Here is a 57671-nt window from a genome sequence, read left to right on the forward strand (position 1 = left end):
GCACCCTCGGCGTGGTCGCGCTCGAGTCCAATCTCTACGGACCGGCGAGCACGCTCTACGGCATCGAGAACGCCGCCCGCGAGGCCGGGTACGGCGTCGCGATCTGCAGCGTGACGCGACCGGGCCGGACGTCGATCGGCGACGCGGTGGAGAGCCTGCGGCGCCAGGCGGTGGAGGGGATCGTGGTGATCGCCCCGCACGTCACGGCCGGGCGCGCGCTGGCGGCGGCCCCCGCGGACATCCCCCTGGTCGCGGTCGGCGGCGGGGAGACGGCCCCGGTGCCGGTGATCTCGGTCGACCAATACGACGGCGCCCGCCTCGCCACCGAGCACCTGCTGTCCCTGGGCCACCGGACGGTCTGGCACCTGGCCGGACCGGAGGACTGGCTGGAGGCCCGGGACCGCGAACGCGGCTGGCGCGAGACGCTGGAGCGGCGGGGGTTGCGGGTGCCCGCGGTGGTGCGGGGTGACTGGAGCCCGCGGTCGGGGTACGAGGCCGGGCGGGCGCTGGTGGGCAAGCGGGGGCTGAAGGCCGTCTTTTCGGCGAACGACCAGATGGCGCTGGGGTTGTTGCGGGCGTTCACCGAGGCGGGGATCCGGGTGCCGGAGGACGTGCAGGTCGCCGGGTTCGATGATGTGCCGGAGGCGGAGTACTTCACGCCGCCGTTGACGACGGTGCGGCAGGACTTCATCGAGGTGGGGCGGAGGACGTTTGGGTTGCTCGAGGAGCGGATGGCCGGTGGGGATGCCGGGGCTCGGCATCTTGTTGCCGCGGAGCTGGTTTTGCGGGAGAGCACTCGGGCTCGGTGATGCGGCGGTTGGCCTGAACTGCTGGTGATGGTGTTCTTCCGCCACCCCGATGCCCGATTGTGACTACGGCCGGCCGTGTTGGGGCTTCGGATCGGGGTTGCGGGGGGTCTGGGTTCCGCCTTGGCTTTCCGTTTTGGAGGCTGCCGGGCTTTGTTGAGGCCTCCGGTTTGGGGGCTGCCGGAGTTCGCTGCGGCTGCCCGTTTCGCCCGGGGCGCGCCGAACCCGACCGACAGCGTCAGGACCAGGTGCTCCAGCCCTTGCAGGCCCTGCATCCAGACGCCCATCCGCGCCCAGCGGCGGGCGCGGGTGCCAGCGCCCAGAGCACCAGGAGCACCGCGCCCGCGGTGTCCCACCCCGACATCGGCATCGCCATGGCCGCCTCCCGTGTCCGTCCCCTCGACGCTAACCGCGGGCCGGGCGGCCGGACGTCTTCCCGCGTGCGCCCGGAAACCGGACAAACCCTTGCGGGACAGGTTGCCGCCTCAAGTGAGGACAAGCCGGACGGCGAGCGCGGTGATCACCGCGCTCGACACGAGCGCCGTCACCAGCCGGCCCCGCCGCCCGGTGAGGACCCGGCCGAGCAGGGCCCCGCCGCCGGCGAGCGCGGCCTGCCAGCTCGCCGACGCGGCGAACGCGGCGAGCACGAACACCACCTGGTCGAGCGCCGGGACGGCCGCGCCGGCGCGGTTTCCGACCACCAGCGCGCTGAAGTAGACGACCGTGGCGGGATTGACGAGGGTGATGCCGAGCAGGCTGACGTAGGCGCGGCCGGGCACGAGCGGGGTCACCGGCCGGGTGGCGGGCGCGCGGTGGGACCGCAGCGCGCGGACGGCGCCGAGCGTCGCGAGGACGATCAGGACCACCGCCGAGATCAGCCGCAGCGGCCCGGCGAACGGGGCGATTACGCCCGCGATCGCGGCGCCGCCCAGCACGGCGACCAGTGCGTACACCCCGTCGGCCGTCGCGACGCCGAGAGCCGCGGCCAAGCCGGTCCGGAGGGACGTGCGGGCCGTGAGGGCCACCAGGTACGTCCCGACGGCGCCGACCGGGATCGCGATGCCGTAGCCGGCGACCAGGCCGGCGAGCAGCGCGGCGCTCACGGCGCCGAGGTGATCGACCTCCGCGGACGGCCCGGCTGCTGCTGGACCGGCGCGGTGGTGACGGCGACGGTCGGCAGGAGCGGGGTGGGTTGCGTGGTCATGCGCCGATCGTGGCCGCCACCCGGTGGGCGGGGCAACCGGGTTTTCCAGCGGGTGGGCTCCGCCGAGCTGTGCTTGAATCGGCCCCGGGGAGGCACGCGAGCGAGAGAGGGCTTTCACGATGCGGGTCGACCTGAGCGGGAAGACGGCACTGGTCACCGGTTCCACGCAGGGCATCGGCGCGGCGATCGCGACCGGCCTGGCCGCGGCGGGCGCGCGCGTCGCGATCAACGGCCGCAGCGAAACCGGCGTCCACAAGGCCATCGCCCGGCTGCGGGAGGAGGTGCCGGAGGCGGACTTCCTGCCGGCCCCGGGCGACGTCTCCGAGGAGGCCGGCGCGGCCCAGGTGGTCGAGGAGGTGCCGGACGCCGACATCCTGGTCAACAACCTCGGCATCTTCGGCGCCCAGGAGCCCCTCGACATCACCGACGCCGACTGGCGGCGCTACTTCGAGGTCAACGTCCTGGCCGCGGTGCGCCTGACCCGCGCCTACCTGCCGGGCATGACCGACCGCGGCTGGGGCCGGATCCAGTACATCGCCAGCGATTCCGCGATCGTCATCCCGGCCGAAATGATCCACTACGGCGTGTCGAAGACGGCGCTGCTCGGGGTGTCCCGCGGGTTCGCCAAGCACGCGGCCGGCACCGGCGTCACGGTCAACGCGGTCATCGCCGGCCCCACCCACACCGGCGGCGTCGAGGACTTCGTCTACGAGCTGGTGGACAAGGACCTCCCGTGGGACGAGGCCCAGCGCGAGTTCATGAAGCAGCACCGGCCGCAATCGTTGCTGCAGCGGCTGATCGAGCCGGAGGAGATCGCGCACCTGGTGGTGTACCTGAGTTCCCCGTTCGCCTCGGCGACCACCGGCGCGGCGGTGCGGGTGGACGGCGGGTACGTCGACGCGATCGTGCCCTGAGGCCGCTCACGGCGTGACGGGGATGTTCGTCAGGCCCGACCGGGCGTTCGTGACGGTGTTCGACGCGGACACGACGTTGGGGTCGGCCTGGCACTTCGAGACGGAGCTGATCTTGATCGCATAGGCGCCGACGTCGCCGAGGTCGGACTTGTTGCCGCGCCAGACGTTGCCGCAGCCGTTGTCGAACGACGGGCTCGTGCTCGGGTTGTGCGTCTCGTAGCCGTTGGCGAACGTGCCGGGCGAGGCGAAGGCGCCGGTGTTGCCTTCGATCGTGTAGCCGGTGCCCTTGACGTCGACCCAGGAGTCCGCCGAGTTCTGGCCGGAGATGCCGCGGCCGTCGAAGGTGTTGCCACCGATGTATCCGGCCGCCGTGCCTTCCTTGACGTCGATCGGCTCGGCGGCGATGAACGGGCCGAGGTGGTTGTCCAGCACCTGGATCCGGTCGCTGCGGTCGGCGCCGCCGGAGTTGCCGTGGCAGCCCCAGTTCGAGCCGGCCGAGCCGAGGTAGACGCCTTCGCCGTAGCCGGGCTGGACCTGGCCGGTGTAGCTGATCGAGGAGTTCTTCAGCACGCTGTCGGCCGATGAGCGGCGGAAGTGCACGGCCTCCTCGTCGATGTGGTGGACGGTGACGCCGTCGATGGTGGTGTGCGGGGAGTTGTCCGCGACGATGCCCTTTTTGGACTCCCGCACGGTGAAACCGCGCAGAGTCCAGTAGGGCGCGTTGGCGAGCCACAGGCCGTAACCGGAATCCCAGCCTGCGGTCGGCGCCGGGCAGTCGGGGGCGTCGCCGGCGGGACCGTCGTTGATCAGGACGGCGTCCGCCGGGCCGGACAGGGTGATCGGCTCGGCCGCGGTGCCGGGTTTCGTGATGACGAAGGAGCCGTGGTAGGTGCCGGCGGCGAGCCGGATCGCCTGCCCCGGGACGGCGCTCGCCAGGGCGGCCTGGAGCTGGGTGGCCGTGGCGACGACGACGTCGGCCGCGCCGGCCTGCGCGGGCAGCGTGAGCGTGGCGGAAATGCTTGCGGTGACGAGGAAAACGGCGCAGAAGGGCGACTTTCGAGTGGACACCGATGGCCTCCGGAAAGCGACTGCGGAGGTGTTGCGGCGGACACCCGGACTTTTCCTTTATAGGGCAGCGGTCCAGGGAGAGTCAACAGGATGAACATCGATCACGCATGTGAACACCGAAAGCCGGCCGGGCGGAGGGGAAAGTTTCTTCGGCGCTGGTACGAAATCGGGACATTTCTGGTTCAGACCTGTCGAACAGCCCCGACGAACCCGCGATCTTCTCCGGACAAAGTGACGGGAGTGCGCTGCCCCGAGCGCGCCCCGCACCCGGAGGAGACCGATGGCCCCCACCCGCATCCCGCCCGTCACCGCGGGGATCGCCGCCGCGGTGGCCGTCGTGCTCGCCGCCGCGTGCTGGGTCGTCTTCCCGCCCGAGATCGCCGGGCGTGCCCTCGCCGGCCGGCCGGACGTCGACCTCCCGCTACCGTGGCCCGCCGAAGGGCAGTCCAGCGCCGAGGTGCAGAACCTCGGCTCGCTCGGCAGCCGCGGTGAGCGGGGGCCGGTCCCGATCGCCAGCGTCACGAAGGTCATCACGGCCTACGTCGTGCTCAAGGACCACCCCCTCGGGCCCGATGAAGCCGGGCCGGAGATCACCGTCGACGAGCAGGCCGAAGCCGAGTCGGCCTCGGCCGAGGAGTCGAGCGCGCCGGTCCGCGCCGGACGCCGGTTCAGCGAACGCGACCTGCTCGCCCTGATGCTCGTCCCGTCCGGGAACAACGTCGCCCGCCTGCTCGCCCGGTGGGACGCCGGCAGCCAGGAGGCCTTCGTCGCGAAGATGAACCGCGAGGCCGCGGCGCTCGGCATGACCAGCACCACCTACACCGGTGCCAGCGGCGTCGAGGACTCGACCACGAGCACCGCCGGCGACCAGGTCCGGCTGGCCCGCGAAGTGATGCGGAACCCGGTGATCCGCGCGATCGTCGCCACCCCGAGCCTGCGGATCGACGGCGTGCCGGGCCCGGTCGTCAACACGAACACCCTGCTCGGCCGCAACGGGGTGATCGGGCTGAAGACCGGCTCGTCGACCGCCGCCGGAGGTGCCCTGATGTGGGCCGCGCGAGCCGGCAACGGGGCGTTGATCCTCGGCGTCGTCCTGCACCAGAGCCCGGGCGGGACCCCGGCCGCCGGGCTGCGCGCGGCCCTCGACACCAGCGAAAAGCTCATCGCCGCGATCCAGCGCGAGCTGCCGGCGGCCACGCGATGACCGCGACCACCGAGCGTCCGGCCGCCCCGGCTCGCCGGGCCTGGACGTGGCGGCGGGGCCGCGTCCTCGCCGCGTTCGCCGTCCTGACGGCGCTGCTGCTGCTCGCGCACCCGCTGGTGCCCAACCAGGTGGGCAACGCGGGCAGCCTCCTGGAGACCTTCCTGCCCTGGACCGGCCTGCTCGTCGTGCCGCTGCTGGCCGCGGCGCTGGTCCGGCGCTCGGCGCTCGCCCTCGTCTCCCTCCTGCTGCCGGCGCTGGTCTGGGGCGGGTTCTTCGGGGGCAGGCTGTTCGACAAGCGCGAGCACGGCGGGGACCTGACGGTCGTGTCGCACAACGTGAACGACGAGAACCCGGACCCGGCGGGCACCGCGCGCGCCCTCGCCGCCGCGGGTGCCCAGGTGATCGCGCTCGAGGAGCTGAAGAAGTCCGAGATCCCGAAGTACGAGGACGCCCTCGCCGCGGCGTACCCGCACCACTCCGTGCAGGGGACCGTCGGGGTCTGGAGCACCTTTCCGCTGCGGGACACGCGACCGGTGGCGATCATGCCGTGGACCCGCGCGCTGCGGACCACAGTGGACACTCCGAAGGGGCCCGTGGCGGTGTTCGTGGCGCACTTGCCTTCGGTGCGCGTGCGCCTCGACGCGGGGTTCACCGCGGTCGGCCGGGACGAGGCCATGAACCTGCTCGCCGACGCCGTCGCCGCGGAATCCGCGCCGCGGACGGTGCTCGTCGGCGATTTCAACGGCACCGCCGACGACCGCGCGCTCGCGCCGATCACCACGCGGCTGCAGAGCGCACAGGACGAAGCCGGCGACGGTTTCGGCTTCACCTGGCCCGCCGGGCTGCCACTGGCCCGGATCGACCAGGTCTTCGTGTCGGGGGTGCGAACGGTGGCGGCCTGGACGTTGCCGGCGACCGGCAGCGATCACCTCCCCGTCGCCGCCACGGTGGCGTTCTGACCCCGGGAGCCGGGGCCGCCGGCAGCGTGTGGTAGACGCCCCGCAGGACCCGCGAACATGCCGTTGAACACCGGGCCGAGCTGACGGGCGGTGAATTTCAAACGACGCTCCGCGCAGGTCGCGCCGTCGAATTCGTCGTCGAGGCCATGTGAAGGGCACGTGACTAGACCGTTACGCGAGCCGGGGTTGACCCCGTGGGTGTTATCGCTAACACTAACTCCTCGTCGTCACCGGACAGGTGACGCAGACCATGTCGGAGCGCACGGAAGGGGACGCCGGTGGCCGAACGACCCCGCTCCGGCGGACCCGTCAAGGCGACTGCCACCGGGACCCGGCAGCCGAGCCTGACCGACGTCGCGGGCGTGGCGGGCGTGTCCCACATGACCGTGTCCCGGGTGATCAACGGGACCGGCCCGGTGCGCCCCGAAACCCGGGCCCGGGTGCTCGCGGCGATCGAAGAACTGGGCTACCGGCCCAATTCCGCCGCCCGCGCGCTGGTCACCGGCCGCACCGGCACGCTCGGCGTCGTCGCGCTCGAGTCCAATCTGTACGGTCCGGCCAGCACGCTGTACGGCATCGAGAACGCCGCCCGGGAAGCCGGGTACGCGATCACGATCTCGAGCGTCAGCCGTCCCGGCCGGTCGTCGATCGCCGACGCGGTGGAGAACCTGCGCCGCCAGGCGGTCGAGGGTGTCATCGTGATCGCCCCGCACGTCAGCGCGGGCCGGGCCCTGGAAGCCGCGCCCGCGGACTTCCCGGTCGTCGCGGTCGGCGGCGGGGAGGCGGCACCGGTGCCGGTCATCTCCGTCGACCAGCGCGACGGCGCCCGCCGCGCCACCGAACACCTCCTGGCGCTGGGCCACCGCACGGTGTGGCACATCGCCGGGCCGGAGGACTGGCTGGAGGCCCGCGACCGCGAACTCGGCTGGCGGGAAACCCTGGAACGCCACGGCGTCGGGGCCCCGCGGGTGATCCGCGGCGACTGGAGCTCGCGTTCCGGCTACGAGGCGGGGCGATCCCTCGCCAAGGAAAAGGATCTGGACGCCGTCTTCGCCGGCAACGACCAGATGGCACTGGGCCTGCTGCGCGCGTTCGCCGAAGCGGGTATCTCGGTGCCGCGGGACGTGCGCGTGGCGGGCTTCGACGACGTCCCCGAGGCGGCGTACTTCACGCCGCCGCTGACGACGGTGCGCCAGGACTTCATCGAAGTCGGACGGCGTACGTTCGGCCTGCTGGCCGGGCGGATGGACGGAGGCGACCGGCACGCGCGCGCCCTGGTCGTCCCCGAGTTGATCGTGCGCGAGAGCACCGGACCGCGCTAGCGCCGCGGCCGGCGGGGACCGGTGGTTCCCGAGGGATTGTTAGCGCTAACAGGCAAGACGTCTTCACCCGATAGTCCCCACACAGGTTTCCCACAGATCATCGTCGATCGAGGAGTGAACGTGCTGAAGAAGCGATGGGCCGCCGCGGCGGCCGCGGCGGCCGGACTCGTGCTGCTCACCGCCTGCGGGAGTGGCGGTTCGTCCGGCGGTTCGGGCGGGGCCATCACGCTCGGCTTCGCCCAGGTGGGCGCCGAGAGCGGCTGGCGGACGGCGAACACGAAGTCGATCCAGGAGTCGGCGAAGACCGCCGGGATCGAGCTGAAGTTCTCCGACGCGCAGCAGAAGCAGGAGAACCAGATCTCCGCGATCCGCTCGTACATCCAGCAGAAGGTCAAGGTCATCGCCTTCTCGCCGGTCGTCGAGTCCGGCTGGGACACCGTCCTGAAGGAAGCCAAGACGGCCAACATCCCGGTCATCCTGACCGACCGCGCGATCGACTCGCCGGACAAGTCCCTCTACAAGACCTTCCTCGGCTCCGACTTCGTCGCCGAGGGCAAGAAGGCGGGGGAGTGGCTGACCAAGGAGTTCGGCAGCGCCACCGGCGACGTGAACATCGTCGAGCTGCAGGGCACCACCGGCTCGGCCCCGGCGAACGACCGCAAGAAGGGCTTCGCGGACGTCATCGCCGCGGACCCGAAGTACAAGATCGTCGCCTCGCAGACCGGTGAGTTCACCCGCGCCAAGGGCAAGGAGGTCATGGAGGCCTTCCTGAAGTCCCAGCCCAAGATCGACGTCCTCTACGCCCACAACGACGACATGGCCCTCGGCGCCATCGAGGCCATCGAAGCCGCGGGCAAGGTCCCGGGCAAGGACATCAAGATCGTCTCGGTCGACGGCGTCAAGGACGCGCTGACGGCGCTGGCCGACGGCAAGATCAACCACGTCGTCGAGTGCAACCCGCTGCTCGGCCCGCAGCTGATGGACCTGGTGAAGAAGGTCGCCGCCGGCGAGCAGGTGCCCGCCCGCATCGAAACCCAGGAGACCGAGTTCGACCAGGCCTCCGCCAAGGCCGCCCTGCCGCAGCGCCAGTACTGACCGCCTGCGGGTCGTGAGTGGTAAGGCGGGTTCTAACCCGCCTTACCACTCACGACCCCCGCGTCCACTCCGGAGCACAGCAAATGCCTGAACCGCAGCCCATGGTGCGGATGAGCGGTATCCGCAAGGAGTTCCCCGGCGTCCTCGCCCTGGACGGGGTCGACTTCCGGATGTACCCCGGCGAAGTCCACGCCCTGATGGGCGAGAACGGCGCCGGCAAGTCCACCCTCATCAAGGTGCTCACCGGGGTGTACGGGGTGGACGCGGGCACGATCGAACTGGGCGGCGACGACGTCGCCTTCAGCGGGCCCGGCGAGGCCCAGCAGGCCGGCATCAGCACGGTCTACCAGGAAGTCAACCTCTGCCCGAACCTGTCCGTGGCCGAGAACGTCTGCCTCGGCCGCGAACCCCGCCGCCTCGGCCGCATCCAGTGGGGCCCGATGCGGAAGCGGGCCGAGGAGCTGCTGGCCCGGCTGGACGTCCACGTGGACGTCTCGGCCGAGCTGTCCACCTGTTCCATCGCGGTGCAGCAGCTGGTCGCGATCGCCCGCGCGCTCGACGTCGACGCGCGGGTGCTCGTCCTCGACGAACCGACGTCCAGTTTGGACGCCGGCGAGGTCGAACAGCTGCTGAAGGTCGTCCGGTCCCTGCGCGAAAGCGGCATGGCGATCCTGTTCGTGTCCCACTTCATCGACCAGGTCTTCGCCATCGCCGACCGGATGACTGTGCTGCGCAACGGAAAACTCATCGGTGAATACCGGACGGCCGACATCACGCCGGTCGAGCTGGTCACCAGGATGATCGGCAAGGAGCTCCAGGTCCTCGAGGACCTGGAGGACTCCGGCCCCAGCCGGGCCGAGGTCGCCGGCGCGCCCGTGCTGCTGGCCGCCGAAGGCCTCGGCCGCAAGGGCGGCGTCGAACCCTTCGACTTCACCATCCACGCCGGCGAGGTCGTCGGGCTGGCCGGCCTCCTCGGCTCCGGCCGCACCGAGCTCGCCCGGCTGCTCTTCGGCGCCGACCACGCCGACAGCGGCTCGCTGAAGGTCGACGGCGAACCCGCCGCGCTGCGCACCCCGCGAGCCGGGCTCGACCACAAGATCGCGTTCCTTTCGGAGAACCGCAAGGCCGAAGGCCTGGTCGAGGAACTGACCGTCCGCGAGAACATCGTGCTGGCGCTGCAGGCCTCCCGCGGCTGGGCGCGGCCGCTGTCGCGCCGCCGCCAGGACGAAATCGCCGAGAAGTACATCAAGGCCCTCGACATCCGGCCCGCCAACCCCGAAGCGCTGGTGGGCAACCTCTCCGGCGGCAACCAGCAGAAGGTCCTGCTGGCCCGCTGGCTCATCACCGAACCGCGGCTGCTGATCCTTGACGAGCCCACGCGCGGCATCGACATCGGCGCCAAGACGGAGATCCAGCGGCTGGTCACCCAGCTCTCGGGCGACGGCATGGCCGTCGTGTTCATCTCCGCCGAACTCGAAGAAGTCCTGCGGCTGAGCCACCGCGTCGTGGTACTGCGGGACCGGAAGGTCGTGGCGGAGCGGGAAAACCAGGCGCTCACCGCGGACGACATCATGGCCACGATGGCCGAGGGGGTGCAGGCGTGAAAGCCATGACCAAACACCGGCTCTTCTGGCCCGTGGTGGCCCTGCTGGTGCTGCTGCTGGGCGACCTGATCGCGAGCCCGTCGTTCTTCAAGATCGAATTTCGCGACGGGCACCTCTACGGGAACCTCGTCGACATCCTGAAGAACGGCGCCCCGCTGATCCTCATCGCGATCGGCATGACGCTGGTGATCGCCACCCGCGGCATCGACCTCTCGGTCGGCGCGGTGGTGGCGATCAGCGGCTCGCTCGCCTGCCTGTGGATCAGCGACCACCCCGACGGCACCGGCACCACGCTGGTCGCCTTCGGCCTGGCGCTCGGCCTCTCGCTGGTGCTCGGGGTCTGGAACGGCTGGCTCGTCGCGGCGCTGGGCATCCAGCCGATCATCGCCACGCTGATCCTCATGGTCGCCGGCCGGGGCATCGCGCAGCTGATCAGCGGTGGCCAGATCATCACCGTCAACTCCCACTCGTTCGAGTGGATCGGCAGCGGGTTCCTGTTCACCCTGCCCAGCGCGATCCTCGTCGCGCTGGCGGTGTTCGTGCTCGCGTCGGTGCTCGTCCGCCGCTCCGCGCTCGGCCTGCTCGTCGAGGCCGTCGGCGGCAACCCCGAAGCCAGCCGCCTGGCCGGGCTGCGCTCGGCGCGGCTCACCTGGCTCGTCTACGTCTTCTGCGCGCTGTGCGCGGGCGTCGCCGGGCTGATGATCAGCGCGAACGTGCACAGCGCCGACGCCAACCACGCCGGCCTGTTCATCGAGCTCGACGCGATCCTCGCGGTCGTCGTCGGCGGCACCCAGCTGACCGGCGGCCGGTTCTCCCTCGGCGGCGCGGTGATCGGCGCGCTGCTCATCCAGACGCTGACCACCACCGTCTACGCCCTCGGCATCCCGCCGGAGTCGATCATGCTCTTCAAGGCGATCGTCGTGCTGGTGGTGTGCCTGCTGCAGTCGCCCGCGTTCCGCCGCAGGTTCCGGCGGCGCCAGGGCGCCCGCCCGGTCACCCCGGCGCCCACGCCCGCTCCGGAGAAGGTGGAGGTCACCGCATGACCACGCTCGCCCGCGTGAAGGGCTACCGGCCGCAGCAGCGGCACGTGCCGATCCTCGCGACGCTGGCGCTGTTGATCGCCGCGTACGTGTTCGGTGCGGTCCAGTACGAGGCCTTCGGGTCCGGGCAGGTCATCCTCGACCTGTTCATCAACAACGCCTTCCTGCTCGTGGTCGCGGTCGGGATGACGTTCGTGATCCTCACCGGCGGCATCGACCTGTCCGTCGGGTCGGTGGTCGCGCTGTCCACGGTGATCTCCGGCGACCTGATGCAGAAGCACGGCTGGCCGGCGTACGCGGCCATCGCCGTGGTCCTGGTGGTCGGCGCGGCGCTGGGTGCCGGGATGGGCGCGCTGATCCACTTCTTCGAGATCCAGCCGTTCATCGCGACGCTGATCGGGATGTTCTTCGCCCGCGGCCTCTGCTACACGATCACCACCGAGGCCTACTCGATCGACAACTCGACGATCGCCACCCTGGCCCAGACGCAGATCCCGCTCGGTGGCGAGCTGCACATCTCGATCAGCGTGGTGGTCGCCCTGGTGGTCGTCGCGGCCGCGGCCTACGTCCTGGCCTTCACCCGGTTCGGCCGCACGGTCTACTCGATCGGCGGCAACGCGCAGTCCGCGATGCTGATGGGACTCAAGACCGGCCGCACCAAGATCGCGGTGTACACGATCAGCGGGGTCTGCTCGGCGCTCGGCGGGATCCTCCTGGTCCTGTACAAGTCCTCGGGCGACCCGCTCAACGGCGTCGGCCTCGAGCTGACGGCGATCGCCGCGGTCGTCATCGGCGGCACCATCCTCACCGGCGGCTCCGGCTACGTGCTGGGGACCGTGCTGGGGATCATGGTGCTGGGCATCATCCAGACCCTGATCACCTTCGACGGCACCCTCAACTCCTGGTGGACCTCGATCATCACGGGGGCCCTGCTGTTCGTCTTCATCGTCCTGCAACGCCTCGTCACCCGACGCACCCGCTAGCGCGACGATGGAACTTTCCCTGGGAAAGTTCCATCGTCGCACCCGACCTGTGAGCGCTCACACTCAAGGGAGAGTCATGCTCCGCAGACTGCGGCGGCCCATGGCCGTGCTCGCCGCTTTGGCGCTGTGCTCCGCCGTCCCCGTCGTGGCGGCGCCGGCCGCCTCGGCCGACGCCGATCCGGCGCTCGCGGGGCACTGGACGTTCGACGACGGCAGCGGGACGACCGCCGCCGACACCGCGGGCAGCCACCCGGCGACCCTGTCCGAGGGGGCCGGCTGGGGCCCGGGTATCCGGGGTGGCGCCCTGACCACCGACGGGTCCAGGGGGTTCGCCGACGCGGGTGCGCCCGTGCTGGACACGACCAAGAGCTTCTCGGTGAGCAGCTGGGTGAAGCTCGACAAGACGTCGGGCTACCAGACGTTCGTCAGTGTCGACGGCGCCCAGGTGAGCAACTTCTTCCTGCAGTTCCGCGACGACTCGCGCCGGTTCGCCTTCACCCGGCTGGCCGGGGACGCCCCGACCGACGGCGTCGTGGCGGGCGCGAACTTCGACCCCGTCGCGGGTCAGTGGTACCAGCTGACCGGCGTGTACGACGCGAGCACGTCGACGCTGTCGCTCTACGTCGACGGCACCCGCCAGACCACCGTCGCCGCACCGACTGCCTGGGCGGGTACCGGGCACTTGGTCATCGGCCGCGGCAAATACGGCGGCAACCCGGTGGACTTCGTCGACGGCACGATCGACGACGTTCGCGCCTACTCGGGCACCCTGACCGCGGCCGCGGCCGCCCGCCTGGCCATCGCCGGGCACTGGGGCCTCGACGAGGGCACCGGCACCACCACCGCGGACGACTCCCTCGACGCGCGCACCGCCACCTTGACCGGCGGTGCCACCTGGGGTGACGGCGTCGTCGGCCCGCACGGCGTCGCGCTGAACGGCACCGACGCCGCGGTCGACGTCCCGGGTCCGGTCGTGGACACGGCGCAGAGCTTCTCGGTGTCGGCGTGGGTGAAGCCCACCGCGGCCGGCGGCTTCCGGACCGCCGTGAGCGTCGACGGTTCGTCGATCAGCGGCTTCTACCTCCAGCGGGCCAGCGACGGCCGCTTCGCCTTCACCCGCCGCGCGGCCGACGGGGATTCGGCTTCGTCCTCGGCCGTGTCGACGCTGCCCGCGCAGGCCGGCCAGTGGCAGCACATCGTCGGCGTCTACAACCGGGCGGCCGGCACGCTTTCCCTGTACGTCAACGGAACTCTGCAGCAGAGCGTCCCGTTCACCACGCCGTGGACCGCGGGCGGGCACCTGGAGATCGGCCGCGGCAAGTGGGCCGGCGCTGCCGCCGACTGGTTCGACGGTGGCATCGACGACGTCCGCGCGTACCCGACGCCGCTGACTGCCGCCGCCGTCGCCGCGCTGTCCGCGAGCGGCTCGTGGCACTTCGACGAAGGCGCCGGCATCCTCGCCCGGGACGCCTCGGCGAACGCGGCCGACGGCACGCTGAAGGGCGCGACCTGGACCGCGGGAGCGGCCGGCCGGGCCGTCCAGCTCGACGGCAAGTCCACTGTGGATATGGGCAGCTCGCCCGCGTTCGACGCCGGCACCGGCTCGCTGTCCCTGGCCGCCTGGTTCCGCACCACCGCGTCGGGCACCCTGGTGGACCACGGCGACGGCTACGGGCTCGGCGTCACCGGCGGCAAGCTCACCGCCCGCGTCGGCACCATCCAGGTGACCACCAACGGCGGCGGGCTCGCCGACGGCAACTGGCACCACGCCGCCCTCGTCCTGGACCGCGCCGCCCAGCGGCTCACCGTCTACGCCGACGGCGATGCCGCCGCGGTCACCAGCTCGTGCGGGACGCCCACCGGCACGACCCTGGACGTCTCCGCCTGCCCGGCCTCGGGCACCGCGGCGGCGCCGTTCACCGTCGGCGCCGGGTTCACCGGGGCCGTCGACGAGGTCGAGCTGCGCCGCTTCCCGCTGACCGCCGCGCAGATCGGCACCCTGGCCGGGGCCAACCAGCTGGCCGTCGACGCCAACGTCGTCCGGGCCAACACCCGGCCGACCACTTACGGCTCGATCCTCGAGGACATCAGCCACTCGGTCGAAGGCGGGCTGTACGCCGAGCTCGTCCGCAACCGCACGTTCAAGGAGGGCTACCAGCCCGGCAGCGGCGCGGGCGACACGCCGGTGCCGTACTGGTCGCTGCTCACCTCGGCCGGGGCGACCGGCACCTACTCGGTCGACACCGCGAACCCGCTCAACACCGCCCTCGACCGCTCGCTGAACCTGCACGCCGACACGGTCCCGGCCGCCGGCCGGGTTGCCGCGGCGAACGTCGGCTTCTACGGCGTCGCGGCGAGGCCGTCGACCAAGTACACCGGCAGCCTCTTCGCCAAGGGAACGTGGACCGGCGGGGTCCGGGTCAGCCTGGAGAAGCCGGACGGCACGGTGCTGGCGAGCAAGGACCTCCAGCCGGTCGGGCCCGCGTGGACGCAGCAGGCGTTCAGCTTCACCACGCCGTCGACGATCACGCCGTCCACCGACAACCGGATCGTCGTTTCCCTGGTCAACAAGGGCAAGAAGGCGCTGAGCGGCGACGCCTGGTTCCAGCAGGTCTCGCTGTTCCCGCCGACCTTCAAGAACCGGCCCAACGGCGTCCGCGCCGACCTCGGGCAGAAGCTCGCGGCGATGAAGCTCGGCCTGTTCCGCGTCCCCGGCGGCAACTACCTCGAGGGCAACACCCTCGACACCCGGTTCGCGTGGAAGAACACCATCGGCCCGCTGGAACAGCGGCCCGGCCACCAGAACACCGCGTGGGGCTACTGGTCCACCGACGGCTTCGGCATCCTCGACTACCTGAAGCTGTCCGAGGACATCGGCGCCCAGCCGCTGCTGGCGTTGTTCGCCGGCTACACCCTCAACGGCCAGCACGTCGACCAGGCCGACTACCCGGCCTACGTCCAGGAAGCCCTCGACGAGATCGAGTACGCCATCGGCGACAGCTCGACCACGTGGGGCGCCAAGCGGATCGCCGACGGCCACCCGGCGCCGTTCGACCTGCACTACGTCGAGGTCGGCAACGAGGACTGGTTCGACGGCTCGGGCAGCTACGCCTGGCGCTACACGGACATGTACAACGCCATCAAGGCGAAGTACCCGCAGCTGACCGTCATCGCCACCACGGGTGGCCTGCAGGGCGGGGCCGCGTCGACCACGCCGGGCATCCGGCCGGACGCCGCGGACGACCACTACTACCAGTCGCCGCAGTGGTTCACCGACAACTCGACCCGCTACGACACCGCCGACCGCAGCGGCCCGGACATCCTCGTCGGCGAGTACGGCGCCCAGGACGGCCGGCCCACCGGCACCTTGGCCGCCGCCATCGGCGAGGCCGCGTTCCTCACCGGGCTCGAACGCAACAGCGACGTCGTCATCGGCTCGATGTACGCGCCGGTGCTGGTGCAGGAGAACCAGTCCAACTGGCCGGTCAACCTGATCGGCTTCGACGCCGGGACGAGCTACGCCTCACCGTCGTACTGGGTGCAGCAGATGTTCTCCAGCACCCTCGGCAAGCAGATCGTCACCAGCCGCCTCAACCAGGGCAGCCCCCTCAAGCAGGTGGTCAACGTGACCACGAAGAGCGGAAGGAAGACCTTCACGGTCAAACTCGTCAACCCGACTTCGCAGGTGCAGACCACCCGGCTGTCGCTCACCGGCGTCACCGCCGTGGACGGCACCGGCACGCTCACCACGCTCACCGGCGATCCGGCGGGGCGCAACAGCCTCGCCGCGCCGACCGCCATCGTGCCGCAGACCAGGGAGATCACCGGGCTGGCCGCGACGTCGAAGCTGACGTTGCCGGCCAACTCGGTGACGACGCTGGTCCTCACCGGCCGCTAAGACCCCGGGACGCGGCGCGTTCACCGCCGCCCGCGCCGCGTCCCGGTCACCAACCAGGAGGGAAGACACCGTGGGAGAACCACTCACCGTCGGCGTCGACTTCGGCACCCTGTCCGGCCGCGCGGTGGTCGTGCGCGTGGCCGACGGGGCCGAACTCGGTTCCGGCGTCTTCGAGTACCCGCACGGGGTGCTCGACGAGACGCTGCCCGCCACGGGCCGCGCGCTGCCGCCGGAATGGGCGCTGCAGGTCCCGGCGGACTACGTAGGAGTGCTCCGCAACGCCGTACCGGCGGCGCTGCGGGACGCCGGCGTCGACGCGGCGGACGTCGTCGGGATCGCCACCGACTTCACCGCGTGCACGATGGTGCCGACGACCGCGGACGGGACGCCGCTGTGCGAACTGCCCGAGTTCGAAGGCAACCCGCACGCGTACGTGAAGCTCTGGAAGCACCACTCCGCGCAGCCGCAGGCTGTGCGGATCAACGAGCTGGCCCGCACCCGAGGCGAGAAGTGGCTCCCGCGTTACGGCGGCCTGATCTCTTCGGAGTGGGAGTTCGCCAAGGCCCTCGAGATCTTCGAAGAGGCCCCGGACGTCTACGCCGCGATGCGGCACTGGGTGGAGGCGGCCGACTGGATCGTCTGGCAGCTCACCGGCAGCTACGTGCGCAACGCCTGCACCGCCGGCTACAAGGGCATCCTGCAGGACGGCCAGTACCCGAGCCGCGACTTCCTCCGCGAGCTCGCCCCCGGGTTCGAGTCCTTCGTGACCGACAAGCTGAAGCACCCGCTGGGCCAGCTGGGTTCCCGCGCGGGCTCGCTGACCGCGGAGGCCGCGGCCTGGACCGGGCTGCCCGAGGGCATCGCGGTCGCCGTCGGCAACGTCGACGCGCACGTCACCGCCCCCGCCGCCCAGGCCGTCGAGCCCGGCCAGATGGTGGCGATCATGGGCACCTCGACCTGCCACGTGATGAACGGCGCCGAGCTGCGCGAGGTCCCCGGCATGTGCGGCGTCGTCGAGGGCGGCATCGTGGCCGGGCTCTGGGGGTACGAAGCCGGCCAGAGCGGTGTCGGTGACATCTTCGGCTGGTTCGTCGAGCACTTCGCCGACGCCTCGCACGAGGAGCTCACCCGGCTCGCCGCGCAGCAGGAGATCGGCGAACACGGCCTGATCGCGCTGGACTGGCACAGCGGCAACCGGTCGGTGCTGGTGGACCACGAGCTCTCCGGCGTGATCGTCGGCCAGACGCTCGGCACCCGCGCCCAGGACGTCTACCGGGCCCTGCTGGAGGCCACCGCGTTCGGCACCCGGAAGATCATCGAGACGTTCAACGAAGCCGGCGTCCCGGTCACGGAACTCATCATCGCGGGCGGACTGACGAAGAACGCGCTGCTCATGCAGATCTACGCCGACGTCACCAACCTCCCGCTGTCGGTGATCGGCTCGGCGCAGGGACCCGCGCTCGGGTCGGCCATCCACGCGGCCGTCGCCGCCGGGGCCCACGCGGACATCCGCACGGCCGCCGCCGCGATGGGCTCGGTCGAGCGCGCGGTGTACCGGCCGGTGCCCGCGCACGTCGTCGCCTACGACGAGCTGTACGCCGAATACACGCAGCTGCACGACTACTTCGGCCGTGGCGGCAACGATGTCATGCACCGGCTGGCCGCCCGCAAGCGTGCCGTCGCGAAAGGACAGTCCTGATGTCGCTGACCGGTGAAGTGCTCGACACCGTCGCCGAACTGCGGGAGACGGTCGCGAAGCTGCACGGCGAGCTGACCCGCAACGAGCTTGTCATCTGGACCGCGGGCAACGTCTCGGCGCGGGTCCCGGGCCGGGACCTGCTGGTCATCAAGCCCTCGGGGGTGTCCTACGACAACCTCTCGGCGGACACGATGGTGGTCACCGACCTGCACGGCGAGCTCGTCGAAGGCGACCTCGCGCCGTCGTCCGACACCGCCGCGCACGCCTACGTCTACCGGCACATGCCGGAGATCGGCGGCGTCGTGCACACCCACTCGACCTACGCCACGGCGTGGGCCGCCCGCGGCGAACCGATCCCGTGCGTGCTGACGATGATCGCCGACGAGTTCGGCGGGGAGATCCCGGTCGGGCCGTTCGCCCTGATCGGCGACGACTCCATCGGCCGCGGCATCGTCGAAACGCTTCGCTCCAGCCGGTCGCCCGCGGTGCTGATGCGCAACCACGGCCCGTTCACCGTCGGCCGGACCGCTCGTGACGCCGTCAAGGCCGCGGTGATGGTCGAGGACGTGGCCCGCACCGTCCACAAGGCCTTCGAGCTCGGCACGCCCGAACCCCTCCCGCCCGAAGACGTCGACCGGCTTTACGCCCGGTACCAGAACGTCTACGGCCAGCACTGATCTTCCCAAGGAGAACGATGACTTCGGCATCGAAACCCCAGCTCTGGTTCCTCACCGGCAGCCAGGCCCTCTACGGCGAGGAGACCCTCGAGCAGGTCGCCGGCCAGTCGCTGCGCATCCAGCAGCTGCTGTCGGCCTCCGGCGCGCTCCCCGCCGAGATCGTCGGCAAGCCGGTGCTGACCGAGGCCGCGTCGATCCGGCGGGTGCTGCAGGAGGCCAACGCCGACGCCGCCTGCGTCGGCGTGATCGCGTGGATGCACACCTTCTCGCCCGCGAAGATGTGGATCACCGGGCTCGACGCGCTGCGCAAGCCGCTGCTGCACCTGCACACGCAGCTCAACGAGGCGCTCCCGTGGTCCACCATCGACATGGACTTCATGAACCTCAACCAGGCCGCGCACGGCGACCGCGAGTTCGGGTTCATCCAGACCCGCCTCGGCGTGCCGCGCAAGACCGTGGCCGGGCACGTGTCCGACCCGGCCGTGGTCGCGCGGATCGACGCGTGGGCGCGGGCCGCGATCGGCGCCGACCACCTGCGCAACCTGCGGCTGGCCCGGTTCGGCGACAACATGCGCGACGTCGCCGTCACCGAAGGCGACAAGGTCGAGGCCGAGCTGCGGTTCGGTGTCTCGGTCAACACCTACGGCGTCAACGAGCTGGTCGAGCAGGTCGACGCGATTTCGGACGTCGATGCCCTGGTGCGGCGGTACGCCGAGGAATACAACGTTGTGCCGGAGCTGGCGGCCGGGGGAGCGCGGCACGAGTCGCTGCAGTACGCCGCCCGCATCGAAGCCGGCCTGCGGAAGTTCCTCACCGACGGCGGGTTCGGCGCGTTCACCACGAACTTCGAGGACCTCGGCGGGCTCCGGCAGCTGCCCGGCCTCGCGGTGCAGCGCCTGATGGCCGACGGCTACGGCTTCGGCGGCGAGGGCGACTGGAAGACCTCGGCGCTGCTCGCCGCGGTCAAGGCGATGAGCGTGGGCCGCGACCGCGGCACGTCGTTCATGGAGGACTACACCTACCACTTCGGGCCGGGCAAGCCGAAGATCCTCGGCGCGCACATGCTCGAGGTCTGCCCGAGCATCGCCGCCGCCAAGCCGTCCTGCGAGATCCACGCGCTGGGCATCGGCAACCGGGAAGACCCGGTCCGGCTCGTGTTCGACGCCGCGCCCGGCCTCGGTGTCGTGCTCGGCCTGGTCGACCTGGGCGACCGGTTCCGGCTGGTGGCGAACGAGATCGACGTCGTCGCCCCGGACGAGCCGCTGCCGAACCTGCCGGTCGCGCGGGCGGTCTGGGAGCCGGCGCCGTCGCTGGCGACGTCCGCGGAGTCCTGGATCACCGCGGGCGGCCCGCACCACACCGTGCTCACCCAGGCCGTGGGCACGGAAACCCTTCGCGACTTCGCGAACCTGCTCGGCGTCGAACTGCTGGTCATCGACAAGGACACGACCCCGCACGACTTCGCCGACCGCATCCGCTGGAACCAGGCGTACCACCGGCTCGCTCAGGGCTTCTGAGAAAGGAAGAAGGAACGATGAAGTTCACCAGAGGAATCGCGGCGCTCGCCGCCGCGGGGCTCGCGCTCACGCTGTCGGCGTGCGGTTCGAGCCAGAAGACCGCGGACCAGACGGCCGCACCCGGTGCCGGCGCCGAGGGCGCCCTGGTCGGCGTCACCATGCCGACCAAGTCGTCGGAGCGCTGGATCCACGACGGCGACAACATCAAGGCCGCCCTGGAGAAGCTCGGCTACAAGGTCGACCTCCAGTACGCCGAGAACGACATCCCCACCCAGGTGAACCAGATCGAGAACCAGATCACCAAGGGCGCGAAGCTCCTGGTCATCGCCTCGATCGACGGCACCGCCATCACCACCCAGCTGCAGGAGGCGGCCGACAAGAAGATCCCGGTCATCGCCTACGACCGGCTGATCCGCAACTCGCCGAACGTCGACTACTACGCCACCTTCGACAACTTCAAGGTCGGCGTCGAGCAGGCGAACTCGCTGGTCAAGGGCCTGGGTGACGGTGCCGGTCCGTTCAACGTCGAGCTGTTCGCCGGTTCCCCCGACGACAACAACGCCACCTTCTTCTTCAACGGCGCGATGTCCGTCCTCAAGCCCCTGATGGACAGCGGCAAGCTGGTCGTCAAGAGCGGCCAGACCGACTTCGCCCGCGCGGCCATCCTGCGCTGGGACCCGGCCACCGCGCAGAAGCGCATGGAGGACCTGCTCACCAAGACCTACACCGGTGGCGCGAAGGTCCAGGGCGTGCTCTCGCCGTACGACGGCCTGTCCATCGGCATCCTGTCGGCGCTGAAGAGCAACGGCTACGGCACCGCCGGCCAGCCGTACCCGATCGTCACCGGGCAGGACGCCGAGGTCGCCTCGGTCAAGTCCATCATCGCCGGTGAGCAGTACTCGACGATCTTCAAGGACACCCGCAAGCTCGCCGACACCACCGTCAAGATGGCCGACGCGGTGCTCAAGGGCGGCAAGCCCGAGGTCAACAACACCAAGGACTACGACAACGGCAAGAAGGTCGTCCCGTCCTACCTGCTGCAGCCGGTCACCGTGGACAAGACGAACTACCAGAAGGAACTGGTCGACTCGGGTTACTACACGGCAGGTCAGCTGAAATGACCGAACTGCTCGGCATGCGCGGGATCACCAAGACCTTCCCCGGGGTCAAGGCGCTGTCGGACGTCAACCTTTCCGTCCGCCGCGGGGAAATCCACGCGATCTGCGGGGAGAACGGCGCCGGGAAGTCCACCCTGATGAAGGTGCTCTCGGGCGTCTACCCGCACGGGAGCTACGACGGCGAGATCACCTTCGACGGGCAGCGGTGCGAGTTCGGGTCGGTGCGCGACAGCGAACGGCGCGGGATCGTGATCATCCACCAGGAACTCGCGCTGTGCGGCCAGTTGTCGATCGCGGAGAACATCTTCCTCGGCAACGAACAGGCCAAGCGCGGCTGGATCGACTGGAACCGCACCAACCACGAGGCCGGCGCGCTGCTCAAGCGCGTCGGCCTCGCCGAAAACCCCACCCGGGCGGTGCAGGAACTCGGCGTCGGCAAGCAGCAGCTGGTCGAGATCGCGAAAGCACTGTCCAAAGAGGTCAAGCTGCTCATCCTCGACGAGCCCACCGCGGCACTCAACGACGACGACTCGGCCCACCTGCTCGAGCTGCTGCGCGGGCTGCGGGACGAGGGTGTCACGTGCGTGATCATTTCGCACAAGCTCGGCGAGGTGACGGCGATCGCCGACACCGTCACGATCCTGCGTGACGGCAAGACGATCGAGACGCTCGACGCGGCGGGGCTGACGGAAGAGCGCATCATCACCGGAATGGTCGGCCGCGACCTGCAGCACCGGTTCCCGCCCCGGGAGCCGGAGATCGGCGAAGAGGTGCTGCGGATCGAGGACTGGACCGTGCACAGCCCGACCCAGGCCGGCCGGGTCGTCGTCGACCACGCGTCGCTTTCGCTGCGGCGCGGGGAGATCGTCGGCCTGGCCGGGCTGATGGGCGCGGGCCGGACCGAACTCGCGATGAGCGTGTTCGGCCGGTCGTGGGGCAAGGACATCTCCGGGCGGATCATCAAGCACGGCGAGGAGATCGAGATCCGCTCGGTGCAGGACGCCGTGCGCCACGGCATCGCCTACGCCACCGAGGACCGCAAGCGCTACGGGCTCAACCTGATCGAGGACATCCAGCGCAACGTGTCCGCGGCCGGGCTCGGCAAGCTGGCGAAACGCGGCTGGGTCAACGAGCACGCCGAGCACGACACGGCCAACCGCTACCGCCGTGACCTGCGGATCAAGGCGCCGAGCGTGCAGAGCGTGACCGGGAAGCTCTCCGGCGGCAACCAGCAGAAGGTCGTGCTGGCCAAGTGGATCTTCACCGATCCGGACGTGCTGATCCTGGACGAGCCGACCCGCGGCATCGACGTGGGCGCGAAGTTCGAGATCTACACGATCATCAACGCCCTCGCCGCCCAGGGGAAGGCCGTCCTGGTCATCTCCTCCGAGCTGCCGGAGCTGCTCGGGCTCTGCGACCGGATCTACGCGCTCTCGGCGGGACGGATCACCGGCGAGGCCCGGCGCGAAGAAGCCACCCAGGAACTGCTGATGCAGTACATGACTAAGGAACGGGAATGACCACGACCGAAGCGCGGCCCGCCGTGCCCCCGGTTGAGCGCTCCAAGCGGAGGATCTCGATCAACCCGCGCCAGAGCGGCATCTACGTCGCGTTCGCGCTGATCGTGGTGCTGTTCGAGGTGCTCACCGGTGGCGCGCTGCTGGAACCGCAGAACATCTCCAACATCATCGTGCAGAACAGCTACGTGCTGATCCTCGCGATCGGGATGATCCTGGTGATCATCTCAGGGCACATCGACCTGTCCGCCGGGTCGGTGGTCGCGATGACCGGCGCGGTGTCGGCGGTGCTGATGGTGAATTCGCACATGCCGTGGTTCCTCGCGGTGCTGATCACCCTGGTGGTCGGCGCGGTGATCGGCGCGTGGCAGGGTTACTGGGTCGCCTACTTCGGCATCCCGGCGTTCATCGTGACGCTGGCCGGCATGCTGGCGTTCCGGGCGCTGACCCTGACGGTCCTGGGCAACCAGGGCATCGGCCCGTTCCCGGACGCGGTCCGCACGCTGTCGAACGGTTTCACCGACGGCTACCTGGGCAACATCGGCCTCGGCCCGCTGGGCGGCGCCGACCTGGTGTCGCTGCTCGCCGGCGTCGCCGCGGTGGCCGGGATCGTGTTCACCCAGTGGCGCAAGAGGATGGGCCGGCTCGGCTACGGCCAGGACGTCGACCCGTTCCCGGTGTTCGTGCTGAAGCTGGTCGGCATCGCGGTGCTGGTGCTCGCGCTGGTGGTGCAGCTGGCCCGGTTCAAGAACCTGCCGTGGGTGCTCATCCTGCTGGTGGCGCTGGTGCTCGGCTACTCGCTGGTGGCCGGCAAGTCGGTGTTCGGCCGCCACATCTACGCCGTGGGCGGCAACCTGCAGGCCGCGACGCTCTCGGGCGTCAAGGTCAAGCAGGTGACGTTCTGGATCTTCGTCAACATGGGCGTCCTGGCGGCGCTGGCGGGCATCATCTTCGCCGGCCGGCTCAACCAGGCGGGCCCGACGGCGGGCGTCAACTTCGAGCTCGACGCGATCGCGGCGGCGTTCATCGGCGGCGCGGCCGTCCAGGGCGGCGTCGGCAAGGTGGTCGGCGCGATCACCGGCGGCCTGATCATGGCGGTGATCAACAACGGCATGTCCCTGATCGGCGCCCCGAGCGAGCGGGTCATGCTGGTCAAGGGCGTGGTGCTGCTGGCGGCCGTGGCCTACGACATCTGGACCAAGCGCCGCGCGGCTTCCTGACGCGGGGCCGGCAGTGCAGTGAATGACTCATTCCTGGCGTCAGACGCCAGGAATGAGTCATTCACTGCGTTCGGGGCGGCTACTGGTTGCAGCGTTTGCCGGTGTTGATGCAGTTGACGACCTGGTTCATCAGGCGCTGGCCCATGACGTTGGCGAAGTCGTCGTGGTCCGAGCGCGGGTTGTGCTTCTCCTGGGCGAAGGCGTCCACTTTGTACTGGCCCTTGACCTGGATGTCGTGCGGGATGTTGTAGACCAGCTTGATCACCAGCTGCGGCACGTTCTGGAAGCCCTTCGGGCACTTGCCCTGCTGGTCGGCGAACACGATGTGCGTGCGGTGGTTGGCGCTGTCGATGTTCTTGCCGTCCCAGCAGTTCGGGAAGGCGTGGATGCGCTCGACCTTGCTGTTCTGCGGGCAGATCGGGTAGTGGTCGGTGAGCCGGTCCTCGAAGCCGGTGCAGGTCCAGCTGGGCCGGGCGTTGGCCGGGCCGTTGGTGCTCTGCTTGGCGTCGCCGTACAGGATCCGGAGGAACTGCGGCATCGCGACGACCTTGCTCGCGCCGCCGCTGGTGAACGTGATCGTCGCCGACTGGACGCGCTGGATCTCGCCGTCGTTGTCGCCGACCTCGTTCTTGTCGTTGACGCCGGGCAGTTCCGCCGGCTGGCCATTGCTGTTCTGGCCGCCGTTGTCCAGGCCACCCTTGCCGTTCTGCTTGAGCGCGCACTGCGCGAGCCCGCCGAGGTTGGTCGGCTTCGCGGCCCGGCGGCCGATCGCGATGGCGATCCGGTCGATGGTCGAGGCGCGCTTGTCCTTGAGCGGGCCGACGACGGCGTTCTGGATGTCCTGCGGCGTCTTCAGGTCGCCGTTCGCGATCCGCTTGTTGGCCTCGTCGATCTGCCGGTCGAGCAGGTCCAGGTTGCGGTTCACCTCGTCCATGGCCTGGTCCGGGACGTCGGGCAGCTTGCTCGCGACGTCCGGGCAGTCGACCTGCGCGCTCGCCTTGTCCTTGGCGCTGCCGGCGCGGTCGGGCTGCTTGGCGGGCGGGTTCTTTTCGGCGTCGCCGGTGTCGATGCGGACGACCGGCCAGAAGTAGGCGGACTTGTCGCCGTTCTTGCAGGTGGTGCCGGCCTTGACGAGGCTCTTGTTGTTCGAGTCGGCGTTGGTGGAGAGGTTGCCGACGTAATCGTGCAAGTGCTGGGCACCGTTCTTGATGCCGGGCTGGGCGATGAAGTTGTCCGGGTTGAAGTGCTGGTTCTCGTTGCGCCCGCAGTCCACGGTGAACGTGCCGCGGGCGCCCTTCTGCTGGAGCGCCTTGTTCACGTTGATGCCCGAGGGGACCTTCGCGATGTCGATGAAGAACGACGCGTCGGCCTCGTCGGCGCTGGCCTCACCGGTCCGGCCGGCGGTGGTCGCGACGACGATGCCGCCGACGGCCAGCGCCAGGGCCAGTCCACCGGTCGCGATCTTCGTGCGGCGGGTGATGCGATGTCTGCCCGTGGCGGGGGTGCGGGAAGTATTCCGGGCCATGTTCACCTCGTTCGGTTTTCCGGGCACGCCGAAGAAAGCCTGCGTGCCCGGGCTGGAGACGCGCGGAACCCGGGGAGCGAGCACCGGGGCACGGGTATCGGGGGAACCCGCCCGGTGTCACTGGTTCCGGCAATGGGGGGAACGGCTCCCGGCGGGGGCCGGTTCAGCGTGTTACCGTTTCGTTATTTATGGAAGGTGAACAAAGTTCACGTCTAGTGGTGTGATCGCTAACATCGACCCATGCCCGTGGACGACGCAGGTCCCGACGGCCCGCTGCCCCTCCGGCGGCGGGGCACGCTCGGGGTGATCGCGACCGGGGCGTCGGCGTCCGGGCCGGTGTTGCACGGCCTGCGGGTGGCCGCCCGCGAGCAGGAGTACGTGCTCAGCGTCTTCAGCGTGTCGGGCCGGAGCGGGGCGGCCGTGCTGGCCGCGGTGGCCGGGCTGCAGCTGCAGGGCGTGGCCGGGATCGTGGTGCTCGACGGGCACCTGCTCGCCGAGCTGGCCCCGGTCGCCGGCATCCCGCTGGTGCCCGCGGCCTCGACCGACCAGTACGCCGGGGCGCGCCAAGCCACCGAACACCTCCTGGAACTCGGGCATCCGACGGTCTGGCACCTCGGCGGGCCGGAGGAAGGGCCGGTGGCCCGCGCCCGCGAGCGCGGCTGGCGCGAGACGCTCGAACGCCACGGAGCCGAGGTCCCCCCGGTGGTCCGCGGCGACTGGTCCGCCCGCTCGGGGTTCCGCGCCGGCCAGTCACTGGCGATCGAGTCCGGCGTGGGCGCGGTCTTCTCGGCGAACGACCACATGGCACTCGGACTGGTCGCGGCGTTCGCGGAGGCGGGCATGCGCGTTCCCCGCGACGCCCATGTCGTCGGCTTCGACGACGTCCCCGAGGCGGCCTACTTCGCGCCCCCGCTGACGACGGTCCGCCAGGACTACCTGGCCGCGGGCCGCCGGACCCTGGCCACCCTGGCGGCGCGCATCGACGGTATCGCGGTCCCGGCGTGGGGCACGGTCGAGGCCGAGCTGGTGGTCCGGGAGAGCAGCCGCTGCCTCAAGGGCGCCTGACGGCCGATCACCGGGTCAGGGGCAGCACGGCCATCCCGCGCAGCGACGGGTTGGGGCGGCGCCGGACCTCCCCGCCGATCGCCAGCGCAGGAAACCGCTTCCCCAGCTGTTCGAGCAGCACGGTCAGCTCGAGCCGCGCCAAGGCCGCGCCGAGGCACAGGTGCAGGCCGTGCCCGAAGAACAGCCCACGCCCGTCGGCACGGGTGATGTCGAAGCGGTCGGGGTCCGCGAAGCGCGCTGGGTCCCGGTTCGCCGCTCCGCCCAGGATCACCACCATGTCGTCGGCCGGGATTTCCCGCCCGTCGAGCACCGCCGGACGGGCGGCCGCCCGCTGGCTCATCTGGGCGGCGCCGTCCCACCGCAGCACCTCCTCGACCGCGTTGGCCGCCAGTCCCGGATCGCCGGTGAGGAGGGCGAACTGGTCCGGATGGGTCAGCAGCGCGTGGACGCCGTTGCCCAGCGCGCCCGCGGTGGTCTCGTAGCCGCCGCCGAACAACACCACAAGCGCGTTGAGCACCTCCTCCTCGGACATCAGCTCCGCGTCGGTGCCGGGCCGGACCAGCAGCGCGGACGTCAGGTCGTCCGCCGGTTCCGCACGCCGTCGCGCGATCAGCTCGGTGAAGTAGTCCCGGAACTCGACGGCGGCGGCGTCGACCTCGGCGCGCAGATCCGCCGGCATCGCCGGATCGACCTGCTTCCCGATCAGGTCGGTGAGGCGGCGAAGCCGGTCGTGGTCGGCGTCGGGCACGCCGACCAGGTCGCCGATCACGGCCATTCCCAGCGGGTAGAGGACGGTGCCGACGAACTCCGCCGCGGTCCCGTCCGCCGTGGCGTCGGCGAAGCGGTCCAGCACCCGGTCCGTGGCCCGGCGGACGGCGGGCTCCAGCTCCTGGACCCGGCGGACGGTGAAGTCACGCACGAGCAGCCGGCGCTCGTGCGTGTGTTCCGGCGGGTTCTTCCACGGCAGCAGCGCGGTCAGCAACACCATCGCGGCGTTGCCGCGCCAGCCCGGCCGGTGCCGGTCGCGCCACCCGGCGTCCAGCACCCTGAAGGTCTCGCCGTCGGCGAGCACCTGCTGGCAGTCGGCGAACCGGCTGATGACCCAGCCGCCGAAGACTTCGCTGCGGAAGACCGGCGTCTCTTCGCGGAGTTTCGCGTAGACCGGGTACGGATCGGCGAGCCCGGCCGGGGTGGACAGGGACAGCAAGGCCTGGTCGGCGGCTGCGGACACGAATGCTCCCTCCAGTGGCGAACGGTGTCCGCAGTCTTCTCCCCGGCACCGGTGCCGGGGCAGGGTCCGGACCGGTGTCACCCCGATGGCAGAGTGGCGGTGAGCGCGAGCAGGGCGAGCGCGGCCGCCGGAGCGAGGGCGAAGGCGGCGGAGGCGCCCAGTGCGTCCGCGGTGTGCCCGGCGAGGAACGCCGCCAGGGCGGAACCCGCTGCGCTCGCGGAGTTGTTCCAGGTGAACGCCCGGGTGCGGACCGCCGGGTCGACGGCTCGCTCGGTGAGGACGTTCAGCAGGACCAGCGTGGGCGGGATGGCGGCCTCGGTGACGACCACCGCGGCGCCGAGCCAGAGCACCGACGGCGCCAGGGGGAGCAGCAGCGCGGTGGCCGTGAGGTACGCCGCGGCGACGACGAGCTGGACGCGGGCCGGGGCGCGGTGCCGCCGCAGTCCGTAGAGCCAGCCGGAAACCAGCCCGCGACACTTCCGGCGGCGACGATCGGCGTGGCCGCACCGGGCACCCCGTTCTCCGTGACGAACGCGCTCACGGACACCCCCATCGTGCCGAAATACAGCCCCACGGCCAGGTTGAGCAGCGTGATGCGCAGGAACCGCGGCCGCAGCGACCCGGGACGAGCGGGCGGTGGCGCGGTCCGGCGCTGGGCGGCGAGGGCCGCACGGCCGCCGACGATCAGGGCCGCGGCGAGCGCACTGGCCACGGAGACGCAACCGGCCGCCCCGAGTGCGGTGACCAGCACCGGGCCGAGGAAGAACGCGCCGGCGTTGGCCAGTGACTCCAGCGAAAAGGCGGTGGGCAGGTCGGCGGCCCGCAGCAGGTGCGCCCAGCGGACTGCGGACAGGGCGCCGAGCTGGGGGACGGCCGCGCCCGCGCAGCAGGCGAAGGCGATGGCGGCCGGGGCGGGCGACCAGAGCACTCCGGCGATGGCGAGCCCGTGCGCGGCCACGGAAAACGGCAGGACGCGGGTCTGGCCGAACCGGTCGGCCAGGCGGGCGAGCTGCGGGCCGAGCACAGCTTCGGCGAGCGCGAACGCGCCGGTGGCGAGACCGGCCGTGCCGTAGGAGCCGGTGCGGGCGTGGAGCAGCCACAGCAGGCCGAGGCCGGTCATGGCGATGCCCACGCGTCCTGCGGCGGCGGTGCAGAAGAAGGCGGCGGCGCCGGGAGCGCGCAAGACCGAACGATATGGGGACACCCTGACAGGCGGCACCCGACCGGACAACGGGTTTACAGCTGCAGGCGATCACCGAGTCCGCGGACGTGGTCCGCCGTGCCGCAGCCGAGGTCGAGCTGGCGGCGGCGCTCCGCGACGAACGCCCGGCCCAACCCCGTCCGGTCCGAAGTGGACATACTCCGGCGCAGTTCGTTCAACAGCCCGCGTTCCTCGCCGCGGACGTGCACGTCCACGGCGTTCTCCAGCCGCAGCAACGCCTTTTCGAAGTCTTCGCCCTCCAGGACGGCCAGGAGGTCGTCGCCGAACGGGGAACCCGGTGCGTCCGGGCGGACGATGCGCTCGGTCGCCGTCGCGTGGGCGACCAGCAGGGCCGCCAGCTCCGCGACCAGCGCCGGGCGGTCGGCTTCGCTGTTGCGCAGGTCGCGCAGCAGCTGCTCGAACCGGCGGTGGTCGGCCAGCAGCACCTCGACCACGTCCGAGCCCGGCGCCGCCGCGGCCGGGGCCGGGCGCATCCAGCCGAACGTCAGCTCCACCGCCTGGCGCCAGTGCGCGTACTCGGAATCGCGGCGGGCCGGGTCCATCGCCGGCAGCCACTGGCCCGCCCGGTGCCAGTTGCGCCGCAGGCCCTCCAGGTCGGGCCAGTACCCGACGGACAGCCCGGCCGCGTAGGCCGCGCCCAGCGAGACCGTCTCCGCCACCATCGGGCGCACCACCGGCACGTCGAGGACGTCGGCGATGAACTGCATCAGCAGGTTGTCCGCGGTCATCCCGCCGTCGACCTTCAACGTCGAGAGCGCCAGCCCCGAGTCGGCGTTCATCGCGTCGACGACCTCGCGGGTCTGCCAGCCGGTGGCCTCCAGCACCGCCCGCGCGAGGTGGCCCTTGGTGATGTACGACGTCAGCCCGGCGATCACGCCGCGCGCCTCGCTGTGCCAGTGCGGCGCGAACAACCCGGAGAACGCGGGCACGATGTAGCAGCCGCCGTTGTCCTCGACCGTCCGCGCGAGGGTCTCGATCTCGGGCGCGCTGCCGATCAGCTCCAGGCCGTCGCGGAACCACTGCACCAGCGACCCGGTGACGGCGATCGACCCTTCGAGGGCGTAGACCGCGGGCTCGTCACCGATCTTGAACCCGACCGTGGTGAGCATCCCGTGGGTGGACAGCACCGGGGTCGGGCCGGTGTTGAGCAGCAGGAAGCTGCCGGTGCCGTACGTGCACTTCGCCTCGCCCGGCGCGAAGCAGGTCTGGCCGAACAGCGCGGCCTGCTGATCACCCAGGGCGGCGGCGATCCGGATGCCGGGCACCACGCGTGACGTCGTCCCGTAGACCTCCGTCGACGAGCGGATCTCCGGCAGCATCGCGCGCGGGACGTCGAAGAAGTCGAGGAGTTCGTCGTCCCAGTTCAGCGTGCGCAGGTTCATCAGCATCGTGCGTGAGGCGTTGGTGACGTCGGTGACGTGCACGCCGCCCTCGGCGCCGCCGGTCAGGTTCCAGATCAGCCAGCTCTCGATGGTGCCGAACAGGACGTCACCGCGTTCGGCGCGCTCGCGCAGCCCCGGCGTGCGTTCGAGCAGCCAGCGGATGCGCGGCGCGGAGAAGTACGTGGCCAGCGGCAGGCCGCACAGCTGCCGGACGCGGTCGGCGCCGGGCTCGCGGGCGAACTGTTCGAGCATGGCGTCGGTGCGGGTGTCCTGCCAGACGATCGCCCGCCCGACCGGGTTGCCGGTGCGCCGGTCCCACAGGACGGTGGTCTCCCGCTGGTTGGCGATCCCGAGCCCGACGACCTGCTCGGCGCTCGCCCCGGCGTCGGCCAGGGCCTGCGGCACGATCCGCGACAGGTTCCGCCAGATCTCGGTGGCGTCGTGCTCGACCCAGCCGGGGCGCGGGAAGTGCTGCTGGTGTTCCCGCTGCACGACCGAGACGAGCCGGCCGCGGGCGTCGAACAGGATGCACCGGGTGGAGGTGGTGCCCTGGTCGATGGACATCACGTACCGCTGGACCATGCCCCTCCCTTCACCACCGGGACGCACCCAGGTCCCGGGAGACCGCGCGCGCCGCGTCGCGGACGTGGCCGAGCAGCCGGGCGCTCGGGCTGCCGTCCGGCTCGCAGATCCGCTCCACCGCGCCGGACACCCCGATCGCGCCGACCACGATCCCGCCGTGGCCGCGGATCGGCGCCGCGATCCCGGCCTCGCCCGAGATCATCTCGCCGTTCTCCGCCGCCCAGCCCGCCTCCCGTACCTTCGCACACGCCCGCTTGATCGCCGTCTGGGTGACCAGCGTGCGGCGGGTGAACGGCTCGGGATCGGCCTTCAGCGTCGTGTCGTAGGCCAGCAGGACCTTGCCCAGCGCCGTCGCGTGCAGCGGCAGCAGCGTGCCGACGTCGAGGGTCTGGAGGCTGTCGTCCGGGCGGAAGACGTGGTGCACGACCAGCACCCGGCCCTCCAGGGGCGCGCCGATCCGGACCGCCTCACCGCTGCGGGCGGCCAGCGCGTCGGCCCAGTTGATCGCCCGGGAGCGCAGCTCGTTGACGTCGAGGTAGCTCGTGCCCAGGTGCAGCAGGGCCGCGCCGAGCTGGTACTTGCCCGTGTCGCGGTCCTGCTCGACGAACCCGACGCCCTGCAGCGTGCGCAGGATGCCGTGCGCGGTGCCCTTCGCCAGTTCGAGGGACTCGGCGATCTCGCCGACGCCCAGCCGCCCCGAGCCGCGCGCCAGCAACCGCAGGATCGCGGCGGCGCGCTCGATGGACTGGATCGGACCGGGCACCGCGCGACCCTAACCCGACCGGCCGCGATTCGACAATGTCGAACATCCACTTCGGCCGTTCGACAATGCCGACCGCCGTCCGTTGACCCTCCCGACCAGCGAACTTAACTTTCCCTCACCAATAGGGGGACAAGGTCCTTTGTGGAGGAAAGCAATGGTGCGAAGCCTCAAGGCCCGCGGACTCGCCGGTGAAATGGCCGCCGAGTTCGTGGGGACGATGATCCTCATCCTGTTCGGGTGTGGCGTGGTGGCGCAGGTCGTCGCCGCGGGCATCGGGGACCACGACAGCATCGCCTGGGCCTGGGGCCTCGGCGTCACGCTCGGTGTTTACGTCGCTTCGCGGATCAGCGGCGCGCACCTGAACCCGGCCGTGACCATCGCGCTCGCGGTGTTCAAGGGCTTCGAGTGGCGCAAGGTCGCCCCCTACGCCCTGGCCCAGACCGCCGGCGCGTTCCTGGCCGCGCTGCTGGTGCGCTGGAACTACACCGAGGTGCTCAACGCCAAGGACCCGGGCCTGACGATCAAGACCCAGGGCGTGTTCTCCACCCTTCCGGGTAACGGCACGCTGCCCGTCGGTGACTGGGGTGCCTTCCGCGACCAGATCATCGGCACCGCGATCCTGCTGATCGTCCTGTTCGCCATCACCGACCTGCGCAACACCTCGCCGGGCGCGAACCTGGCCCCGGTCGTCGTCGGCTTCCTCGTCGTCGCCATCGGCATGGCCTGGGGCACCGACGCCGGCTACGCGATCAACCCGGCCCGTGACTTCGGCCCGCGCCTGGCCTCCTGGCTGACCGGCTACGACACGGCGTTCACCGACCAGTACGGCTTCCCCTACTGGTGGATCCCGATCGTGGCGCCCGTGATCGGCGCGCTGATCGGCGGCGCGATCTACAAGTTCCTCATCGAGCGGTTCCTGCCCGCGGGCGAACCGCTGGACGCCATGCCCGCCAAGGACCTCGAGCCCGCCAACTGAGTAGGAGCACGACCATGCCGGACTTCGTCGGTGCCGTGGACCAGGGCACGACCAGCACCCGCTTCATGATCTTCGACCACGGCGGCAACGAGATCGCCCGCCACCAGCTCGAGCACGAGCAGATCCTGCCCAAGCCGGGCTGGGTCGAGCACGACGCCACCGAGATCTGGGAACGCACCCGCTCGGTCATCGCGACCGCGCTCAACAAGGCCAACCTGAGCGTCACGGACCTGGCCGCGCTTGGCATCACCAACCAGCGCGAGACCACCGTGGTCTGGAACCGCCGCACCGGCCGCCCGTACGGCAACGCGATCGTCTGGCAGGACACCCGCACCGACCGGATCGCCTCGGCGCTCGAGCGCGAGGGCAAGGGCGACATCATCCGGCGCAAGGCCGGCCTGCCGCCCGCCACCTACTTCTCCGGCGGCAAGCTGCAGTGGATCCTGGACAACATCCCGGGGGTGCGCGAGGACGCCGAGAAGGGCGACGCCCTCTTCGGCACCACGGACACGTGGCTGATCTGGAACCTCACCGGCGGCCCGGACGGCGGCGTGCACGTCACCGACCCGACCAACGCCTCCCGCACCATGCTCATGGACCTGGAGACCCTCGACTGGGACGACGAGCTGCTGAGCTTCTTCAACGTCCCGCGGCAGATGCTGCCGGCGATCCGGCCGTCGTCGAACCCGGGCTTCGGCACCACCCGCACCGACGGCCCGCTCGGCGGCGAGGTCGCCATCACCGGCGTCCTCGGCGACCAGCAGGCCGCCACCGTCGGCCAGGTCTGCTTCCGGCCCGGCGAGGCCAAGAACACCTACGGCACCGGCAACTTCCTGCTGCTCAACACCGGGCAGGAGCTGGTGCGCTCCCAGCACGGCCTACTGACGACGCTGTGCTACCAGTTCGGCGACGACAAGCCGGTCTACGCCCTCGAAGGCTCGATCGCCGTCACGGGTTCCGCGGTGCAGTGGCTGCGCGACCAGCTGGGCATCATCAGCGGCGCGGCCCAGAGCGAGAGCCTGGCCCGCCAGGTCGCGGACAACGGCGGCGTCTACTTCGTCCCGGCGTTCTCCGGCCTGTTCGCCCCGTACTGGCGCTCCGACGCCCGCGGCGCGATCGTCGGCCTGACCCGCGCCACGACGAACGCCCACATCGCCCGGGCCACCCTCGAAGCGATCTGCTACCAGACCCGCGACGTCGTCGAAGCGATGCAGAACGACTCCGGCGTCACGCTGGACGTGCTGCGGGTGGACGGCGGCGTCACCGCCAACGAGCTGTGCATGCAGCTGCAGGCGGACATCCTCGGCGTGCCGGTGTCGAAGCCGGTCGTCGCCGAGACCACCGCGCTGGGCGCCGCCTACGCGGCCGGGCTGGCGGTCGGCTTCTGGAAGTCGACCGACGAGCTCGAGCAGAACTGGAACGAGGACAAGCGCTGGACGCCGTCGTGGAGCGACGAGCAGCGCGCCGAGGGCTACGCGGGCTGGCAGAAGGCCGTCGGCCGCACGCTCGACTGGGTCGACGTGCAGTGAACGCAAGGAGGAACACCGTGACCCCGCTTTCCCCGCAGTACCGGGCGGAAACCCTGCGGAAGCTGGTCAACGAAGAGGTCGACGTGCTCGTCGTCGGCGGGGGAGTCACCGGGGCCGGCGTCGCGCTCGACGCCGCCTCCCGGGGCCTGGAGACCGCGCTGGTCGAGGCCCGCGACTTCGCCGCCGGCACGTCCAGCCGGTCGTCCAAGCTGATCCACGGCGGCCTGCGCTACCTGGAGCAGCTGGACTTCAAGCTGGTGCGCGAGGCGCTCAAGGAACGCGGCCTGCTGCTGCAGAAGCTGGCCCCGCACCTGGTGCGGCCGGTCAAGTTCCTGGTCCCGCTGCAGCACCGGGTCTGGGAGCGCGGCTACATCGGCGCCGGCGTCACGCTGTACGACACCCTCGGCGGCGCCCGCGCGCTGCCGCGGCACCGGCACCTGTCCAAGCGGGGTGCCTTCAAGGTGGCCCCGGCGCTCGCGGACGACGCGCTGATCGGGGCGATCCAGTATTACGACGCCCAGGTCGACGACGCCCGCCACACGATGACGATCGCGCGGACGGCCGCCGAGCAGGGCGCTTCGGTGCTCACGCGGACTCGCGTGACGTCGCTGCTTCGCGACGGTGAGCGCGTGGTCGGCGCGAAGGTCGTCGACCGCGAGAGCGGCGTGGAGTTCGAGATCCGCGCTCGTACGGTCGTGGCGGCCACAGGTGTCTGGAGCGACGACATGGCGGAGGCGGCCGGGATCCCGGCGCCGTTCACCGTGCGGGCGTCGAAGGGCATCCACCTGGTGGTGCCGCGGGAGAAGATCGACCTGGACACCGGGCTGATCCTGCGCACCGAGAAGAGCGTGCTGTTCGTCATCCCGTGGGGACGGCACTGGATCGTCGGCACCACCGACACCGAGTGGGACCTCGACCGCGAGCACCCGGCGGCGAGCCGCGCGGACGTCGACTACGTGCTCGACCACCTCAACGCCGTCCTGCGCACCCCCGTGACGCACGACGACATCGAGGGCGTCTACGCGGGCCTGCGCCCGCTGCTGGCGGCGAAGGCGGCCGCGACGACGAAACTGTCGCGGGAGCACGCGGTGGCGCACCCGGTGCCGGGCCTGGTCATCGTGGCGGGCGGCAAGTACACGACCTACCGGGTGATGGCCGCGGACGCGGTCGACGTCGTGGTCGAGGACCTCGGCCGCCCGGCCCCGCCGTCGTGGACCGACCGGCTCCCGATCGCCGGCGCCGAGGGCTACCACGAGCTGTGGGAGGACCGGTACTCCGTCGCCGCGCGGACCGGCCTGCCGCTGACCCGCGTGGAGCATCTCCTGCAGCGCTACGGCACGCGGATCTGGAACCTCGTCGAGCTCATGGAGGAGGATCCTTCCCTGGCTGCGCCGATCACGGAGACTTCGGAGTACCTGCGCGTGGAGGCGGTCTACGCGGTCTCCCACGAAGGTGCGCTGCACCTGGAGGACGTCCTGACACGGCGGACACGCATCTCGATCGAGGAGCGCGACCGCGGTGTGACGGCGGCGCCCGTCGTGGCCGCGCTGATGGCCCCGCTGCTGGGCTGGGACTCCCACCGCACGGACCGTGAGGTGGCGAACTACCTGGCCCGCGTCGAAGCGGAGCGCTCGGCCCAGGAGGCACCGGACGACGCGGCGGCGAACGCCACCCGCCTCGCGGCGCCCGCGCTGCTGCCGAGCTAAACCGGTCACCGCCGTCGCGCGTGGACACCCGGAACCGACCTGAAGGGGAGGAACAGGGATGTTCAGAGGTGTTCTCGCGACGGCGGCGGTGGCGATGGTGCTCACCGCGGTCCCGGCCGGTGCGGACGAACCGGTCGCCCCGGTCGACCTGGGCACGCTGCCCGGCGGGCTGACCAGCTACGGAGACTTCGTGTCGAACGACGGATCGGTGTTCGGCACGGCGGTCGACAAGGCGAACAACCAGCACGGGGCCCGGTGGGACACGGCAGGCCGGATCACCGAGCTGCCGCCGCAGCCGGGCTACACGTCGGTCCTGCCCGCCGCGATCACCGACGACGGGGTGGCGCTCGGGGACTCGATGTCGGCCAGTGCCACCGCCGGGCGGGCGACGCTCTGGGGCGCGTCCGGGCTGCCGGTGGACCTGCCGCCGGTGCCGGGCTACCCGTCTTCCAGCGTGGCCGCGGTCAACGCCCACGGCGTCGCCGTCGGGTATTCCTACGGCGCATCGGCTCCGGACACGGCGGTGAAGTGGGACACGACCCGGGGCACGGTCACGGCCCTCGGCCTCGGTCGCGGCTTCGCGACCAACGACGCGGGCGCGGTCCTCGGCGCGGACGAGGGGGAGTCGAAGTACTGGGACCCGGCGGGCAACCTCGTGCCGTTGGAAGGCGGCGGCACGCCCGCCGACCTCGACAACGCGGGCACGGTCGTCGGCTCGAGCGGCTCCCGCGCCGCGAAGTGGGATGCGGCGGGTCACCTCACCGTGCTCGACACGACCTGGAAGTTCAGCACGGCGGAGGAGATCGGCGCGGACGGGACGATCTACGGCACCGTGGACGCGGGCGACGGCATCCGCCGGCTGGCCCGCTGGAACCCGGCCGGGCAGCTGACCGTGCACCCGAACGCGGACGGCGTGTGGACCCGGTTCGTCACCGCGAACGACACGGGCAGCGCGCTCGTGGCGATCGGCTCCGGCCAGTTCTTCGTCTGGGGGCCCGGCGGCGGGTTCACCGCGCTGGGGCGGCTGCCGGACCACCACTGGTGCGGCGCCGAGGACCTCAACGACCGCGGCGCGGTCACGGGCGCCTGCACGGTCCGGGGCCGGGACCTGCACGCCCTGCGGTGGGACCTGCCGGTCATCGGGAACCGGTGAGCACGCCCAGCTCGGCGAGCACGTAGCGCGCGTTGGCCGAGATGACCGCGTTCGTGTGGCGGTAGTACGGCAGCTGGATCACCGCCATCGCCAGCGCGCGGCCACGGCCGCGTGCCCAGGTGGCGTCATCGGGGGCCACGGCGTCGCGGAAGGCGGGCCGGGTGTCCGCGGTCAGCAGGTTCCACGCCGGGATCAGATCGATCGCCGGGTCGCCCACCCCGGCGGTCGCCCAGTCGAGGACGCCGGTCAAGCGGCCGTCGCGCAGCAGGAGATTGCTCGGCATCAGGTCGCCGTGGAGCCAGCACGGCGGCCCGGTCCACGGTGGAGCGTCGAGCGCTTCGGCCCACACCGCGAGCGCGGCCCCGGGGTCGAACGGCTCGTCGGTGCGGCTCAGCTCGCCGATCGCCGCGCGGGCGGCCTCGTCCACTGTGGACAACGGCCTCCCACGGCGGGCCGGGGGACCCGCGGCCCGGTTCGCCCGCAGCGCGAGGACGAACTCCGCCAGGCCGGCGGCCGCGCGGCCTTCGAGTGCCGGTGAGCCGTCGAGCCAGCCGTGCACCGCCCACGGCCACGGATATCCCTCGGCCGGCTCGCCCACGGCGACCACGGCGGGGACCGCCACCGGCAGCTCGCCCAGGGCCCCGAGAACCCGGCGTTCCTTCGTGATGTCGGAGGCGCCGCCCTCGGTGAGCGGGAGCCGGACGGTCAGCTCGGTCCCCAGGCGGTACACGGCGTTCACCGTGCCGCCCGACGCCAGGGGAGTGGCCGGGAGGTCCGCCCACTGCGGGAACTGCCCGCGCACCAGCCGCTCGACCAGCTCGGTGTCCATGGCGTGCTCATCGGCGTGCATCCGGCCCATGCGATCACCGAACCACGCACGTCAACGGGGTTTTCGTGACCCGGCGCACCCCGAATTGCACGACGATGCATAGGCGTGCATAATCATTCGCATGTCCAAGGTGCTCACTTCCCTGCCCGTCGGCGAGCGTGTCGGTATCGCCTTCTCCGGTGGCCTCGACACTTCCGTAGCGGTCGCGTGGATGCGCGACAAGGGCGCGGTGCCCTGCACCTACACCGCCGACATCGGCCAGTACGACGAGCCCGACATCGAGTCGGTGCCCGGGCGGGCCGGGCAGTACGGCGCCGAGATCGCCCGGCTGGTCGACTGCAAGGAAGCCCTCGTCGAAGAGGGGCTGGCCGCGCTGACGTGCGGCGCGTTCCACATCCGCACCGGCGGCCGCAGCTACTTCAACACCACCCCGCTCGGCCGCGCGGTCACCGGCACCCTGCTGGTGCGCGCCATGCTCGAGGACGACGTCCAGATCTGGGGCGACGGCTCGACGTACAAGGGCAACGACATCGAGCGGTTCTACCGCTACGGCCTGCTGGCCAACCCCTCCCTGCGCGTCTACAAGCCCTGGCTCGACGCGGACTTCGTCACCGAGCTCGGCGGCCGCAAGGAGATGTCCGAGTGGCTGCTCGCGCACGACCTGCCCTACCGCGACAGCACCGAGAAGGCCTACTCGACCGACGCCAACATCTGGGGCGCGACGCACGAGGCGAAGTCCCTGGAGCACCTGGACACCGGCATCGAGATCGTCAAGCCGATCATGGGCGTGGCGTTCTGGGACCCCGAGGTCGAGATCCCCGCCGAGGACGTCACGATCGGCTTCGAGCAGGGCCGTCCGGTGACGATCAACGGCAAGGAGTTCGCCTCCGCCGTCGACCTGGTGCTGGAGGCCAACGCCATCGGCGGCCGGCACGGCCTCGGCATGTCCGACCAGATCGAGAACCGGATCATCGAGGCCAAGAGCCGCGGCATCTACGAGGCGCCCGGCATGGCGCTGCTGCACGCCGCCTACGAGCGGCTCGTCAACGCCATCCACAACGAGGACACCCTCGCCAGCTACCACAACGAGGGCCGCCGCCTCGGCCGCCTGATGTACGAGGGCCGCTGGCTGGACCCGCAGGCGATGATGCTGCGCGAGTCGCTGCAGCGCTGGGTCGGCACCGCGATCACCGGCGAGGTGACGCTGCGGCTGCGGCGCGGCGAGGACTACTCGATCCTCGACACGGCCGGCCCGGCGTTCAGCTACCACCCGGACAAGCTGTCGATGGAGCGGACCGAGGACTCGGCGTTCGGCCCGGTCGACCGGATCGGCCAGCTGACCATGCGCAACCTCGACATCGCCGACTCGCGGGCGAAGCTGGAGCAGTACGCGAGCCTCGGCATGGTCGGCGGCTCGAACCCGAAGCTGATCGGCGCCGCCCAGGCCGCGTCGACCGGCCTGATCGGCGCGATGCCCGAGGGCGGCGCCGAGGTGATCGCCTCGCGCGGCAAGACCGACGACGTCGAGCTGCTCGACAACGCCGCGATGGAGTTCGGCACGGACTGATTTCGCAGACCCGAAGGCCACCACGCTCGCCGTGGTGGCCTTCGGTGCGTTCACGGGACGAGCACGACCTTGCCGGTGACGGTGCCGGATTCGGCCAGCGCCAAGGCTTTCGCCGCTTCGGCCAGCGGAATGCGCGCGGCCACCTGAGCCCGCAGCTGTCCCCGCGCCGCCAGGTCGAAGACGGCCGTCAGGTCTTCGGCCAGCCGCGCGCGGAACCGGGTGAGGTTCCGCTTGCCGGCCCAGATGTTGTAGAAGTGCGTCCGGCGGCGGTTCGGCAGGGCGTTCCACCACAGCAGGCGGGCGAACAGCTTCAGCACCGGCAGCCGCGAGTTGCCCGGGTCGTCCTTGGTGGCCGCGGTGCCGTAGGCGACCAGCGTGCCACCCGGGGCGAGCAGCCGGAACGAGTCGGCGATACCGGGCCCGCCGACGTGGTCGAACACCGCGTCGACGCCTTCCGGGGCCAGCTTGCGCACCGCGGCGGGCACGTCGCCGCGGTAGTCGACGGCCGTCGCGCCGAGCGCGGTCACCGCGTCCAGGTTCCGGGCCGACGCGGTCCCGATCACCTCGATCCCGGCCATGCGCGCCAGCTGCACCAGGGTCGTGCCGACGCCGCCGTTCGCGCCGTGCACCAGGATGGTCGCCCCGGCGCGCACGCGGGCGATCCGGTGCAGCATCTGCCACGCCGTGATGCCGCTGACGACGAACGTTTCGGCCTCGGCCGCGTCCAGCTCCGCCGGCACCGGCACGAGGTCGGCCTGGGGGAGGACCAGGTGGCTGCGCCAGCCGCCGACCTTGGTCAGCGCGGCCACCCGGCGGCCGGTCAGGGCCGGGTCCGCGGCTTCGAGCACGGTGCCGACGACGTCGTAGCCGGGCACGAACGGGAACGGCGGCTGGTCGTAGTACTTGCCGCGGCGCATCTGCTGTTCGGCGAACGAAACGCCAGTCGCCTCCATGCGGACGAGGGCTTCGCCGGCGCCGGGGCGCGGGAGCTCGCGGTGTTCGACGCGCAGGCCGTCCGGCTCGACGAGGCCGGGGAGGACGATCTCGGTGACGGTCATGAGGGGGTTCCTTCCTAGTGTGAGTGACTGGTCAATCACTCGACGGTCGAGAAAAACGGCCCCGCGACGGGGCCGGGTTTCAGCTGGTGCCGGGGTGGCGGATCCCGGCGGAGAGCACGGCGGCCCATTCGCCGGGGTGCTCTTTCAGGCCGAGGGTGGTGATCAGGTGGCAGAGCTGGCCGAAGGCGATGAACCGCTGGACTTCGTCGTCGGTGGCGCCGGAGCGCGACCGGGCGAACTCGGTCACCTTGGCCAGCCCGCGGCGGACGGCGTCGGCGATCTCGGGCGTGTCGGCGGCCGACTGGGCGTGCACCTGCAGCATCAGCAGGTTCCGGTCGGCGATCAGCTCCCCGTAGGCGCTGCCCATCGCGTCGAGGATCTGTTCCGGGTCGGCGTCCCCGGCGCGGGCGGCGCCGTTCGAGAGGGCGTGCACGACCAGTTCGTAGCACCGGTCGAGCGCGGCGACGAAGAGGGAAACCTTGCCGGGGAACAGCTTGAAGACGTACGCGGGGGAGATGTCGGCCCGGGCTGCGACCGCGCTGATCGGCGTGCTGTGGTAGCCGCCGCGGGCGAACTCGGCGATGGCCGCCTCGACGACGGCGTCCCGCCGGGCGTCGGAGGTGGAGAGTGTGGCACCGCGTTTCGTCATGTGAGTGACTGTACACTCACTCTCGTCCGCTCGGCAACCGCCCGGCACTCCGGGGGTGCGCGAGGCGAGCGCGGGTGAATGACAAAAAACGGACGGCGCGGCCGGAGGCGCATGACAAATTCCCGGGTTCCCGAAAATCGTCATGGCTGGTTGGGAAGTTTTCGACCTAGTATCCGAAGCCCGACGAGGAAAGGACGAACAATGCTGAAGACCCGACGCCGTGGAATCGGCGTTGCCGCGCTGCTGACCGCCGCGCTCGCCATTGTTTCCGCCGGTCCGGCCGCGGCGGCCGAAAAGTCGTTTACCTACCGGGGCGGGTTCCCGCTGATCGGCGACCAGCAGGTCGCCGTGGTGGTCCACGCCGACATCCCGGCGACCGCGACCGCCGGCAGCACGATTTCGGTGCCGTTCAGCCTCGACGTCGACGCCGGCCAGACCGCCGGTGACGGCCTGCGCCTGGTCGGCGCGACCAAGCTTTCCGGCACGATCAAGTCCCAGGTGAACGTCGCGATCGGCAGCCAGTCCGTGGCCATCCCCGTCGAGCTGCCGATCCCCGAGACGCCGGTCCCCGCCGAAGGCAGCCTGAAGTTCACCGCGCTCGGCCAGGTCGACTTCACCGTCCCGGCCGGCACCCCGGCCGGCGAGGCGACCAGCAGCGTCGACTCCGCCGCGACCACGCACGTCGTCACCGACAGCGCCCTCGGCGAGTTCGACGTCGCCCTGACGCTCGACCCGCCGGACCAGGACGCCACTCTCGGCACGACGACCGTTTCCTGACCGGTTGCGACGAGAGGGGCCGCCGGAATCCGTCCGGCGGCCCCGAGCCGCTGCCGGAATCCGGCACCCCGGAACCGCCGGGATCCGCCGGAATCGTTTCCCGCCAACGCAATCCTCCCTTGGTAGGTACCGGATCACCGGGGTGGCGCGGAGTATTCCGTGCCACCACGTCGAAACCTCACCGGCTGGAGGAGCACTTCGTGAAAACCATCTCAGGGGTCCTTTGTGGACTCGCTGCGGCCACGCTCGTGGCCGTCGCGGTGCCGGCCCCGGCCACCGCGGCCGCGGCGCGGACCGATCTCGGCATCACCATGCAGGCCCAGCAGAAGAACCAGTGGTGCTGGGACGCCAGCGGCAACACCATCGCCGACTACTGGGGCTATTCCCTCACCCAGACCCGCTTCTGCCAGATCGCGCACAACGAATCCGGCAGCGACTGCGCCAACAACCAGGGCTACCTGTCCGACCAGCAGCGCGTGTTCCGGTACCTCGGTTTCACGAACGTCGGGACGTACAACTCGGGCGGCCAGACGCTTTCCTTCACCGGCGTGAAAACCCAGATCGACGCCGGAAAGCCGGTCGGCACGCGCATCGGCTGGCGCTCCGGCGGCGGCCACATGCACGTGCTCTACGGCTACGACAATTCCGGCGGCGCCACCCGGGTCGAATACGGCGACCCGTGGCCGAGCAACAGCCGCTACAACTCGATGAACTACGACACCTACCGCTCGAACAGCCAGTTCCAGTGGACCCACACGCTGTACGGGATCGAGGGATGAGCATGCTGCGGAAAACGCTGGGCGTGGCCGTGCTGGCCGGCGCCACGATGCTCACCACGAACGGCGCCGCGAGCGCGGCGAGCGGACCCGCGGGCGCCCCGACCCCCGCCGACACCGCCGCCATCGAGCAGGTCACCGGCGGACCGGCCACCCTCGGCCGCCTGGCGGAGACCAAGTTCCCCGGCAGCCACGCGGCGACGGCGGCCCAGCAGGCGGCCGACCCGCGCACGCAGGTCCCGGTCTACGAGCCGACCGCGGCGTTCGTCGCCGGGAAGTCGGACGTCCCCGCCGCGCTCGCCTACGTCGCGGTCCCGGCGCGGACCGGCGACGGCACCGCCGCGACCGTCTGGGCCGAGCGCCAAGGCCCGGCCTGGGCCGTCGTCAACGTCGCCTCCGGCGACTACGAGCGGCAGTACGCCCAGGCCGCGACCGGCGGCTACCTCCTGCACGAACCGCAGGTCAACGCCTGGTACGCGGTGCACGGCGACACCGTGACCGTCCTGGACGGCTCGGTCACCGGCTTCGCCGCGGGCACGAAGCTGTCCCTGGCGGACTACCGCGCGGCGCTGCACGAGCGGTACGCGGACAAGCTGCCGGGCTCGGCCTACGACCGCGACGGCGCGGGCGGCGGCTACGGCGGCCGGGAACGCGCGGTGCCCGCCGCGGACCCCGGCGACGTCCCGGCGCTGCCGTTCGTGCTCGGCGGGGTCCTCGTGCTGCTGGCCGGCGCGGCCGCGGTGCCGCGGCTGCGGCGGCGATAGGACGGCGAGGGGCCGCCGGCGGTGCCCGGCGGCCCCTTGGCAGCCGATCATGACCAGGTCACAATGCGCCATGCCCGTTTCGCCCGGTGCGCCGGAAGGGGCGCGCCCGGGGTTGAGCGCGCCGGACCTCGCGCTGGTCGAAGCGCTGCAACGGGATCCGCGGGCGCCGTGGACGCGCCTCGCCGCCGCCCTCGGCACCGACGCGACGACGGCGGCCCGCCGCTGGGAACGGCTGCAGGCCGCCGGGCTGGCCTGGCTCACCGCCTATTCCACCCCGCCGACGACCACGGTCGGCTACGTCGACCTCGCCTGCCGCCCGGACTCCCTCAGCGCACTGACCCGCGAACTGTGCGGCTGGCCGCCGGTGTTCAGCGTCGAGCGCACGACCAGCCGGTTCGCCCTGTTCCTCGGTCTCGCCGCCCGCGACCTCGACGCGCTGGACGCGCTGGTCACCGGCCGCATCGGCGCCCTGCCCGGGGTGCGGGAGGTCCGCTTCGCCGTCGCGACCCGGGTCTACCGGGAGGGCAGCGGCTGGCTGGTGGACGCGCTCGCCCCGGAGCAGCGGGCGGTGCTCGACGACACCGCGGTGCAGGCCCGGCTGGTCGTCCCGCAGCAGTGGAACGACCGGGGTCTGCGCGCGCTCGTGGAGTCGCTCGGCGAAGACGGGCGGCGCAGCTACGCGGTGCTGGCCCGCGACTGCGGGATGAGCGAGTCGGCGGTGCGGCGCACGCTCGCCCGGATGCTGCGCAACCACGAACTCGACTTCCGGTGCGACCTCGCGCACGTCCCGGCGGGCTGGCCGGTGATCGCGGGGTACCGCCTCGACGTGCGTGCGACGGAGCTCGATCGCGCCGGCGCGGCGATCGCGCAGCTGCCGGAGACCCGGCTCTCGGCCGCGGTCGTGGGGGAGGGCAACCTCGTCGTGTCGGCGTGGCTGCGGGAGCCGGCCGACTGCACGGCCTACGAGACGCGGCTGGCGGCGGCCGCCCCCGGTGCGCGGGTCCTCGACCGCGCGATCACGCTGCGGATGCCGAAGCGGATGGGCCGGCTGCTCAGCCCGCACGGCCTCGGCGGCACCCACCAGGCGATCATCCCGGCCCGCTGAACTAGGGTCGGAACCACCATGAGCCTGCGCGAAATCCTGCAACGCCACGTCGACGACGGCACGCTGCCCGGCGCGGTGGCGATTGTGGACACCGGCGGCACGCGAGAGGTCGTGGCCGTCGGCTCGGTCGACGTCGAGGGCAGCCGCCCGATGGCCGAGGACACGCTGTTCCGCTTCGCGTCCATCACCAAGCCGATCACCGCCGCCGCGGTCCTGGTGCTGGTGGACGACGGCCGGCTCGCCCTCGACGACCCGATCGGCCGGTGGCTGCCGGAGCTGGCCGAGCCGAAGGTCGTGCGCACGCCGTCGAGCGCGCCCGACGACGTCGTCCCGGCGAAGCGGCCGATCACGGTGTTCGACGTGCTCACCAGCCAGGCCGGCTGGGGCTTCCCGTCGGACTTCACGCTCCCGGCCGCGCAGGCGCTGGCCGGGGTGCAGCGCGACGGCCGGGAAGTGCAGAGCTTCCCCGAACCGGACGTCTGGCTCGCGCGGCTCGCCGAGGTGCCGCTGCTGCACCAGCCGGGCGAATCCTGGCTGTACGACACGTGTTCCACGATCCAGGGCCTGCTCGTCGCCCGCGCGTCCGGACAGCCCTTCCCGGAGTTCCTCGCCGAACGGATCTTCGCCCCGCTCGGCATGACCGACACGGGTTTCGTGGCCGAGCCCGGCCGGGCCACCGCGTTCTACAAGAAGACCGCCGACGGGCTGGTGCTCGCCGATCCGCCGGACGGCCAGTGGGCCACGATGCCCGCGCTGCCGCTCGGCAACGGCGGCCTGGCCGGGACGGCGGGGGACTGGACCGCGTTCGGCCGGATGCTGGTGCGCGGGGGTGCCGGAGTCCTCACGCCCGAGGCCGTCCGGCTGATGACCACCGACCACACCACCGCGGCGCAGCGCGAGATCGGCGCGCTGTTCCTGGAAGGTCAGGGCTGGGGGATGGGCGGCTCGGTGGACATCACCGTCCGCGAGCCGTGGCACGTCCCGGGCCGGTACGGCTGGGTCGGCGGAACGGGCACGACCGCCTACGTCGTGCCCGCCACCGGCGCGATCACCGTGCTGCTCACCCAGGTCGGCGAGGACAGCCCCGTGACGCCGAGCTGGATGCGGGACTTCTGGCGCGCCGCGGCCGCGTAGGGTCGGAAGCGGATCTCGGACGGCGGAAGGACATGCGGGTGGGCGAGGCGAACTGGGCCGGCAACCTGACCTACGGCGCGGATGCGGTGACGACCCCGCGGACGGTCGGCGAAGTGCAGGAGGCCGTCGCGGCCGCGGCGCACGTCAAGGCCCTCGGCAGCCGGCACTGCTTCAACGACATCGCGGACTCCCCGGGCGGGCTCCTGCTGGACCTGCGTGCGCTCGACGCCGGAGTCGAGATCGGCGACGGCACCGTGACGGTCGGCGGATCGGCTCGCTACGGCGATTTCGCGCAGCAGCTGCACGACGCGGGCTTCGCGCTGCCGAACCTCGCCTCGCTGCCGCACATCACGGTGGCGGGCAGCGTCGCGACCGGCACGCACGGCTCCGGGCGGCGGCAGCCGGGGCTCGCCGCGGCCGTCTCCGGCATCGAGCTGGTCACCGCGGACGGTTCGCTGAAGACCTTCACCCGGGCCGACACCGAGTTCCCCGGCCTCGTCGTCGGGCTCGGCGCGTTCGGTGTCGTCACCCGGCTGACCCTCGACGTGGTCCCGGCGTTCGACGTCCGCCAAGACGTCTTCGACGCCCTGCCGTGGGACGCCGCCTACGAGCGGTTCGACGAAATCGAAGACGCCGGCTACAGCGTCAGCATGTTCACGAACTGGGCGAACGACGCGATCGACCAGGTGTGGGTCAAGAGCCGCGTCGACGATTTCACCGAGCGCGCCGGGCTGTTCGGCGCGGTTCCCGCGGACGGGCCGCGCCACCCGGCACACGCCGCCGGCGTGCCGGCCGACAATTGCACGCCGCAGCGCGGGGTGCCGGGCCCGTGGCACGCGAGGCTGCCGCACTTCGCCTTGGCGTTCACCCCGAGCGTCGGGGACGAGCTGCAGTCGGAGTACTTTGTGCCCTACGCCGACGCGGTGGCCGCGATCCGGGCGGTCCGCGAGCTCGGCGACCTCGTCGCGCCGCTGCTGCTGGTTTCGGAAATCCGCGCGATCGCGGGCGACGACCTGTGGCTCAGCCCGTGCCACGGCGGCGACCGGGTGGCCCTGCACTTCACCTGGCAGCCGCGGCAGCCCGAGGTCGAGGCGGTGCTCCCGGTGCTCGAGGAGCGCCTGGCCCCGTTCGGCGCGCGCCCGCACTGGGGCAAGCTGTTCCACGGCGTTCCGGGGGAGTACCCGCGGCTGGCCGACTTCCGGGCGCTGGCGGACCGGCTGGACCCGCGGGGCAAGTTCCGCAACCCCTTCCTGAGCCGCACCGTCTTCGGCGCCTGACCACCCCGCGCAGTGAATGACTCATTCCTGGCGTCGGACGCCAGGAATGAGTCATTCATGACGCTTGGCGGGCGGGGCCGTCGTGGCGCGGACGATGAGGTGGGTGTCCAGCATCTGCGTCGTGTGCTCGTCGGCCTCGCCGTCGAGCAGGCCCAGCAGGATCGTCACGGCCGCGCGGCCGGCCGCCTCCGTCGGCATCGCGATCGTCGTCAGCGGCGGCGCCGAGATCGCCGCAAAGACCAGGTCGTCGAAGCCCACCAGGCTGATTTCGTCCGGTACCGGCACCCCGCGCGCGTTCAGCCGCGCCAGCGCGCCGAAGGCGACCAGGTCGTTGTAGGCCACGATCGCCGTCACGTCGGCCGCCAGCGCCAGGTCCGCGCCCTGCAGGCCGCCCTCGAACACCGGCGGGAACGGGCCGAACTCGACGACGTCCGTGCCGTGCTTCTGCGCGGTCTCCGCCAGGCCCTGCCGGCGCGCCCGGTTCGCCCACGACACCCGTGGCCCGCCCAGGTAGGCGCACCGGCGGTGGCCCAGCGCGGCCAGGTGCTCGATCGCCTGCCGCATCCCGTCCGCGGCGTCCATCACGATCGACGGGATCCCGGGCACCTCCCGGTTGAGCAGCACCAGGGTCGTCTGGCCGGCGAGCGCGCGCAGCTGGTCGTCGGTCATGCTCGGGCTGCACAGCACCACGCCGTCGACCTGCTTGGCCATCCGCCGGACGAGGTTCTGCTCCATCGCCGGGTCCTCGTCGCTGTTGGCGAACAGCACCGCGATGTCGTCCTGGCGGGCACGGGCCTGGACGCCGTTGAGCACGCCGGTGAAGAACGGATTGCCCAGGTCGGAGACCACGATCCCGATGTGCCCGGTGCGGACCGCGGGACCCGGCTGCGGCGTGCCGGCCGCGTGGTAGCCCAGCTCGTGCGCCGCGGCCAGCACCCGGGTGCGGGTCTGCTGGCGGACCAGGTCCGGGGACGTGAACGCCCGCGAGACGGTCGAGATCGACACGTTGGCCCGGCGGGCGACGTCGTGAATCGTCACGGTCACGGCTACTCCTCGGCAGGCTCCCCGCAACATCATGGAAACGCCTGAGAGCGTTGTCAACAAATCCTGCAAACCGGTGGTCATGAGTTGCAGCCGACGGTGGTCTATTCCAGTAAGCGCTATCTCGAAACATAGAGGACCATTCGGAGCATTGCGCCTTCGACGATTTCGACACCGGTGTCCTGATGATTGACACGTTTGTCGCGCACACCCTACGGTGGCGACCGGAAGTTTCTCCCACCGCCTGACCCATTCGTCAGTTCCGCGCGGGCCGCCACCGGGCCCCGCCGATCGGAGATCCATGTCGGGGAGCCGGAGCCGCACCGTGGCGGACCCGCCGAGACTGGCGGTCGTCGGCACGTCCGGCTACGCGTTCAGCTACCTGCACCGCGCGCGGATCCTGCACGACGAAGGGCTGGTCCGGTTCGCCGGCATGGCCGACATCCGGCCCCCGTCGGCCGCCGCCGGCGCGCTGCTGCCGCCGGGCGGCACCGCGCATCCGAGTGTCCAGGACCTGCTCCGCCGCTGCCGCCCCGACATCACCGTCGTCGCGACACCACCGCACGCGCACGTCCAAACCGGCGCCGCGGTGCTGCGCGCGGGCAGCGACCTGCTGCTCGAGACCCCGCCGGTGCTCGACCTCGACGGCTTCACCACGCTGTCGCGGCTGGCGGCGGAGTCCGGAGCGGCCTGCCAGACCGGGTTCCAGAGCTTCGGCTCCCCGGTGCTGCCCGTCCTGCGGGCGGCGATCGCGGACGGCAAGCTCGGCGAAATCGTCGGCGTCGGCGCGGCCGGGGCGTGGATCCGCACCGATGCCTACTACCGCCGCAACCCGTGGGCCGGCCGCCGCTGGCTCGACGGCGAGGCCGTCGTCGACGGCGCCCTGACCAACCCGTTCTCCCACGCCGTGGCCACCGCGCTGCTGGTCGGCGGGGTCGCCGGGCGCGATCCGGCGGAGATCGCCCTCGAGCTCTACGGCACCCGCGACATCGAGGCCGACGACACCGCGTGCCTGCGGATCCGGTTCGGCGACGGGCCCGAAATCGTCGTCGCCGCCTCGCTGTGCGCCGAGCAGGACCACGAGCCCTACGTCGTGGTGCACGGCGAGCGCGGGCGCGCGAAGTTCTGGTACAAGAGCCACCGCCTCGAGATCGACGAGGAGCGGTGCCACCTCGGCGAACCGGCCGACCTGCTGCGCAACCTGATCGCCCACCACCTCGACCCGGACGGGGTGCCGCTGCTCGCGCCGCTGTCCGGGACCCGGGCCTTCGCCTCGGTGGTCGAGGCGGTGCGCGACGCGCCGTCGCCGTCGCGGATCCCGGCGGGCTGGATCCGCACGGTCGGCGAAGGGGCGAGCCGGCACCCGGTCGTGCGGGGGATCGGCGAGGAGGTCGCCGTCGCCGCGGACCGGCTCGCGCTGTTCTCGGAAATCGGCGTCCCGTGGGCGAACGCCGCGCGGCGGCGAACGGGCGGCGCGGCCGCCGAACGCACCGGCTAGCGGCCTGCCGGTGCTCATCGCGCTGACGGCCCGGCCATCGACCCGGTTCCGGTAAGCGCTTTCTCAACCTGCCCGCGTTCAGCCCGCTGAATGCTGAAAGTGTTGCTGCACAAGGGCTACTGTTCCGAATTGGCCGTTGACACCGGCGTGTCGCACTGCCTACCGTGAGCGCGCTGACAGCGTTTTCAGAAAAGTGCTGACACGCTGAGGACGGAGAGTTCGATGGGGCGGACAACTGAGCGCAGGACCAGAAGGCGGGGTGCCGCCGCGCTGGCCGTGGTGGTCCCGCTGCTGCTGACCGGGGTGGCCGCCTGCGGCTCGGACTCCGGTGGCGGCGGCGACGTGACCATCAATTTCGTGTGGTGGGGCAGCGAAGGGCGGGCGAACCTGACGAAGAAGGCCGTCGAGCTCTTCCAGCAGAAGAACCCGAACATCAAGGTGCAGACGTCGTTCTCGGCGTACGCGGCCTATTGGGAGAAGCTGGCGACGCAGACGGCCGGGGGCAAGCCACCGGACGTGCTCAACGTCGACAGCCGCTACCTGGCCGAGTACGGCGGCCGGAACGTCCTGGCCGACCTGAACTCCGGCGCGGGCAAGGCGATCTCCCTCGCCGACGTCAACCCGGAGCTGGCGGCCACCGGCGTCTACCAGGGCAAGCGGTACGCGGTGCCGTGGGCGCAGAACACGCCGGCGATGATCTACGACCCGGCGGCATACCTGGCGGCCGGTGCCGACCCGGCCAAGGGGATGACCTGGGACGCCTACGCCGAGGCGGCGCAGAAGGTCAGCTCGGCGGGCTCGGCGCGCGGGGTGACCGACTTCGGCATCCTCGACACGACCCTGGAGATCTGGCTGCGCCAGCAGGGCAAGCAGTTCTACACCCCCGAGGGCAAGCTCGGCTTCACCGCCGACGACCTGCGCCGCTATTGGCAGCTGGCGAGCAGGTTCCGCGACACGAAGGCCGCCTCGCCCGCCGACGTCACGGCGTCCTACAACACCTCGCCCGAGCAGGCGCCGCTGGGCAAGAAGCTGACCAGCTCGGAGTTCGCCTACGATAACCTGCTGCCGGCGTACCAGAAGGCCAACGGCAAGCCGCTGAACGTGGCGCCGTACCCGAGCGGCGCGAACGGCGACACCGGGCAGTACCGGCGGCCGTCGATGTTCCTCTCCGTGTCCGCGCGCAGCCAGCAGCAGGAGGCGGCGGCGAAGCTCGTGAACTTCCTGATCAACGACCCGGAGGTCGGCAAGATCGTCGGTACCGACCGCGGTCTCGCGCCGAACCTCAAGGTCCGCGCGCAGCTGGCGGCCGACGCGAAGGGCAACGACAAAACCCTCTACGACTACGAAGCCGCGCTCGAACCGAAGCTCGGCGCCGCGCCGCCGGTGCCGCCGAAGGGCGCCGGCGCGATCCAGAAGCTGCTCCAGCGCACGTACGAAGAGCTCGCCTTCGGCCGGATGAGCATCGACGACGCGGTCAACCGGTTCATGACCGAAGCCCAGAAGGGACTGTCGTAGCCGATGACGACCCTGCGCACGCCGGATCCGCCGGTCGCGCCCCCGGCGCCCGCCGCGCGCGGCCGCCGGGGCCGTCCGGCCGGGCGCCGCCGCAAGAGCCAGCCGGAGGCGTTCGCCTTCCTGACGCCGTGGCTGCTCGGCGCGGTGGCGCTGACCGTCGGCCCGATGGTGGTCTCGCTGTACCTGTCGTTCACCGACTACGACATGTTCACCTCGCCGAAGTGGGTCGGTTTCGGCAACTTCACCCACATGTTCACCGGCGACGACCGCTACCTGCAGTCGGTCAAGGTCACGCTGATCTACGTGCTGGTCTCGGTGCCGCTGAAGCTCACGGTGTCCCTGCTGGTGGCCATGCTGCTCAACACCCGCCGCGGAGCGAACGGCTTCTACCGGGCCGCGTTCTACGCGCCTTCGCTGCTCGGCGCGAGCGTCGCGGCGGCGCTGGTGTGGCGGGCGCTGTTCATGGGCGGCGGCCCGGTGAACGAGGTGCTGGCGTTCTTCGGCTGGCACACGCCGAGCTGGGTCGACGACCCGCAGTTCAGCCTCGCCTCGATCGTGCTGCTGGGGGTCTGGCAGTTCGGCGCGCCGATGGTGATCTTCCTGGCCGGGCTCAAGCAGATCCCGGCCGAGCTGCACGAGGCGGCGGCGATCGACGGCGCCGGGGCGTTCCGCCGGTTCCGGCACATCACGCTGCCCATGCTGTCGCCGGTGATCTTCTTCAACCTGGTGATGGAGGCGATCCACGCCTTCCAGGCGTTCACCCCGGCGTTCGTCATCGGCGGCGGCCGCGGCGGCCCGGCCGACGCGGACCTGTTCTACACGCTCTACCTGTTCGAGGTCGGCTTCCAGGACTTCCGGATGGGGTACGCGTCGGCGATGGCCTGGGTGCTGCTGGTGGTCATCGCGATCGTGACGGCGATCGTGTTCCGGACCGCGAAGCTGTGGGTGTTCTACGACGATGCGGGGGACCGGAAATGACGGTGCTGCCGCGGAGCGCCCGCTCGGTGGGCTGGCACGTGCTGTGCCTGGTCATCGTGGCCGTCGTGCTCTACCCGCTGGTGTGGCTGGCGTTCGCGTCGGTCAAGCCGCCGGACGAGATCCTCTCCCGGCTGGCGCTGCTGCCCACCCGGTTCGTCTTCGACGGCTACACGAAGGGCTGGGAAGGAGCGGCGGGCGTCGGGTTCGGCCGCTTCTTCTTGAACTCGTTCCTGGTGGCCGGGCTGTCGGTGGCGGCGAACGTGCTGTCGTGCTCGCTGGCCGCGTTCGCGTTCGCCCGGCTGAAGTTCCGGTTCCGCGGCGCGCTGTTCGCCTTCATGATCACGACGCTGATGCTGCCCTACCACGTCACGCTCATCCCGCAGTACGTCATCTTCCAGCAGGCGGGCTTGGTCAACACGTTCGTCCCGCTGATCCTGCCGAAGCTGCTGGCCACCGAGGCGTTCTTCGTGTTCCTGATCGTGCAGTTCATGCGGGGCATCCCGCGCGAGCTCGACGAAGCGGCGATCATCGACGGCTGTTCGGTGTACCGCACCTTCTGGCACGTGGTGCTGCCGCTGTCGAAACCGGCGCTGGTGACGACGTCGATCTTCACGTTCATCTGGACGTGGAACGACTTCTTCACGCAGATGGTGTACCTGAACGACACGGAGAAGTTCACCGTGCCATTGGGCCTGCGGTTGTTCGTCGACACCAGCAGCGAGTCGAATTTCGGCGCGATGTTCGCGATGTCCGCGCTCGCGCTGGTCCCGATCGTGCTGTTCTTCCTCGCCTTTCAGCGCCTGCTGGTCGAAGGCGTCAGCACCAGCGGCCTGAAGGGGTGACGGCGATGCGAACGCTGAAGCGATCGACAGGGTGGCGCACCGGGCTCGGCGACTTCTCGGACTGCCTGCTGGCAGGGCTGCTGGTCGCGCTCGCTTCGGTCCCGGTGGTGACGGCGGCCCCGGCGTTCGTGGCGGGCTGCCGGGTCCTGGACCGGTCCCGGCACGACGTCGGAGGTCCTCTGTGGACAAGATTCCGGGACGACTTCCGCGCGGCCGCGCGGGGCGGGGTGGCCTTCGGGCTGGGCTGCCTGGCGGCGGTGGTGCTGTTCGCGGTGGACCTGGAGGTGGTGGTCTCGATGCCGGGGTCGGGTGTGCTGAAGCCGACGTTGTGGGTGCTGGCCGTGGCGGGTGTGGTGGTCGCCGTGCGGACGTGCGAGCTGGTGGCCACCGGCGGCCCGGCCCGGCGCCGGGCCGGGCCGCGGGAAGCCGCAGCGGCCGGCGGTCCCGTTTGGCGCCGGGCGTTCGTCGCGGCGGCGCGGGAGACCGCCGCCGACCCCAAGAACGCCCTGCTCCTCGCGGCCGCGCTCGGCGTCGCGGTCCTGCTCGTCTGGATGCTGCCGATCCTGGCGCTCGTGGTGGCCGGGCCGCTCGCCCTGGCCGCGGTCGCGACCGGTGGCCGCCGATGACGCCGGACGTCGTCGTCTTCGGCATGGCCGGGTACGCGGGCCAGCACCTGCGCCGCGCCCGCGCCCTGCACGACCGCGGCGAACTCGTCCTCGCCGGGGCGTGCGACATCCGCGAGCCACCGGCGGAGGCCCGCGCGGTGCTGCCCGAAACCGCGGTGATCACCCGGGACGCGGCCGAGCTGCTCGCCCGCACCACCCCGGACATCGCGATCGTGGCCACCCCGCCGCACACCCACCTGTCCCTGGCGAAGCTCGCGCTCGCCGCCGGCTGCCACCTGCTCGTCGAGAAGCCACCGGTCCTCGACCTCGCGGCCTTCGGCGAACTCACCGAGCTGGCCCGCGACCGCGCCTGCCAGACCGGGTTCCAGAGCTTCGGCTCCGCCGCCGTCCCGTTGGTGCGAAGAGCCATCGCGCACGGCGAGATCGGCACGGTCACCGGCATCGCCGCCGCCGGAGCCTGGATCCGGCGGGATCGGTACTTCGCGCGCGCCGAGTGGGCCGGTCGTCGCCGGGTCGGCGGGCAACCCGTGGTCGACGGCGCACTTACCAACCCCTTCGCCCACGCTGTCGCGACCGCTCTGCTGGTCAACGGCACCGCCGAAGCGCTCCCGGAGCGGACCGCCGTCGAGCTGTACCGGGCCCGCGACATCGAGTCCGACGACACCGCCTGCGCCCGGCTGAGCTTCGCCGGGGCACCCGACGTCGTCGTCGCGGCCACCCTCGACGCCGAGGCCGACCACGACCCGTACGTGCTGGTCCACGGCACGGAAGGCCGGATCCGCTGGCACTACAAGACGGACCTGGTCACCGTCGACGGCGCCCGACGCGAGGTCGGGCCGCCGCGCGACCTGCTGGCCAACCTCGTCGCGCACGTCCGCGACGGCGAGCCGCTGCGGGCGCCGCTGGCCGCCACCCGCGCGTTCACCGCCCTGGTGGAGGCGGTCCGCGACGCCCCGGAGCCGCTGCCGCTGCCCACCGAGTGGGTGCGGGCCGTGGACAGCGGGCCCGACCGGCACTTCGTCGTGCCCGGCGTCGACCGGGACGTCGACACCGCGGCCGAGCGGCTCGCGCTCTTCTCCGAACTCGCCCTGCCCTGGACCGGCGCCGCCACGCGCGCCTGAACGAGAGAGGTGATGGCGGTGCGTCGCCACGCGATCGTCGGCCTGGGCTCCCGGGCCCAGCTATTCGCCAAGGCACTTTCCGCGTCGCCGCGAGCCGAGCTCGCGGCCTTCTGCGACCACAACGAGACCCGCATGCGGGTGCACAATCGCTGGCTCGGCACGGAGATCCCCGGCTACCGGCCGGAGGACTTCGCCGCCATGCTCGCGAAGGAACACATCGACGTCGTCGTGGTGTGCACCCCCGACCACACGCACGCCGAGTACGTCGTCGCCGCGCTCGAAGCCGGGTGCGACGTCGTCACGGAAAAGCCGATGACGACCGACGTCGAAGGCGCGCGGGCGATCCTCGCGGCCCGGCGGGAGACCGGCCGGTCGGTCCGGGTCGCCTTCAACTACCGGTACAACCCGGTCCACCGCCGAGTACGGGAGCTGCTGGCCGGCGGCGCGATCGGCGAGATCGGCTCGGTCGAGTTCAGCTGGCTGCTCGACACCGCACACGGCGCCGACTACTTCCGCCGCTGGCACCGGGACAAGGCCCACTCCGGCGGACTGCTCGTGCACAAGTCCGGCCACCACTTCGACCTCGTCAACTGGTGGCTCGGCACCGGCCCCGAGACGGTGTTCGCGCTCGGCCGGCTGTTCTTCTACGGCGACCGAGCCGGCCACCGCGCGGACGGTGACCGGTTCTCGCTGGACCTCGAAGCCTCGCCCAAGCTGCGCGCGCTCTACCACGACGCCGAGCGGGAAGACGGCTACGTCCGGAACCAGGACGTGTTCGCGCCCGGCGTCACCATCGAAGACGACCTGTCGGTGCTCGTGCGCCACCACGGCGGTGCGGTGCTGAACTACCACCTGCACGCGTACTCGCCGCGCGAGGGCTACCGCGTCGCGTTCTCCGGCAGCGGAGGGCGGCTCGAGCTGGACGTCCGGGAGAACGAGTACGCGTCGGGCGCCGAGCCGGTGGCGAAGCGGGCGCGTGCCCGGCTGACCGTGCAACGGCACTGGGAACCGCCGGAAACCGTGTTCGACGGGCTCCTCGGCGACGGGCACGGCGGTGGCGACGAGCGGATGCTCGCGGAGCTGCTCGGCGACGCCGAACCGGACGCGCTCGGCTGCGCGGCCGACCACGACGCCGGCCTGCAGGCCCTGCTCACCGGGCTGGCCGCGAACCGGTCCCTGGAAACCGGACGGCCGGTGCCGGTCGCGCAGCTGCTGGAGGAGATCGGGGAACCGGCGTGAGCCGGGCCGCCGTGGACACGCCGGAGGCGACCGAGGAGGCCGACGGCCGGGTGCGCGTGCGCCTCGGCGACGTCGTGCTGGCCGAGTACGTCGTCGAGCCGCCGACACCGGCCGGGGACTCGCCGAAGCCGTACCTGCACCCGCTGCGCACCACCGCGGGGGAGATCGTGACCGCGGTCCGGCCGCACGACCACACCTGGCACAACGGCCTCCAGTTCACCATGGCCCACCTCTCCGGCGAGAACTTCTGGGGCGGCCGCACCTACGTGCGCGGCCGCGGCTATACCCCGCTCGACAACAACGGCACGATCGGCCACGTCCGCTGGGAAGGCATCGACGACGCCGGCGGGCAGTGCGCGCTGCGGCACGAGCTGGCCTGGCGCACCGCGTCCGGTCGGCGCTGGCTCACCGAACACCGCACGCTGCGGTTCGGGGACGTCTCGCTGCGCGGCGGGCACTGGACGCTCACCTGGTCCAGCCGGCTGCGCAACACCAGCGGCCACGAGCTGCGGTGGGGGAGCCCGGTCACCGAAGGGCGGGACACCGCCGGCTACGGCGGGCTGTTCTGGCGCGGGCCGCGCTCGTTCGTCGGCGGCACGGTCCGGACGTCGGACGGGAAGTCCGCGGCCGACGCGATGGGCCACCGGGCGCCGTGGCTGGCCTTCACCGGGCAGCACGACGAAAGCCTGCGGACCTCGACGCTGCTGTTCGCCGACAGCCCGGGCAACGCGGCCCACCCGACGGCCTGGTACGTCCGGGCCGAGCCGTTCCCCGTGGTCAGCTTCGCCGCGACCTACCACTCGCCGTGGCTGCTCGAACCGGGCGAGGAGCTGACCCTGACCCACCACGTCGTCGTCATCGACGGCGCCCCGGACGCGGCGGGGCTCGCGCGGCACGCGGCGCGAGTGCTCGACGGACAGGACACCGACTAGAGGAGCCGACATGCGCTGGAAGGCTTTCGCGGGGTGCCTCGCCCTGCTCGGTTTGACGCTCACGGCAGCACCCGCCCAGGCCCACGGCCGCGACCCCGGCCGCGACCCCGGCCGGGTCGTCCTCGGGGCCCACGACGGCTGGGCCGCGGCGACCACCGGCACCACCGGCGGCTCGGCCGCCGCTCGCGAAGACATCCGCACGGTGACCAAGCGCTCCGAGCTCGCGGCCGCGCTGGCCGCGCACCCCGGTGCACCGAAAATCGTCTACGTCCGCGGCACCGTCGAAGGCAATGTGGACGCCGCCGACCGGCCCGTGAGCTGTGAAAGTTTCGCCGATCCCGCGTACAGCCTCCCGGCGTACCTGGCGGCGTACGACCCGGCGACCTGGGGGAGAGTGCCGCCGTCCGGACCGCTGGAAGAAGCCCGCGAGCGGTCGCAGGCCAACCAGGCGAAGCAGGTCGTCCTCGACGTCGGCCCCAACACGACGATCGTCGGCCTCGGGCGCGACGCCACGCTGCACGGGCTGACCCTGCGTGTCACCGGCGACAACGTGATCCTGAGGAACCTGCACTTCTCCGACGCCCACGACTGCTTCCCGCAGTGGGATCCCCTGGACACCGCCGACGGCAACTGGAACTCCGAGTACGACAACCTCGACCTGGTCGGGGCCACGCACGTCTGGGTGGACCACAACGAGTTCAGCGACGGCGGGAACGACCAGCAGCCCACGTACTACGGCCGCAAGTACGAGGTCCACGACGGGCTGCTCGACATCGTCAACGGCTCGGACCTGGTGACCGTGTCCTACAACCGGCTGCACGACCACGACAAGACCATGCTGATCGGCAACACCGACAAGCCTGCTTACGACGTCGGCAAGCTGCGCGTCACCTTGCACCACAACCTGTTCTCCGAGATCGGGCAGCGCGCGCCGCGGGTGCGGTACGGCCAGGTGCACGTCTAC

At 71.4% G+C, this 57671-nt stretch carries 49 protein-coding genes and 1 pseudogene (2 of these 50 running past the window's edge); 37 read left to right on the plus strand and 13 right to left on the minus strand.

The genetic code is table 11. The annotated features are described in order from the left end of the window. Nucleotides 1-809, plus strand: partial view of a LacI family DNA-binding transcriptional regulator gene (locus tag ACFPLC_RS35415; protein ID WP_378204343.1) — the 3' portion only. It extends 235 nt beyond the left edge of the window; only the last 809 of its 1044 coding nucleotides appear in the window; its start codon lies off the left edge, out of view; it ends in the stop codon at nt 807-809. A gap of 215 nt (nt 810-1024) precedes the next feature. On the opposite strand, the pseudogene ACFPLC_RS35420 reads toward ACFPLC_RS35415, so the two are convergent. Beyond that, nucleotides 1025-1162, minus strand: a pseudogene (locus ACFPLC_RS35420) (DUF6008 family protein); the annotation flags it as partial. Between the two features lie 129 nt (nt 1163-1291). Beyond that, nucleotides 1292-1909, minus strand: a complete 618-nt coding sequence (locus tag ACFPLC_RS35425; protein ID WP_378204209.1) for a LysE/ArgO family amino acid transporter — start codon at nt 1907-1909, stop codon at nt 1292-1294. Nucleotides 1910-2129: 220 nt separating this feature from the next. Between ACFPLC_RS35425 and ACFPLC_RS35430 the strand changes: the two genes are divergently transcribed. Beyond that, complete coding sequence (locus tag ACFPLC_RS35430; protein ID WP_378204212.1) at nt 2130-2924, plus strand: SDR family NAD(P)-dependent oxidoreductase; 795 nt, start codon at nt 2130-2132, stop codon at nt 2922-2924. Nucleotides 2925-2930: 6 nt separating this feature from the next. Here ACFPLC_RS35430 and ACFPLC_RS35435 read toward each other — a convergent pair whose 3' ends face one another. Then, nucleotides 2931-3992 (minus strand): right-handed parallel beta-helix repeat-containing protein, encoded by a 1062-nt coding sequence (locus tag ACFPLC_RS35435; protein WP_378204215.1) that lies wholly within the window; start codon nt 3990-3992, stop codon nt 2931-2933. Nucleotides 3993-4272: 280 nt separating this feature from the next. On the opposite strand from ACFPLC_RS35435, the gene ACFPLC_RS35440 reads away from it, so the two are divergent. The 14 genes from ACFPLC_RS35440 to mmsB all read left to right on the plus strand — a co-directional run bounded on the left by ACFPLC_RS35440 (nt 4273) and on the right by mmsB (nt 23845). Beyond that, nucleotides 4273-5196 (plus strand): D-alanyl-D-alanine carboxypeptidase family protein, encoded by a 924-nt coding sequence (locus tag ACFPLC_RS35440; protein WP_378204218.1) that lies wholly within the window; start codon nt 4273-4275, stop codon nt 5194-5196. Further along, the gene (locus tag ACFPLC_RS35445) at nt 5193-6155 is read left to right on the plus strand and encodes an endonuclease/exonuclease/phosphatase family protein (protein WP_378204221.1); all 963 of its coding nucleotides are present in this window, start codon (nt 5193-5195) and stop codon (nt 6153-6155) included. Before ACFPLC_RS35440 ends, ACFPLC_RS35445 begins: the two co-directional genes overlap by 4 nt. A 278-nt stretch (nt 6156-6433) precedes the next feature. Then, complete coding sequence (locus tag ACFPLC_RS35450; protein ID WP_191309293.1) at nt 6434-7477, plus strand: LacI family DNA-binding transcriptional regulator; 1044 nt, start codon at nt 6434-6436, stop codon at nt 7475-7477. Between the two features lie 114 nt (nt 7478-7591). Then, a complete protein-coding gene (locus ACFPLC_RS35455; RefSeq protein ID WP_378204225.1) occupies nt 7592-8572 on the plus strand; it encodes an ABC transporter substrate-binding protein in 981 nt (326 codons plus the stop codon). A gap of 101 nt (nt 8573-8673) precedes the next feature. Beyond that, on the plus strand, nt 8674-10176 hold the full coding sequence (locus tag ACFPLC_RS35460) for a sugar ABC transporter ATP-binding protein (protein ID WP_378204346.1): 1503 nt from the start codon (nt 8674-8676) through the stop codon (nt 10174-10176). A 5-nt stretch (nt 10177-10181) separates the two neighbouring features. Beyond that, the gene (locus tag ACFPLC_RS35465; RefSeq protein WP_378204349.1) at nt 10182-11219 is read left to right on the plus strand and encodes an ABC transporter permease; all 1038 of its coding nucleotides are present in this window, start codon (nt 10182-10184) and stop codon (nt 11217-11219) included. Next, nucleotides 11216-12199, plus strand: coding sequence for a galactofuranose ABC transporter, permease protein YjfF (yjfF, locus tag ACFPLC_RS35470; protein ID WP_378204228.1), 984 nt, complete (start codon nt 11216-11218; stop codon nt 12197-12199). The genes ACFPLC_RS35465 and yjfF overlap by 4 nt, the downstream gene beginning before the upstream one ends. Nucleotides 12200-12275: 76 nt before the next feature. Further along, nucleotides 12276-16097, plus strand: a complete 3822-nt coding sequence (locus ACFPLC_RS35475) for a LamG-like jellyroll fold domain-containing protein (RefSeq protein WP_378204231.1) — start codon at nt 12276-12278, stop codon at nt 16095-16097. A gap of 70 nt (nt 16098-16167) precedes the next feature. Further along, nucleotides 16168-17796 (plus strand): ribulokinase, encoded by a 1629-nt coding sequence (araB, locus tag ACFPLC_RS35480; protein WP_378204234.1) that lies wholly within the window; start codon nt 16168-16170, stop codon nt 17794-17796. Then, complete coding sequence (locus ACFPLC_RS35485) at nt 17796-18473, plus strand: L-ribulose-5-phosphate 4-epimerase (RefSeq protein WP_191309303.1); 678 nt, start codon at nt 17796-17798, stop codon at nt 18471-18473. The genes araB and ACFPLC_RS35485 overlap by 1 nt, the downstream gene beginning before the upstream one ends. A 17-nt stretch (nt 18474-18490) precedes the next feature. Further along, entirely contained in the window at nt 18491-19990 is a 1500-nt protein-coding gene (gene araA / locus ACFPLC_RS35490; RefSeq protein WP_378204237.1) for an L-arabinose isomerase, read from the plus strand. Between the two features lie 17 nt (nt 19991-20007). Then, a complete protein-coding gene (chvE, locus tag ACFPLC_RS35495; RefSeq protein WP_378204240.1) occupies nt 20008-21111 on the plus strand; it encodes a multiple monosaccharide ABC transporter substrate-binding protein in 1104 nt (367 codons plus the stop codon). Next, nucleotides 21108-22628 (plus strand): multiple monosaccharide ABC transporter ATP-binding protein, encoded by a 1521-nt coding sequence (mmsA, locus tag ACFPLC_RS35500; RefSeq protein WP_378204243.1) that lies wholly within the window; start codon nt 21108-21110, stop codon nt 22626-22628. Before chvE ends, mmsA begins: the two co-directional genes overlap by 4 nt. After that, nucleotides 22625-23845 (plus strand): multiple monosaccharide ABC transporter permease, encoded by a 1221-nt coding sequence (mmsB, locus tag ACFPLC_RS35505; RefSeq protein WP_378204246.1) that lies wholly within the window; start codon nt 22625-22627, stop codon nt 23843-23845. The genes mmsA and mmsB overlap by 4 nt, the downstream gene beginning before the upstream one ends. A gap of 79 nt (nt 23846-23924) precedes the next feature. Here mmsB and ACFPLC_RS35510 read toward each other — a convergent pair whose 3' ends face one another. Then, entirely contained in the window at nt 23925-25370 is a 1446-nt protein-coding gene (locus ACFPLC_RS35510; RefSeq protein WP_378204249.1) for a DUF1996 domain-containing protein, read from the minus strand. Between the two features lie 240 nt (nt 25371-25610). Here ACFPLC_RS35510 and ACFPLC_RS35515 point away from each other — a divergent pair, with 240 nt between their 5' ends. After that, nucleotides 25611-26435: a substrate-binding domain-containing protein gene (locus tag ACFPLC_RS35515; RefSeq protein ID WP_378204252.1), complete on the plus strand. Its 825-nt coding sequence runs from the start codon at nt 25611-25613 to the stop codon at nt 26433-26435. A gap of 7 nt (nt 26436-26442) precedes the next feature. On the opposite strand, the gene ACFPLC_RS35520 is transcribed toward ACFPLC_RS35515, so the two are convergent. The 5 genes from ACFPLC_RS35520 to ACFPLC_RS35540 all read right to left on the minus strand — a co-directional run bounded on the left by ACFPLC_RS35520 (nt 26443) and on the right by ACFPLC_RS35540 (nt 31615). After that, nucleotides 26443-27666, minus strand: a complete 1224-nt coding sequence (locus tag ACFPLC_RS35520; RefSeq protein ID WP_378204255.1) for a cytochrome P450 — start codon at nt 27664-27666, stop codon at nt 26443-26445. Between the two features lie 77 nt (nt 27667-27743). Further along, the gene (locus tag ACFPLC_RS35525) at nt 27744-28016 is read right to left on the minus strand and encodes a hypothetical protein (RefSeq protein ID WP_378204258.1); all 273 of its coding nucleotides are present in this window, start codon (nt 28014-28016) and stop codon (nt 27744-27746) included. Continuing rightward, the gene (locus ACFPLC_RS35530) at nt 27950-28849 is read right to left on the minus strand and encodes an MFS transporter (RefSeq protein ID WP_378204261.1); all 900 of its coding nucleotides are present in this window, start codon (nt 28847-28849) and stop codon (nt 27950-27952) included. Before ACFPLC_RS35530 ends, ACFPLC_RS35525 begins: the two co-directional genes overlap by 67 nt. 53 nt (nt 28850-28902) lie before the next feature. Continuing rightward, on the minus strand, nt 28903-30852 hold the full coding sequence (gene glpK / locus ACFPLC_RS35535; RefSeq protein WP_378204264.1) for a glycerol kinase GlpK: 1950 nt from the start codon (nt 30850-30852) through the stop codon (nt 28903-28905). 10 nt (nt 30853-30862) lie between these two features. Beyond that, nucleotides 30863-31615, minus strand: coding sequence for an IclR family transcriptional regulator (locus ACFPLC_RS35540; protein WP_378204267.1), 753 nt, complete (start codon nt 31613-31615; stop codon nt 30863-30865). 154 nt (nt 31616-31769) lie between these two features. On the opposite strand from ACFPLC_RS35540, the gene ACFPLC_RS35545 reads away from it, so the two are divergent. Genes ACFPLC_RS35545 through ACFPLC_RS35560 form a run of 4 tightly spaced genes read left to right on the plus strand, consistent with a single transcriptional unit; the run spans nt 31770 to nt 36979 of the window. Continuing rightward, nucleotides 31770-32591 (plus strand): MIP/aquaporin family protein, encoded by an 822-nt coding sequence (locus ACFPLC_RS35545; protein ID WP_191309325.1) that lies wholly within the window; start codon nt 31770-31772, stop codon nt 32589-32591. Between the two features lie 14 nt (nt 32592-32605). Next, the gene (glpK, locus tag ACFPLC_RS35550) at nt 32606-34120 is read left to right on the plus strand and encodes a glycerol kinase GlpK (RefSeq protein WP_378204271.1); all 1515 of its coding nucleotides are present in this window, start codon (nt 32606-32608) and stop codon (nt 34118-34120) included. Nucleotides 34121-34137: 17 nt separating this feature from the next. Then, nucleotides 34138-35826, plus strand: a complete 1689-nt coding sequence (gene glpD, locus ACFPLC_RS35555) for a glycerol-3-phosphate dehydrogenase (RefSeq protein ID WP_378204274.1) — start codon at nt 34138-34140, stop codon at nt 35824-35826. A gap of 58 nt (nt 35827-35884) precedes the next feature. After that, nucleotides 35885-36979 carry a hypothetical protein gene (locus tag ACFPLC_RS35560; RefSeq protein ID WP_378204277.1) on the plus strand — a complete coding sequence of 365 codons (1095 nt, stop codon included), beginning with the start codon at nt 35885-35887 and terminating at the stop codon, nt 36977-36979. Here ACFPLC_RS35560 and ACFPLC_RS35565 read toward each other — a convergent pair. Next, complete coding sequence (locus ACFPLC_RS35565; RefSeq protein ID WP_378236036.1) at nt 36963-37838, minus strand: aminoglycoside phosphotransferase family protein; 876 nt, start codon at nt 37836-37838, stop codon at nt 36963-36965. The genes ACFPLC_RS35560 and ACFPLC_RS35565 overlap by 17 nt on opposite strands. Nucleotides 37839-37929: 91 nt before the next feature. Here ACFPLC_RS35565 and argG point away from each other — a divergent pair, with 91 nt between their 5' ends. Then, nucleotides 37930-39375, plus strand: a complete 1446-nt coding sequence (gene argG, locus ACFPLC_RS35570; RefSeq protein ID WP_191309338.1) for an argininosuccinate synthase — start codon at nt 37930-37932, stop codon at nt 39373-39375. 50 nt (nt 39376-39425) lie between these two features. Here the strand turns inward: argG and ACFPLC_RS35575 are convergent, their stop codons facing one another. Then, nucleotides 39426-40433 (minus strand): medium chain dehydrogenase/reductase family protein, encoded by a 1008-nt coding sequence (locus ACFPLC_RS35575; RefSeq protein WP_378204285.1) that lies wholly within the window; start codon nt 40431-40433, stop codon nt 39426-39428. A 79-nt stretch (nt 40434-40512) separates the two neighbouring features. Next, nucleotides 40513-41082: a TetR/AcrR family transcriptional regulator gene (locus ACFPLC_RS35580; protein WP_378204288.1), complete on the minus strand. Its 570-nt coding sequence runs from the start codon at nt 41080-41082 to the stop codon at nt 40513-40515. Nucleotides 41083-41283: 201 nt separating this feature from the next. On the opposite strand from ACFPLC_RS35580, the gene ACFPLC_RS35585 reads away from it, so the two are divergent. The 6 genes from ACFPLC_RS35585 (at nt 41284) to ACFPLC_RS35610 (ending at nt 46915) form a co-directional block, all read left to right on the plus strand. Next, entirely contained in the window at nt 41284-41859 is a 576-nt protein-coding gene (locus tag ACFPLC_RS35585) for a DUF6801 domain-containing protein (protein ID WP_378204291.1), read from the plus strand. A gap of 200 nt (nt 41860-42059) precedes the next feature. Continuing rightward, a complete protein-coding gene (locus tag ACFPLC_RS35590; protein WP_191309346.1) occupies nt 42060-42638 on the plus strand; it encodes a papain-like cysteine protease family protein in 579 nt (192 codons plus the stop codon). Nucleotides 42639-42640: 2 nt separating this feature from the next. Continuing rightward, complete coding sequence (locus ACFPLC_RS35595; protein WP_465251641.1) at nt 42641-43399, plus strand: hypothetical protein; 759 nt, start codon at nt 42641-42643, stop codon at nt 43397-43399. 49 nt (nt 43400-43448) lie between these two features. Beyond that, nucleotides 43449-44504, plus strand: a complete 1056-nt coding sequence (locus ACFPLC_RS35600) for an Lrp/AsnC family transcriptional regulator (RefSeq protein WP_378204298.1) — start codon at nt 43449-43451, stop codon at nt 44502-44504. 18 nt (nt 44505-44522) lie between these two features. After that, the gene (locus ACFPLC_RS35605; protein WP_378204301.1) at nt 44523-45638 is read left to right on the plus strand and encodes a serine hydrolase domain-containing protein; all 1116 of its coding nucleotides are present in this window, start codon (nt 44523-44525) and stop codon (nt 45636-45638) included. Between the two features lie 32 nt (nt 45639-45670). Then, nucleotides 45671-46915: an FAD-binding protein gene (locus tag ACFPLC_RS35610; protein WP_378204304.1), complete on the plus strand. Its 1245-nt coding sequence runs from the start codon at nt 45671-45673 to the stop codon at nt 46913-46915. A 51-nt stretch (nt 46916-46966) separates the two neighbouring features. Here the strand turns inward: ACFPLC_RS35610 and ACFPLC_RS35615 are convergent, their stop codons facing one another. After that, nucleotides 46967-47959, minus strand: coding sequence for a LacI family DNA-binding transcriptional regulator (locus ACFPLC_RS35615; protein WP_378204307.1), 993 nt, complete (start codon nt 47957-47959; stop codon nt 46967-46969). Nucleotides 47960-48257: 298 nt separating this feature from the next. Here ACFPLC_RS35615 and ACFPLC_RS35620 point away from each other — a divergent pair, with 298 nt between their 5' ends. From ACFPLC_RS35620 to ACFPLC_RS35660, 9 genes are all read left to right on the plus strand, one after another. Further along, nucleotides 48258-49454, plus strand: coding sequence for a Gfo/Idh/MocA family protein (locus ACFPLC_RS35620; protein WP_378204310.1), 1197 nt, complete (start codon nt 48258-48260; stop codon nt 49452-49454). 222 nt (nt 49455-49676) lie between these two features. Continuing rightward, on the plus strand, nt 49677-50969 hold the full coding sequence (locus tag ACFPLC_RS35625) for an ABC transporter substrate-binding protein (protein WP_378204313.1): 1293 nt from the start codon (nt 49677-49679) through the stop codon (nt 50967-50969). A gap of 3 nt (nt 50970-50972) precedes the next feature. Beyond that, nucleotides 50973-51947 carry a carbohydrate ABC transporter permease gene (locus tag ACFPLC_RS35630; protein ID WP_378204316.1) on the plus strand — a complete coding sequence of 325 codons (975 nt, stop codon included), beginning with the start codon at nt 50973-50975 and terminating at the stop codon, nt 51945-51947. Next, nucleotides 51944-52789, plus strand: a complete 846-nt coding sequence (locus ACFPLC_RS35635) for a carbohydrate ABC transporter permease (RefSeq protein ID WP_191309360.1) — start codon at nt 51944-51946, stop codon at nt 52787-52789. Before ACFPLC_RS35630 ends, ACFPLC_RS35635 begins: the two co-directional genes overlap by 4 nt. 5 nt (nt 52790-52794) lie before the next feature. Then, complete coding sequence (locus ACFPLC_RS35640) at nt 52795-53415, plus strand: hypothetical protein (protein ID WP_378236038.1); 621 nt, start codon at nt 52795-52797, stop codon at nt 53413-53415. Next, nucleotides 53412-54536: a Gfo/Idh/MocA family protein gene (locus ACFPLC_RS35645; RefSeq protein WP_378204324.1), complete on the plus strand. Its 1125-nt coding sequence runs from the start codon at nt 53412-53414 to the stop codon at nt 54534-54536. Before ACFPLC_RS35640 ends, ACFPLC_RS35645 begins: the two co-directional genes overlap by 4 nt. A 12-nt stretch (nt 54537-54548) precedes the next feature. After that, nucleotides 54549-55775: a Gfo/Idh/MocA family protein gene (locus ACFPLC_RS35650; protein ID WP_378236039.1), complete on the plus strand. Its 1227-nt coding sequence runs from the start codon at nt 54549-54551 to the stop codon at nt 55773-55775. After that, nucleotides 55772-56707, plus strand: coding sequence for a DUF6807 domain-containing protein (locus ACFPLC_RS35655; protein WP_378204330.1), 936 nt, complete (start codon nt 55772-55774; stop codon nt 56705-56707). The genes ACFPLC_RS35650 and ACFPLC_RS35655 overlap by 4 nt, the downstream gene beginning before the upstream one ends. Nucleotides 56708-56717: 10 nt before the next feature. Continuing rightward, nucleotides 56718-57671, plus strand: the 5' portion of a protein-coding gene (locus ACFPLC_RS35660; RefSeq protein ID WP_378204332.1) for a pectate lyase family protein. 345 nt of this gene lie beyond the right edge of the window; 954 of the gene's 1299 nt are visible here — the first part of the coding sequence; it begins with the start codon at nt 56718-56720; the stop codon falls past the right edge of the window.

It is taken from the genome of Amycolatopsis plumensis, from assembly GCF_042652605.1.
GTDB classification, from domain to species: domain Bacteria; phylum Actinomycetota; class Actinomycetes; order Mycobacteriales; family Pseudonocardiaceae; genus Amycolatopsis; species Amycolatopsis plumensis.

Coding starts and splice junctions, on each gene's coding strand:
- ACFPLC_RS35585 (WP_378204291.1), top strand. CDS start 41,284: ATGCTGAAGACCCGACGCCGTGGAATCGGCGTTGCCGCGCTGCTGACC.
- ACFPLC_RS35510 (WP_378204249.1), bottom strand. CDS start 25,370: ATGGCCCGGAATACTTCCCGCACCCCCGCCACGGGCAGACATCGCATC.
- ACFPLC_RS35625 (WP_378204313.1), top strand. CDS start 49,677: ATGGGGCGGACAACTGAGCGCAGGACCAGAAGGCGGGGTGCCGCCGCG.
- glpK (WP_378204271.1), top strand. CDS start 32,606: ATGCCGGACTTCGTCGGTGCCGTGGACCAGGGCACGACCAGCACCCGC.
- ACFPLC_RS35565 (WP_378236036.1), bottom strand. CDS start 37,838: ATGGGCCGGATGCACGCCGATGAGCACGCCATGGACACCGAGCTGGTC.
- chvE (WP_378204240.1), top strand. CDS start 20,008: ATGAAGTTCACCAGAGGAATCGCGGCGCTCGCCGCCGCGGGGCTCGCG.
- araA (WP_378204237.1), top strand. CDS start 18,491: ATGACTTCGGCATCGAAACCCCAGCTCTGGTTCCTCACCGGCAGCCAG.
- ACFPLC_RS35575 (WP_378204285.1), bottom strand. CDS start 40,433: ATGACCGTCACCGAGATCGTCCTCCCCGGCCTCGTCGAGCCGGACGGC.
- ACFPLC_RS35475 (WP_378204231.1), top strand. CDS start 12,276: ATGCTCCGCAGACTGCGGCGGCCCATGGCCGTGCTCGCCGCTTTGGCG.
- ACFPLC_RS35645 (WP_378204324.1), top strand. CDS start 53,412: ATGACGCCGGACGTCGTCGTCTTCGGCATGGCCGGGTACGCGGGCCAG.
- ACFPLC_RS35640 (WP_378236038.1), top strand. CDS start 52,795: ATGCGAACGCTGAAGCGATCGACAGGGTGGCGCACCGGGCTCGGCGAC.
- ACFPLC_RS35580 (WP_378204288.1), bottom strand. CDS start 41,082: ATGACGAAACGCGGTGCCACACTCTCCACCTCCGACGCCCGGCGGGAC.
- ACFPLC_RS35485 (WP_191309303.1), top strand. CDS start 17,796: ATGTCGCTGACCGGTGAAGTGCTCGACACCGTCGCCGAACTGCGGGAG.
- ACFPLC_RS35545 (WP_191309325.1), top strand. CDS start 31,770: ATGGTGCGAAGCCTCAAGGCCCGCGGACTCGCCGGTGAAATGGCCGCC.
- ACFPLC_RS35465 (WP_378204349.1), top strand. CDS start 10,182: ATGACCAAACACCGGCTCTTCTGGCCCGTGGTGGCCCTGCTGGTGCTG.
- argG (WP_191309338.1), top strand. CDS start 37,930: ATGTCCAAGGTGCTCACTTCCCTGCCCGTCGGCGAGCGTGTCGGTATC.
- ACFPLC_RS35650 (WP_378236039.1), top strand. CDS start 54,549: ATGGCGGTGCGTCGCCACGCGATCGTCGGCCTGGGCTCCCGGGCCCAG.
- ACFPLC_RS35445 (WP_378204221.1), top strand. CDS start 5,193: ATGACCGCGACCACCGAGCGTCCGGCCGCCCCGGCTCGCCGGGCCTGG.
- ACFPLC_RS35605 (WP_378204301.1), top strand. CDS start 44,523: ATGAGCCTGCGCGAAATCCTGCAACGCCACGTCGACGACGGCACGCTG.
- glpK (WP_378204264.1), bottom strand. CDS start 30,852: ATGGTCCAGCGGTACGTGATGTCCATCGACCAGGGCACCACCTCCACC.
- mmsA (WP_378204243.1), top strand. CDS start 21,108: ATGACCGAACTGCTCGGCATGCGCGGGATCACCAAGACCTTCCCCGGG.
- ACFPLC_RS35430 (WP_378204212.1), top strand. CDS start 2,130: ATGCGGGTCGACCTGAGCGGGAAGACGGCACTGGTCACCGGTTCCACG.
- ACFPLC_RS35630 (WP_378204316.1), top strand. CDS start 50,973: ATGACGACCCTGCGCACGCCGGATCCGCCGGTCGCGCCCCCGGCGCCC.
- ACFPLC_RS35560 (WP_378204277.1), top strand. CDS start 35,885: ATGTTCAGAGGTGTTCTCGCGACGGCGGCGGTGGCGATGGTGCTCACC.
- ACFPLC_RS35600 (WP_378204298.1), top strand. CDS start 43,449: ATGACCAGGTCACAATGCGCCATGCCCGTTTCGCCCGGTGCGCCGGAA.
- ACFPLC_RS35595 (WP_465251641.1), top strand. CDS start 42,641: ATGCTGCGGAAAACGCTGGGCGTGGCCGTGCTGGCCGGCGCCACGATG.
- ACFPLC_RS35515 (WP_378204252.1), top strand. CDS start 25,611: ATGCCCGTGGACGACGCAGGTCCCGACGGCCCGCTGCCCCTCCGGCGG.
- yjfF (WP_378204228.1), top strand. CDS start 11,216: ATGACCACGCTCGCCCGCGTGAAGGGCTACCGGCCGCAGCAGCGGCAC.
- ACFPLC_RS35440 (WP_378204218.1), top strand. CDS start 4,273: ATGGCCCCCACCCGCATCCCGCCCGTCACCGCGGGGATCGCCGCCGCG.
- mmsB (WP_378204246.1), top strand. CDS start 22,625: ATGACCACGACCGAAGCGCGGCCCGCCGTGCCCCCGGTTGAGCGCTCC.
- ACFPLC_RS35620 (WP_378204310.1), top strand. CDS start 48,258: ATGTCGGGGAGCCGGAGCCGCACCGTGGCGGACCCGCCGAGACTGGCG.
- ACFPLC_RS35460 (WP_378204346.1), top strand. CDS start 8,674: ATGGTGCGGATGAGCGGTATCCGCAAGGAGTTCCCCGGCGTCCTCGCC.
- ACFPLC_RS35610 (WP_378204304.1), top strand. CDS start 45,671: ATGCGGGTGGGCGAGGCGAACTGGGCCGGCAACCTGACCTACGGCGCG.
- ACFPLC_RS35635 (WP_191309360.1), top strand. CDS start 51,944: ATGACGGTGCTGCCGCGGAGCGCCCGCTCGGTGGGCTGGCACGTGCTG.